Consider the following 57,671-nt stretch of genomic DNA (forward strand, 5'->3'; position numbering starts at 1 on the left):
ATGCACTTTTAAGTAAGGTACTATCCAAATGGAAACTAATGGAGAAAATCAGGCATACAGCGATCCATTGAGGTTGGTATCGGTCAATCCGTTGCCAAAAGAAGCAGGAGCCAATGGGGGAGAAGGGTCTCGTCTAGAGGCGAAGGGCGATCGCCTCACTTGTTCGGTTGAAACAACGCTGGACATTATTGGTGCCCGTTGGAAGGTGCTGATTTTGCATGAGTTATTTAACGGTGTAAAAAGGTTTAATGAACTGCACCGTTCACTGGTGGGCATTACCCAAAAGATGCTGACGCAACAGTTGCGTGAATTGGAACAGGATGGCATCGTACATCGGGAAGTGTATCAACAAGTGCCACCCAAGGTGGAATACTCACTCACCCCGTTGGGACGCACACTCGAACCAATTTTGGATGCGATGCATGAGTGGGGCACAACCTATCATGCCGAACGGCAAAAGCAACTGCAACAACAGCAACCGTAGCTTGTATGGCGTTGATGACGCTGCTCACCGATTTTGGCTTACAGGATGCCTATGTGGGAGTAATGAAGGGGGCGATCGCCTGCATTTCTCCAACTTCGCAAATCATTGATCTCACTCACGCCATTCCGCCGCAGGATGTAGCCGCTGCAAGGTTCGTACTCATGACGGCGGTGCCCTACTTTCCGATGGGAACGGTGCATGTGGCAGTGGTGGATCCGGGAGTAGGCAGCACTCGAAGGGCGATCGCGCTTCAGTTTGCGCAAGGCTACTTAGTAGGGCCAGATAACGGCATCTTTGGCGGTGTGTTGCAGCAGTATCCGGCGATCGCAGCAGTAGAACTTACGAATTCCAATTATTGGCATGTGCCCAACCCCAGCCACACCTTCCACGGACGAGACGTTTTTGCACCTGTCGCAGCGCATTTGGCAAATGGCGTTTTGTTGGAACGATTGGGACAACCCATTGACCCAGCTTCTTTGGTGACGCTGGAGTTCCCCAACTGGGAGCAAGAGGGCGATCGCATCATCGGCTGCATTCAATATGTGGATCATTTTGGCAACGCGGTGACGAATATTCCTGAAAGTGCGATCGCGCTACAGGATTGGTGGGTAGAGATTGCAGGGCATCTCCTAAGAGGGCGCACGACCTATGCAGAGGTCGCAGTCGGGGAGCCAGTTGCACTGATTGGTAGCCACAACTTTGTGGAGATTGCGGTGAATGGCGGTAGTGCGAAAGCAAGATTGCAATTGCAGGTGGGCGATCGCGTTGTGATTAGTTAATCTGCTGCGGCGATGGGTGAACTACAGCGCTGAGTGCGTTTTCGCAAGGAAGGGGGATTCTCATTCAGCCGTACCATTGCACAACGCCCCAATAAACTTGATTTCAGTATAGAGCAATGACCATTGCCCGCTTAGGCTGTTAACCACCAGATGAGCAGCACGATGGCTAAACCAATCAGAAAGTACACCCAGAGCGGAGTAGATTGACGCTGAGAAGAACGGGTAGGAGCAGTCGGCAGCGATTTCTCCCACCAATCATCGGATGTTTTGGACACTGGTGCAGGGCCAATTGAGGGAGCTACCCTACGTTCAGCAGCGATGATCTGATTAAACTTTCGAATTGCAGCTTTGCACTTTTCAATCATGTAATCGAGTTTGAGGTCTTCGTAAACTGCCAGTGCTTGCTCAAAATGTTGTTTCGCTTTCCAAGGATCATCAACTTCCCCAAATGCAACCCCTAAATTAAAGAGCGACATCCCTTCTCCGTCGCGATTGTCAATCTCTTGTGCAATAGCTACCGATTGCTGTAGGGAGCCAATTGCCTGTTGATAGTCCCCTAAATATTTGTAGGCAGTACCTAAATTGTTGAGACAAGCGGATTCTCCGTCGCGATCGCCAATTTCTTGTGCAATAGCCAAAGACTGCTGTAGGAAAGCGATCGCCTGCTGATAATCCTCTAAAGAGTTGTACGTAGCGCCTAAATTACCGAGAGCGTGGACTTCCCTGCTGCGATCGCCAATTTCTTGCGCAATAGCTAAGGATCGTTGAAGGAAGTCGATAGCCTGCTGATAGTCCTCTAAAGAACGGTGGACATTGCCTAAATTATTGAGAGAAGTGGCTTCTCCGTGGCGATCACCAATTTCCTGTTGCATGGCTAAGGACTGCTGAAAGCAATAGATCGACTGCTGATAGTTCCCTAAAAGGTTATAGGCAGTACCTAGATTACCGAAAGAAGCGGCTTCTCCACGGCGATTGCCAATTTCTCGTGCAATAGATAAGGATTGTTGTAGGAAGTTAATTGCCTGCTGATAGTTTCCTAAAGAACGGTGGGCATCGCCTAAATTATTAAGAGAAGCAGCCTCTCCATAGCGATATTTCATGTTCAAAAATAACTGGTGCGATTGGGTGTGTACACCGATCGCCTGTTGTACAAAGCCAAGAGATTTATAGTTATTCCCTAACCGTGTAAGTGCCCATGCAAGGTCTTGTTGTTCCTCGCCAGAAGGGGAACTGTTTGCTTGCCATTTCCGAGTCAGTCGCTCATAAACGAGCAGTCGTTCCTGCCAATAACCGCGTCGATCCAAAAAATCATCACAAGAATCAATAACCTGATACGCCGGGTGATACTGGCTTAGTTCACACCGATGATGGCATTCCTCTAGCTCAGCACGGCAGTCTTCCAGAGTTTGCTTTTTAGGAATGCGGTTGTTGGCAAAGTAGGCAATGGCAAGTTCGTGGGCGGTTTGGGTGCCCCCGGTTTGCTTAAGTGCATCCTGTACCAGGTGTTGCACCAGGCTGTGCAGCGTCCAGTTGCCTTCGGTGGTGGTGAGCAAAAAGCCCTGCTGGGTGAGGGTGTGCAGGTCTGCTTCGGTAATGGGATTTTCGGGCACCATGGCCTGGGCGGCTGCCAGCCCAAAGGCTTGGCGATACACACTCACCCGTTGCAGCATGGTTTGCAGGTGTGGCGGCAACTGCCCAAACACCACCGCAAAAATTTCGCCCACCTGAGCCTGGGGGTTCCCAGCATAGTTGCCAAACAAACCCCGAAAAAAGTCCAAGTCCGAAGCCGTGAGCCGAGCAAATTCACCCTTGGCATGGGTCACCCAGTTGGCCGCCAGGTTGAGCAATAGCGGGTGTCCCTGAGTCAGCGTCACCAAATCCGCAATCTGTTCGGTGGCATCCAACTGGGTTGCCAGTAGCTCTTGGGCCTCGGCAATGGTGAGGCCACCCAGCGGCAACCAGGTTCCAGGCAAACTGGCCTGTTGCTGGCTGGTGAGCAATAGGGTGCTGTTGCTGCCATGCTCCACCCAGTGCTGAAGAAAATCCTCGTACTCCTGCCAATGGTTGCTGGCTTGCACCGTCTCTAGCTGATCCAGCACCAGCAGGCATGGGGTTGCACACAGCCGTCGCCGCAGTTCTTCCCGGAGCTGACTGGATGTAAATTCGGGCGGCACCAGAAAGTTGATTTCCTGCAAAATCCACGCCGCAATCCCGCTAAATGGTGTTGGCTCTTTGAGCTGAATCCACAGCGCTTTTTGATAAGTCGAAGCAGTTTTCCAATGCTGAAATACCGTGGCGGTAATTACCGATTTGCCAAAGCCACTACTGGCCACAATGCCCATTAAGGGCTGCTTTTGCTCGTGCCACTGGTTCAGTTGGGCAACCGGCTTGGCACGATACACCGTATTGCTTCCCACTTTGGGCGGCGTATCGGTGGCGGTGGCGGGCAGCGCATAGCGAATTTCGATGCGGCCTGTGTAGGTATCACCGATTTGTCCAATCGTGTTGGCATTAATTTGATTGTTTTTGCCGCCGTGGTTGGTTTGCTCCATTTGCCAAACGCTGCATTAAGGTCGCGGTGATGCTAATTCAAAAACGGGCTGATTCAGTGTTGTTTGATACTCCATTTACTTCGCCCACGTAGGCTTTCCCTCATCCATCTAGTTCGCCTGCGCCCACCTAAGTTTTCCCTCGTCTATCTGGTTTGTCTACGCCCACATAGGTTTTCGCTCATCCATCTAGTTCGCCCGCGAATGAATTGCGGGCTAGTATGGTAAGTCCACTGAAGTGGACTGTGGGGGGTTGGGTCAACGGTTTAGTCCCTTTAGTGGGCTTCCTTTTGTTAGCCCGCAATTTATTCGCGGGTGGGTCATTGGGTTGCACATTGGCCTTTCTGCATTTATGGGTAGGCGATCGCGCTACACATTTGCCTGCAATTTGTTCGTGAATATGGATCGGCTGCACGGTATCGATCGCTGCACGCATCGAGTCAACGTTAGGTTTTGCAAATTGGCCCATTATTCTTCAAATTAGGAGAATTTGCCAAGTAAGCTACTTGCTGTAGTCATCGCCAATGCGATCGATGCGATCGGCTTTGATTTGGTATCCCTTGGCTTGGTCGTAGTTTTGCTGGTTCATGATCACCTGCTCTTGCCGTTGCGATTGGTCGAGGTTGAGAATCTGCTGCGCCATCTGCTGTACCTCAGCCGCAAACTTATCATCCATAACCATTTCTGCATCCAGCACTTTGGTTAGCTTGTCGGCTTCGGCCTTGGCAATGGCGGGATTGGGCGCTGCTTCAACCGTGGCGATCGCCTTTTCCGCAGGCTCTCGTCCCTTAAACTGCTTCTTGATAGCACTCCACAAATCTTCCGTAAGCTTTTCTGCTCCCTTGCCAACAGCCCCTTCCACAAACTTGGTCACGATTAGCCCCATGATGACCCCTGCTGTAATTGGCTCCATCGTGCGATCTCCTGGTGAATGTACTGCTGAGCGCTTCTATTTTTCTTGGTTGTAGCTCAGTTTTTCCCTGATGAAAAGGTTTTTGCTATCTCGAAATTGGTGGTTAGGTTTAGTTTCAACTACATGCAATCTTCTACATATCAACAAAACTAAAGCAAAAAAAGAGGCCGTACAAAGTTTAACTTCGTACAGCCTAACGCTCACTCTGAAGGCTAATTAAAACTAAAGACGTTGATAAAAGATTAGGCTTGTTCCCACAGTTCTAGAACCTTGCCCGGCAGGAACTCAGCAATTTCTTCAACCCGTTCAGGAGATAGCTGCTCTTTCGTTGCTGAAAACACTGCTTTTACAGCGCGCTCTGCTTCCATATCGGGCACTCCTGCCTCCTGTTTAACGCGAAACAGGAACGTGGAATCCTTAATCTTAAGGGCAGGGCGAACCTTACTCAAAAAGTGAACAACAGGGTTCGTATCTTCCCACAAATCTTCGACTTCGGTGGCCAAAGGTGTTGCTGCATAGAGCGTTCTATCATCGTTCTCTTCCATTAGGGGAGAGTGCAATTCGTCTGCGACATTTTCCACGGCTTCATTCGTCATCATGTCGCGCATCGTACGAAAAACGACTTCAGTAATATCGCGTGCATCATACAAGTCAGCTAGTCCAGCTTCATTCATCACTTTCTCCAAAAAGGAGTGATGCTGGTTCGCAGGGAGGATGCGAGAATCTTCCACTTCTGTGGGATCAATTTCAGGAAGATTTTTGTTGTAAGTTTGATCTGCCATAATTCACTCACCTGCACATTTTTAATAAAGAAACGGCTTCACATTTGAGTCGCCGATCGCATCAATGCAGGATTAAACCTTGCATGTATTCTCGTCAAATGGAAGTGGTTTCAAACTGTCATTACTTTTACATAGGGTTTATTGATTTACACTGCTCTCAAGGTTGAGATAGCCATCGCCAAAAGGTAGAAAAAGCAAATCTGATTGTTGCAATAACCGATCGAATAGAGAAATTCCTTTTATGCTGGAATCGTAGCGGTAGGATGAATGCCATGAGTCAATCGGTCGTACACCAGCCTGTTGTGTTTCAAGGGCAGTTTGGCGAATACACGATTACCGATCGCGATCGCCAAGGAGTGTTGGTATATCGGGTGGCGCTGCTGGTGGCGGCGATCGCTTTTGCGATGGGAAGTGGTTTGGCATTGTGGCAAGGTGCTGATCCAACAACGCTACGCTTCATTACACCGTTGTACACCGTATTTGTAGCGGCGCTGGGAGTGGCGTTGTGGACGATTCACATTTATATGGCGGCACTACACCGCACGCTGCAACTGTTTTGGGTGGTGGGTGTTGTAGGGGCGATCGCTGCCGCGCATCTCGACCCACAGCCCTTTGTGCAGACGGTATACGAGTCTTTGCCAGCCTTGTTTGGTGTTGGGTTTACTTTTGCAGCATTAACTGGCATCTATTTCAAAGAAGCCTTCTGCTTTAATCGGTTAGAGACAAAAGTGCTAACCCCGCTTGTCCCATTTTTGCTGTTGGGGCACCTGGTGGGCTGGCTTCCCATCCTAGCCGAGCAAGTGCTGTTGGGAATTTGGGCTGTGTTGATGCTCATTTTTGCGATTCGCAAGTTTAGCCAACCCGCCGCTTCCGATATTGGCGATAAAAGCGTGTTTGAGTATTTACAAACGAAGCACTAAGCAGGCAGTAGAATCCAGGTTTGGTGCACAGCTTCACTCGATCGGGGGTATCGAGCCTTGGGATTTTGGAGTGTAGGCTAGAGACACGGGCAACCCCCGTACTCGTCAATCCACCCTTTTACAAATCCTCATGCTAGCGACTACTCTTAAGCCGTTGCCCATCGAAGCTTCTCGCATTCGCCTAGCGGTGCGATCGCTCCAGCCGCAGCTCGTCGCATGGCGACGCAACCTGCATCAACGGCCAGAGCTTGCCTTCAACGAAACCCTAACCTCAGCTTTTATCGTGCAAAAGTTGACGGAATGGGGCATTGAGTATCAGGCAGAGGTTGCAGGCACGGGCGTTGTTGCAACCATTCAGGGTGGTCGGCCAGGGCAGGTGTTTGCCATTCGGGCAGATATGGATGCGCTGCCCATCCAAGAAGCCAACGAGGTGCCCTACAAGTCGCAGCACGAAGGCAAAATGCATGCCTGTGGTCACGATGGTCATGTGGCGATCGCTCTGGGTGCGGCTTACTACCTCTCCCAACGCGCCGAACAACTCCCCGGCATCATTAAATTTATTTTTCAGCCTGCGGAAGAAGGCCCCGGTGGAGCCAAACCTATGATCGAAGCAGGCGCACTCAAAAATCCCGATGTAGATGCCATCATTGGCCTACATTTGTGGAACAACATGCCGCTGGGTTCCATTGGGGTGCGATCGGGCGCACTGATGGCCGCTGTCGAATTATTCGATCTTACGATTCAAGGTAAAGGGGGCCATGGCGCTCTACCGCATCAAACGGTCGATTCCATTGTTGTCGCATCCCAAATTGTGACCGCATTGCAAACGATTGTGGCCCGCAACGTCGATCCTGTAAAGTCTGCCGTGGTGACGGTCGCTAGCTTTCATGCAGGAAAAGCCAACAATGTGATTGCCGATTCGGCCCACCTCACAGGCACCATTCGATACTTCGATCCCACTTTTACTGACTTTTTTGAAACTCGCTTTCACCAAATTGTGGGCGGAATTTGCCAAGCCCACGGAGCCACCTACCATCTCGACTATCACAAACTGTATCCACCCGTTATTAATGACGAGGCGATCGCCAACCTCGTGCGCTCCGTTGCCGAAGACGTACTGGAAACGCCCCTAGGTGTGGTGCCCGAATGCCAAACCATGGGTGGCGAAGACATGTCCTTCTTCCTTCAAGAAGTTCCTGGCTGCTACTTCTTCCTGGGTTCCGCCAATGTGGATAAAGGGTTGGCCTATCCCCACCATCACCCCCGCTTCGACTTTGATGAAACCGCATTAGGTATGGGCGTAGAAATGTTTATTCGCTGCGTCGAGCGCTTTTTCAACATCGAGCTATAGGAGCGAGGGTTTAGGGATTAGGATTTAGGGGCTAGGATTTAGGATTTAGGGGCTAGAGACTCGTAGTTCATCACAGTAATTTTTTCGAGGTTTTGTAATCTCGAAAAAAATTGATTGATTGGAGTTTTGATAGTGTGAAACCTATCAAGAACTGCGTGACGACAGCGTACGAGAGGTTGAGAATTTGGACTTGGTGAGCCATAATTCCAACTCACAGGCAATCCCAATCAATACTTTTCCCACAAAATTTCTACCCTCTAACCCCTAGCACCTAACCCCTAACCCCTAGCCCACCGCTATGAACCAAGACGCTGAAATTGCCCATCTCATCGACTTAATGCCAGCATCAGGGCGCATGTATTGCAAGCTGCAAAGCCGATCTGAGCAACCTCAAGTCATTGCAGCGGATTTGCCCTTGCCCTGGAGCAAGAGCCGCCCCATTCGTATTAATTTTGACCTGTGGGCTGATTTGACGCGGCCCCAGCGTGACTTGCTGCTGCTGCGGACAGTGTGTTGGCTTAATACTGCCCGCTGGCTCAAGTTTGACCTGTCGCGGGGGGTATTGGCGGCAGGCTTGGTCGGGTCGCTGGTGGAATTGGTGCAAGGCGATGTAGTTGGCGTTGTCACGGGAACTTCGCTGATGGGCTGGGCGGGCTGGCGCATCTGGCAAGATAGCCGCAGCTCACAGCAAGAGATGCAGGCAGATGAGGCGGCGGTTAGCTTTGCTCAGCAGCGTGGCTATGGTGAACAGGACGCAGCCCGTCACTTGCTGGGTGCCATTGAAGCAGTAGCAAAAATTGAGAATCGCTTTGGTCTGGATTTTGTGGAATTGCTGCGGTGCCAAAATTTGAGGGCGATCGCAGGTCTCTCTTCTGTCAATATTCCACCCGATTTTCGGAACCTAAGGTAGTGTACAGGGCTGGATAAGCCGCAACACCCACGTTTGCTTCAATGAAAACAACCCCTCAGAATGCTCACCATTCAAAGGGGTTATTGAATATCGAAAATTGTGATCTACAAAATCATTAGCAAATCGTTAGCCAGAAACCTCACGGGCGATCGCTCAACCGGGAGACAGTTGCAAAACAAGCGCTTGTCGGTCAAACGATTGCACCTTACCAGCACTGCCAAGATCGGTTACAACCCGCTCTAGCAACTCCGTTGCCCGCTCACGATGCTGGTGTTCTCGTCCACGTAGCCGTACCTGAAACTTAACCGAATCACCCTTCTCCAGCCACTTAATAGCATGGTCGATGCGCACTTCATAATCGGCATCGCTTACATTAGGGCGTAGCTTAACTTCCTTCACGCTAGGGCGTGCACTTTGCTTTTGGCGTTTCTTTTGCTGGTACTGATACTTGCCGAAGTCGAGGATCTTAGCAACGGGCGTATCTTTCCCCTCAGAGACGACGACCAGATCAAGGCCAACATCCATAGCCTGCTGCAACGCATCACGAGTGTTGATCAATCCTTGATTGTTGCCCTCGTGATCAATCAGCAGAACCTGTGGCGAACGAATTTGGCGATTTACCAGTTGTTTTGGTGTTGTAACGATAGGACACTCTCCTTAAACAGTTAAAGATGCTAATTACTAGGGTACCGTACCGCTACCCGGCTAACACCCTCCCAACGGTCGAAAAGCGTTGAGAAAATCTTGAGAATTTCTGTGTTTTTTGTTGCCTTACAGCCCTAAGCTCAATTGCCAGCTCAGTAGCCGTCCCGTGTGTGAGGGCGAATAATCAATCAACCGCAGTTGCCAGGTGCCTCGTGGAGACTGGTTGAGCAGCTGCCGCAGCATAGGCGTGGTCTTTAGCGTGTAGGTGGTTTGCAGGCGGGTGGCGCGTCCCAACGTGCGGCTTTGCAACAAAACCGGGTCCGCCGATAGGGGCAGCAAGGTAATTTCCAGATCGCCTAAATATTGATGTTCCACGTCGAGGGTAAGCCGCAAATCTCGAAGTGGTGCCGTCTCCAAAACCTGAATCAGGCTGGTTGCGCCACCCAGGTTAAAGTCAGGAATTGTGGTTGGTGTTATGTTTTGCAAGGTGACCCAGCGTGTTGGAGCCGCCGCAACGGGAAGGCGATCGCGCGCAGCCTGAACCGCTTTTGCGGCATTGACTTTGCCATAGCCAAACCAGCGAGAATGCCCGTTAGCATTATACGTTCCAAAGCGATTTCCCAATTGGGGATCGGCATCGGTATCTACAATTTTGTCGGCGGTGTTCTGCAAAATTTGCTTTACATCACGGGCGGTCAAAAATGGATTGACCGACAAAATTAATCCGGCAATCCCAGCCACCACCGGGCAAGAACTCGACGTTCCCCCAAAGGTATTGGTGTAGTCGCCAGGGCCATAGCCTGTAGAACCCAGGCGATCGCTTGTCACCACACCCTGCCCGGCCAAGCTGCCCTGAATTTGGGGAGCCGTGAAGACATAACCCGTCTGTGGCAGCCAAACTCCCGGTGGTGCGTTATTACTAGGGGCACATACCGAAATCGCATCGCCCCAGTTGCTGTAGGCCGCCTTTTTGCCCAGGCTGGTGCTGGCCGATACCGTAATCACATCGGGATGCACGGCATACCCATTCAGCCAGTTGGTATTGCCCTTCAGCACATCGCCCTGCCAGCCCCGCTCATTGACCGTGCCGCTCACCGGGCGGTTGGCATTCCCTGCAGAAAACACAATGACGCAGCCTTTGCCATTGCGCCCTTGAGTTGCCGCCCGAGTCATCACGGCTCGCTGCCGCAGCGAGAGAGAGAAGTACACCGCACTAGGCCCCCAACTGCAGGAAATCACAGCGGCTCCCTTGTCGATCGCCCAGTTAAACAAGTCCTCAATTGCCTGATCATCCAAATAGCCCGTCGTGCGGATCGGCATCAGGCTACAGCCCGGAGCCACCCCCACAATGCCAACCGTGTTTTCTTCGGCCACGGCCACACCCGCGCAGGCGGTGCCATGGTTCTCGTGGGCTTCTTCGGGCATGGGTAGAACGTCATTGCGCTTGAGGTCGCGGGGAGCCACAATCTTGCCCTTGCCCTGAAAGTCGGGATGGTTCAGGTCAACCCCATCATCCGTAATCGCCACCACAATCGATCGCACGCCCCGAGTCACATCCCATGCCGCTTCAGCCGAAATGTGGGCAGACTGCACAATTTGCACACCACCCGTATTGCTGAGATACCACTGGCGACCGTATTCCGAATCGGTAGGCCGATACAACGGCTGTGCCTGAATCACCACATTGGGTTCGGCCACCAAAACTTCGGGCATGCGCATAAGTTGGTTGGCCAATTTGATGGGGTTGGCCGTGGCAAACTGCGTCAGCTCAAAGACAAAGGTTTGAGCAATGCCTGCCACAGGTTTAATGCCGCGAATGCCCAGGGAGGTGGCGATCGCCCGAATCGTCTCCATTTCGACCGAACTGCCAAACTGCACCGTCAGCTCATTGGTCAGATATACCAAGGTTTCGGGACTGTTTTCCATGGCGTATACGTGACTGGCAAACACGACCGAGGTAGCACTCCGCGCCGCTTGCATGGCCGACTCAAGCTGGCTTGGCTCGACCCGCAGCTCCACCAAATTCACCGTGGCGATCGCCATGGCCGATAGAGCACCCACATGGTTGGCCAACGCTTCCACCGATGCCTCGGGAACTAGCCGCACCGTCAAGCGATCGCGCACCTTGGTTAACCGCAACTCCTCGCCGCCCCGCTGCAAAATCAGCCCCTCTTGCTCAGGCAGAACTCCCCCCTGCGATGGCGTTGGGTTTGACGGTTGATTTGGGTCAAAAGCAGTCATGGCACGTGTTCCGCAGCATCAAGACCCATCCATAGTAATCGCAAATTTTTCGGACGTTACGAAATTGTGTCAATCCCTTCAAAATGCGATTCAAAATGCGATCGCACCCTGCCATGTACCAGCGCTCATTGGGCAACTGCACCCGCCTACGCAACAGGAACCTTCTCGCAATTTGCCGCGTCTCAATAGCATTAGCAGGTTGGGTAAAACCCTTACCAAGCAAGGCCTTGAGCAGGTCTTGCCAAAACCTGCATGCATTAGGTGATAAGATTTAAGGCTGAATAAACCGGCCTCAATGTTTTGCCACCTGTCCACTGTCCTTCAACGACATAGCCAACCCCTTTCATGCTGAACCCAAAATTTGTTCGCTTTGTTTCCCTGATCGGTTTGTTGTCGCTGCCCGCTGCCGCACTATTTGCGGGTAGCGCCGTGGCTCAGGTGCCTGACTTGCCCACTTCGGGTGACACTCTAGAAGAGTTGCCCAGTAGCGATGACATTCGTCCGCTATCGGAAGCGAACACCCTCCTCAGCATCGCCGCCGGACGCCGACTCATCGACGAAGCCACTCAAGCATTTAACGGACAAAACTATGGCGAGGCCACCCGTAAGCTACAAGAGGCTCGTCAGCTGTTCAATCAGCTCACCAACTTTTATCAAGACCTGTTCAACAGCTTTACCGGAGTAGACAATCGCATTGCCGATAGCCTGCGTCGGCAAGCCTTTGATACAGCGCAACTGCGCGATGAGGCCACCTACCAGCTGGCGCTGGTGCACCGGGCTCAAAACCAGCCCGAATTGGCTGTCCCTCTACTGATTCAAATTGTGCGCAGCCAGCAGCCCACCCGCGACTTGGGCCAGCGGGCTTATCGTCAGCTCTTTGAGCTGGGTTTTGTAGATTCGGCCTATCCACGCACGCAGGATACGGGCGCAACGCCACCTGCCAACGTGCCCAACTAGCACTAAACTTGCGCGATCGCCGATCATGCATAGCATGCAGCGAAATGTGCAAATTACCCGGAATGCGCGATCGCCCAATCGCCATATCCGAATTCGATGCGAAGCAACTACACTGGGCAATAGGGGAATTGTTTCTGGAGGTGGCATGATTAGCCCGAGTCAAGTTGAGGCCATGATTAAAGCGGGATTGCCCGATGCCGAAGTGCAAATTCAAGACCTCACAGGTGGTGGCGACCATTATCAAGCCGTCATTGTTTCTTCTTTGTTTGAAGGAAAAAGCTTGATTCAGCAGCACCAAATGGTTTACAAAGCGGTAAACCAAGCAATGTCTTCTGAAGCAATTCACGCCCTATCGCTCAAAACCTATACGCCCCAAGCCTGGGTTGAAGCAGGGCAAAAAGCCTAATTGTTTTGGTTTATTTGGCTGTTTATCCAGTTGGCTGTTTATCCAGTCGGCTGTTTACACGCTAAATCGTGAAGGCCGTGAACAAACGTGATGATCATGGGTTCAGTTCGTTGACCCATTCGATAGATCGGTAAGGTTTAGTTACTTAGTTGTAGGACAGTGCAATGACTCCAGAGTTAAAGCAACGCATCGACGACATTATCAACAACGACAAGATTGTTGTGTTCATGAAAGGCACAAAGCTGATGCCTATGTGTGGGTTCTCCAACAATGTGGTGCAAATCCTCAACATGTTGGGCGTTCCCTTCCAAACGTTTGACGTGCTGTCGGATGAAGAAGTCCGCCAGGGTATCAAGGAATATTCGGGTTGGCCCACCATTCCCCAGGTGTATGTGAATGGCGAATTCATTGGCGGTTCCGACATCATGATTGAGCTGTACCAAAAGGGTGAACTCCAGCAAATGGTCGAGGTGGCACTTGCCTCCTAGTCTGGTTGCTTGCTAGCCAGTCCATCATTTTCCGAGCACCTCATCTGTTCCCATGCAGACGAGGTGCTTTGTTTTTAGCACCTGTATGGAGACTTGCGCCGCTGATCATTCCGTCTGTGCGTGGTTTCGCTAGCAAAGAATGCTAACGTCGGAATCGTAGTTTTTTGAATGCGATCGCCATGTTTGCGCTCACCAATGCCACGGTGTACACCAGCCAACGCGTACTGCAAAACCATGCCGTGCTGATGGAGGGCGATCGCATTGTAGAGGTGCTGCCGACTGCAAACGTGCCCAGCACGTACCCAGCCGTGGATGTGGGTGGTGCTCATGTGGCTCCTGGCTTTGTGGATTTGCAGCTAAATGGCTGTGGTGGCGTTATGTTCAACGATGCGATCGCCCCAGAAACCCTCGACATCATGCATCGCACCAACCTCCAGTCGGGAACCACCAGCTACTTGCCCACCCTCATTACCGCATCCGATGAAGAAATGCTGGCAGCGATGGACTTGGTGCAACAGTACCGCCAGCAGCATCCCTATCAAGTGTTGGGTCTGCATTTAGAAGGGCCTTATCTCAACCCCATTCGCAAAGGCATCCACAACGGAGACGATGTGCGTCCAGTAGATGCAGCCATGCTGCACAAAATCGCTCAATACGGGCGCGGCACGGTGAAGCTGGTAACCATGGCTGCAGAGCTGGCTCAGCCCGACGACATTCAGGAGTTGATAGAAGCAGGGATCGTCATATCCATGGGGCACAGCCACGCGACCTATGAGCAGGCGATCGCCATGTTTGATGCAGGCGTGAGTATGGCGACCCATCTGTTTAATGCGATGACTCCTTGGCAGGGTCGCAGCCCTGGTGTGGTGGGAGCCGTGTTTCACCATCCCAAGGTGACGGCGGGGATCATTGCGGATGGGCACCATGTCCACTTCGCTTCGATTGCCCTGGCAAAGCACATTCTGGGCGATCGCCTCTTCTTTGTGACCGATGCCACACCGCCGGTGGGTACCAATCTAGACTCGTTTGCGATTGGCGGGCAACAGGTGTTTTATCGCGACGGCAAGTGCATATCGGCAGATGGCACGCTGGGTGGCTCGGCCCTCACCATGATTGAAGCCGTCGCCAACGGAGTTCAGCAAGCCGGCATTCCGTTAGATGAGGCACTGCGCATGGCCTCGACCTATCCCGCCCGAGCGATCGCCATGGAGGATGAATTGGGGGCGATCGCCCCTGGCTATGTGGCAAATTTGGTGGTGTTCAGCGATGCATTCCAAATTTTGGGCGTATGTGAGGCGGGCACCTATCGCCCTGCCGAGGCGTTAAATCTATCTTCAAAGGGTTGATTCAGCACTCTATCGCGTTCATAATCCTGACAGCAGCACAATGCTGATGCTGTTTTGCGGAGTTGCATCATGTCCGTTAAAGAATTGCAAACTCAGGTACTCGACCTTTCCGTGAGCGATCGCATGGCGCTGGTTCAGGTGGTTGTGCAATCCCTGCGCGATCCCCATCAATGTAGCGATCGCCGCACCCTTGTCCACAAAATGAAAGGCTTGCTGCGGACGGCCCAGCCAGCCCCAACCGATGCCCAAGTGGCAGATATGCTGAACCAACGCCAAATGGAGCGCACCCTGACTTGAGATTGTTGATTGATAGCCCCATCATTCTTGATTTTTTGCTGCATCGCGATCCCTTTATGCGAGATGCCGAAGCCCTCGTGGATGCCATTAGTTCTGGACTCATTGTCGGTTATGTCACGGCTTCCACCCTATCGGACATTTTTACCATTGCCCTCAAGCACACCCACAGTACCGATCGTGCCAAAGAAGCCGTCGCCCTGGTGCTAGCCATGATGGAAATTTGCCCCGTCAACCGTGCCGCCCTGGAGTTGGCGCTGACCTCTACCAATGCCCATTTGGATGATGCAATCCAAAATGCAAGTGCCATCACCCAGGGATTGGATGCGATTGTGACGCGCGATCGCACCTTTACCAATCCCTTAATTCCCGTACTATCCGTCGCGGAAGCGCTCGACCGACTGGACGATGGAGCTTAGGCGTCTGCTAGCTCGTTTGCCAAAACCAGAATTGCCACAGCGTTGAAACAGACCTCAGAATGGCTATAGTGTGAAAGCTGGGTTTCGCCCATTGGAGAGGTTGTTCACGCATGTCGTCACTCTACTGCACCCAAGGTCATCAAAACGTTGCAGGTAGCCGCTTTTGCTACCTCTGCGGCGAAAAGCTTCAGCCTGCCCAAGAGGATGGGCCAGCCAGAGTGCAGGGTGTGTTGTTGGGTGGCGCATCCACCGATACGCTGAGTCAGCGCTATCGCATTTTGCGACAGCTGGGCCATGGTGGCTTTGGCCGTACCTACTTGGCCGAAGATCTAACCCGCTTTAACGAACTCTGTGTTCTCAAAGAATTTGCGCCTCAGGTGCAGGGTAGCCATGCGCTGCAAAAAGCCGAGGAGCTATTTGAGCGTGAAGCTGGGGCGCTGTACCAACTCCAGCATCCTCAAATTCCCCGGTTTCGAGAGTTGTTTCGCACCACGTTTGAGCAGCAGCCGCGCTTGTTCTTAGTCCAAGACTATGTGGAAGGGCCAACCTATCGGCAAATTTTGGAATCGCGTCGGTATGGCGATCGCACCTTTACCGAAGCCGAAGTGACTGAGCTGATGCGGCATCTGCTGCCCGTGCTGCACTACATCCACAGCATGGGGGTGATTCACCGCGATATCGCTCCCGATAATTTGATTCAGCGATCATCCGATCAGTTACCCGTTCTAATTGATTTTGGTGGAATCAAGCTAATTGCGGCTAGTGTGGCATCGGCCTATGCGCCAGAGCCAGCCTACCTTACCCGCGTTGGCAAAGTCGGCTATGCCCCCGAAGAGCAAATGCAGCAGGGCAAAGTGTTTCCCCATAGCGACCTGTACGCCCTGGCCATGACGGTGCTGGTATTGCTCACTGGGCGCGAACCGGGCGAACTTGGCCCCCCCGATCGAGGGCTTTGGCAGCAGTGGGTATCCGTGAGTCCGGCGTTTTTGCTGGTGCTAGAGCGCATGATGTTGGCAAATCCGATGGCGCGCTACCAATCGGCCACTGAGGTGATGCAGGCTCTAGAGCAACTGCCGCAATCGTTTACTCCGCCGCTGCCGCTCCAGCATCATCCGCCTTCGCCCACCTATCCACCCTCCACGCCCGATTATCCACCGCCAAACTATTCCACCGCCAATTACCAAACCCAGGCCCCAGTTCCGCCAGCTTCCAATATGGGAACGGTCGTGTATCCCAATGCGGCTGTCCCTTCAGCCCAACGCAAGTCGGGGGGGGCGGGTTGGGCATCGGCGCTGCTGGTGCTGTTTGTGTTAGGTGCCGTTGGCACCGGGGCATGGCTCACGCGCAGTTTGTGGCTGCCCCGAGGCGAAGAAGGCGTAGTGGATTCAGACCCCAGTCCTTACCCACCAGACGAGCAAGCCCGTAAAGAGGTTCTGCGGCAGCGACGACAAGAGTTGGGCGTGAACTCTAGTTTTTTGGTGCGGTTAACCGATGCCTCGTTTCATCGAGAGCATCCAGAGCTAGACGGACGCAGCCTCACAAATGGGCCGGAAGATGCCCGATGGCGAGAAGAATGGGATGCGATCGCCAGCCAATATCTCGACACCTTTGAACAACAGCTCAGCACCGAGGCTCGTCGCCGCATGGGCGAGTTTGGGGCAAGCGATCGCGAGTCTTGGAAGCAAGCCGTGAATCGGCTAAATGTGAGCAGCCGTGCACTCAATGACCTGGCCGATGCACGGTTCTTCCAACTGTATCCCGATTGGCGTGGGCAAGATTTTATTGATCAGCCAATTGGACAGGTTTGGCAGGCGATCGCGCTAGATCAGCTTCAGTCGTTGCAAGCGGGCGATCGGTTGGAGCGGATTGAGTTTGATCCGGGAGCCTTCAACACATCCGTTGGCGGAGATTTAGCAGCGGGCGAAGGCATGGTCTATATCGCTCAAATGCAACAAGGGCAACTCTTTCGTATGAATGTGCAGGCTCCACCCGACTCAACCCTGCTGTCCCTGTATGTACCCGTTCCCACGCAGGAGGTGCCAGTATTGCTAGAAGACTCGTCGGATACGCAATGGTCTGGAACCCTACCCCAGTCTGGTTTTTATGAAATTGTGGTAGTTACCAATAGCCCCGATCGCGATCGCGCCTTTGGCTATAGCGTCAACCTTGCAGCCGATGAGGTGACGATGACCATTGAGCCTGAGCCTTCTCCTTCCCCGACTGAAGATGTGCCGATTGGCCCCAAAGCCGATAACTAGTCACGACAAAACGATTAGCCTGAGGCGTCAGCCGAACTCACTTGGATTGAGACAATAAGTGATGAATTAGCTCAACAACTCCAGCACCCCGAGCTGATTCAGTAACATGATGGGCGATCGCCTTCACACTAGGCAATGCATTGGCCACGGCCACACCATAGCCACACGCCTGAATAAAGTCGATGTCATTTTCAGCATCGCCAACCCCCACCACGGTTGAGGGCTCTAGCTCTAGCTCCGCCAAGGTTGCCTGTAACCCCGAAACCTTGTTGACTCCCGGCGGCAGCAACATTACCGCTCCTTTGTTCAAAATAATGTCGAGATCGAGGTTCATATCATCGATGAGCTGCTGAGCCACCCGATCGTGGGGTTCCCACGTGGCAACAATTACTCGACCAACCGCCACATCCACACTGCGATCGCGCATGAGTTGGCGAAATTCGTCCTGCATGGTGATGGAGTCGGTGGTAGTTTGCAGGCGATCGCGCAACTGCTGAATAAATTCATCCGGTGGCCGCTCTCCAAACAATTGCACCGACTGATCATGAGGGCGATATAGCGCAGCGCCATTTTCGGCAACCACCCGATCAAACAGATCCGGCTGAGGGCACACCTCCAAAAAATCATCTAACCGTCGTCCGGTAATCAAGATGAGCTGCTTGCCCGCATCTCGCCAACGAGCCAACGCATGCAGCGTCTCCTCCTCTAGCAGCCCATCGGTGGCTACGGTTCCGTCATAATCTGTCGCGATCGCGCGATAACTCATGCAAACTCCATGAAGCAGATGCATTCACCATATCATGAGCATTTGTTGACGAGGTTAAGCCACAACAGATTCACAAGTACGTCTTTAGACGGATAAATCGTCGATATTCCTTGAGGTTGATCTATCGTCTACCCCAAACTTAATTAGCCCCTCAGCTCCTGTTAAGAGTATGTTGAATTACTTTCCATTTAGCTTCCATTTTCACTTTCAATTTCATTTCATTCAATGTTCTAAAAATTCACTCAAGTATTTCATCAAATTAATATATAATTTCATCCTATTTCCATCAATTTTGCATAATTTTCTATATTTTAAGTCGATCATCTAATAATTCCGCACATATTATTTAACATCAGTTTCAGTTAAGTTTTTTGGGGAACCGCGCGGCGCGCGATTCTCAAAGAAAGCATGTTTTTGCGTGCGCGTCATGCACGCAAAAATGGGCACTTTAGCTTATCCAAAACTCACGTTATTTATGAGAAAGCGAAAGAAGCAATGCGATCGCCCACAGACGACTCAGGGTATGATTTTTTCACTTGATTGGGCATCACAACATTGTTGGCAACCGCTGCACTCATCGCTAAATATTTAATCCTTGCCGTTAGTTATATCGGGCTGGGGCTGGGTTTCTTTCCGGGATTGCGTATGAACCGCGCCACCATTGCGATCGCGGGTTCTGCGGCGGTGCTAGCGTTGGGCTTGCTGTCATTGAGCGAGGCGTGGGCGGCAATCGACCCCACCACCATTGTGTTTTTGTTTAGCACGATGGTGGTCAATGCGTATCTCAGTTACTCCGGCTTCTTTCAGCTAGCGCTGTTCTATCTAACCCGGCTAACCACCAGCCCATTCGGCTTATTGGTTACCTTAACGTTTGGCAGTGGCCTACTGTCAGCGGTGTTTCTCAATGACACGATCGCCATTGTGTTTACACCACTCACCATTGCCCTGGCCCAATCGCTCAAGCTCAATCCCATTCCCTATTTGCTGGCGCTGGCAGCTGCTACAAACCTTGGCTCTGTGGCCACGCTCACTGGCAATCCGCAAAACATTTTGGTTGGGTCGTTTTCGGGAATCAGCTACCTGTTCTTTGCCCAAGTCATGAGTCCGATCGCCCTGGTGGGATTGGCAATTCAGCTGGGATTGCTCTGGTGGATGTATCCTGAGGTGCGATCGCTTCAACCCCAGACCTATTGCCCAACCTTTCGCTGGCGCATCCATCGACCTTTGCTGCGCAAAACATTAGTTGTTTCCGTCGCCATGTTGGCAGCATTTATTGTGGGGTTGCCGCTGGCACAGTCGGCCTATGTGGCGGCGGCACTGCTGCTCATTACCCGCCGCATCAAGCCTCAGCGCGTTCTCAAAGATGTGGATTGGGGTGTGCTGGTGTTGTTTGCAGGGCTATTCATCCTCACACGTAGTTTGCAAAACCTGAACGTGCTGAATGGAGTTGCCAACTGGGCCAACCATCCTGCCAGCCTAACCTTGCTGGTTACGGGATTGTCCAATCTCATTTCCAATGTTCCGGCGGTGTTGCTGCTGCAAACGTTTGTTGCACCCGACGACACCCAATCCTGGATGCTATTGGCTGCTGGCTCAACCCTGGCCGGAAATCTGACGTTGTTTGGAGCTGTTGCCAACCTGATTACCGCTGAAGCCGCAGCAGCGCAGGGCTACCCGCTCTCTTTTTGGACGCATCTCAAATTTGGCGTACCGCTCACCGTGATGGTATTGGCGATCGCCTACGGGTGGATTGTATGGCAAGTACCCTAAACGACCGACAGGAAGCTTTCTCCCAAAAAGGCGAAAGTCGCACGATGCCAGACAAGAAGCCTCGCCCAGCATCATGCCAACTCCATGCCTACCTCAACGTGAGTTTTGAATCAGCTCAAGTGTCCATGCCAAAACTGGCGTTCACTCATCAACTCGGCAGCCAAACGAGGCTTTGCCTTGATGGGGATGAGCAAATTCCATCCATTCACCCCCATCAAGGCAGTCATTACGGAACCGAGACAACGGACTGCGATGCTACCCAGGTGCGGTAGAGCAAGCGCTCCACGACGGCGGGCAGCGCTACCAAAAAGATGCCCTCCAAAGCCGCATCATGCGAGGCAATCCACTGACCTGTTAAGGTCACTTCCAGATAGGTGTCATCCACCACTGAAAGGGTAAACAGGCCCCGACCTGCGGCACCCAATGTTGTCAACACATCCCCCAATCCAGGAATGTGCTGGGGCAGCAAAAAGGAGGCGCTCCCCGGCTCAACATGCAGAGTTTGCCCTGCCTGTAGCGATAGCATGACTCGTTGTGCAACGACGGTTTCTAAGGATTGTGCGATCGCTTCTATGTGCAATCCTGCATCCATGTATGTAAGCTTCAACATTTCTGTTTTGATTCCTTTACCAATGGAATGGAGTGAGACTGTACCCACGAAATGAATTGGCCGAAGAAGAACAGGCAAAGGGCAGATTCAGGCCGACTTGCAGAGTCGTGCAGTTGGGAATTCTGCGAACACAGCGACAGGTTTTCTCCCAAAAAACGAACCCCTGCTTCCGAATCTTTCAGGAGCAGGGGCCAGAGAATACGCAGAATGCGTGTTTGGCAGATCTAGGCAGGTGCCAACCGACACCTACTGCTCCTTACATGAGTCAAAAAATCGTTGAATTCGTAGCCAAAACCATGCACCATCCCTGTGGCAGCGGCATTGAACTGACCCTTGAGTTCTTGGCGGATGAGGCTGGTGGCGCTCGTGCCCAGCAGTGTGGCTGACTCAATCAACGAATGAGTAGGCACATGTATGCCTGGGAATGGCCGATACCCCAATCGAGAAATGCCAAGGTTACCCAGTGCGCCAGCGAGGCTGATACCTAATGAAACCGCATCCCAAAGTTGGGGCATGAGGAACTGCTGACCCTTGGAGGGCTGGCAGAACCACAGACTCAACCAAATTGACGACAGGATGCGTGACATCAAAAATACTTTTGCGAAAGATGGTTTTTAGATACTACACAATGTAATATCGGCTGTCTAGCGGTACAAATACTCAATTGCACTCAATCAACCGCTAGCATAAGTGGCTCGGAGCTCTTCTCAAGCGCCTCCATACAATACAAATGCGTTCGTCCAGGCCAAATTTCGTAGGCTTGCATCAATCTTAGAAGCTGGCCTTGGAGATTGGGCGATCGCCGTTCCCCTCTCTCATAAAAACTAACTCTCATAAAAAAAGGGCTAGCTCATTCGCTAACCCTCCATATCGCACTTTAATCTCAAGCTGCGTTTATCACTAAACGATGGCCCCTACACCAAGGCAGGCTCTGCGGCGCTGAGATGGGGATAGAGCGGGAACCGATCGCACAGCGTGGCAATGCGGCGGCGGCAGTCTTGGGCGACCGATTCATCATCAGGGCTGAGCAGGCGATCGCTAATGATGTTTGCAATCTCAACAAACTCTGGCTCTGCCATGCCGCGAGTAGTCATTGCAGGCGAACCCAGACGAATGCCGCTAGTCACAAACGGTGACTCAGGATCAAACGGTACGGTGTTCTTGTTGGCCGTAATATTGGTATCACCCAACAGTTGGTCGGCACGCTTACCCGTCATGCCAATTGAGCGCAGGTCTACCAGCATCAGGTGGTTATCGGTGCCATTCGACACCAGCTTAAAGCCGCGAGCCTGCAGCTGAACTGCCATGGCTTGAGCGTTCTTAATCACTTGTCCGCAGTAGGTTTTGAACTCAGGCTGCAATGCTTCACCAAAGGCAACGGCCTTCGCGGCAATCACATGCTCCAAGGGGCCACCCTGCGTGCCGGGGAATACCGCTTTGTCAAACTTTTTGCCGAGTTCGGCATCGCGAGTCATGATCAGGCCACCGCGAGGGCCACGTAGAGTTTTGTGGGTGGTGGTGGTCACCACATCACAGTAGGGAATGGGGTTGGGATGATGTCCTGCTGCAACCAAACCTGCAATATGAGCAATGTCGGCCAACAAGTAGGCACCAACTTCATCGGCGATCGCCCGGAATTTTTCAAACTCAATCATGCGGGGATAGGCCGAATATCCGCAGATAATCATCTTTGGCCGATGCTGCACTGCCAGATCCCGAATTTGGTCAAAGTCTAACCGCTCGGTTTCCTGGTTAACGCCGTACTGCACCACGTTAAACCACTTGCCCGACACGTTCACCGGAGACCCGTGAGTCAGGTGTCCACCATGGGACAAGTCCATGCCCAAAATGGTGTCGCCGGGCTGAAGCAGCGCCAAGAACACAGCAAAGTTGGCCTGTGCACCCGAGTGGGGCTGCACGTTAGCATGGGCTGCACCAAACAATTCCTTGACCCGGTCGATCGCCAGCTGTTCAATGCTGTCAACAAATTCGCAACCGCCGTAGTAGCGCTTGCTGGGCAGCCCTTCGGCGTACTTGTTGGTGAGCACAGAGCCCTGTGCCGCCATCACCGCAGCCGAAGTAAAATTCTCACTAGCAATCAGTTCAAGATGAGTTTGCTGACGCTTTAGTTCGTCTTGAATCAAGCCAGCCACAGACGGATCCGACTTTAGCAAAAAGTCCCAATTCGATTGAGTCACAACCACGCTCCCAGGAGGTATTCAATTCATCACATGCATTTCAAGGGAAATGCACCATGCCCAAACCGCACCCAAGGTATCTCAATGTTGGGGTTAGGTTTATGCGTCGGTAATCATCCCAAAAACGAGATCAGCACACTTACCCAAGATTCTTCATCATAACTCTGTTTCGGACTCAGTCGAAGCGGGAATCTTGGGGTTGTGGATGGTTGTGGGCAGGTGGCCCAGCTGCCATAGAGTCACTCCATCACCCCGCAAACCCACGGTTGCCTAGCCTGCAAAGAAGAGGGGTAATGTTCTAAACATGTGGATGTGTGTGGTAGAAGATCGACTTCATCGCCCTTCTACCACACACATCCACAACTGTGAAACACAACCAGAAGAGGCTTGTATGGAGGAGTCTGGTATGGAGAAATACAGTGAGCAACTCGGCTCACCACTACTCTATGTCTCACGGCTAGAGATTCGGCAGTTCTTAATTTTCTCTCTGGTTTCGCGATCGCTCAAAATTCGCTGGCTAGAATTGAAGAGTGGTTCCTAACGCGACATGAACCCTTCTGGGGCAGCAGTTGAGGCAGCATCGCCGTGCGAGGTGTCCTATGCTCGTCATTGTTCTGAATAATCAAATTATTGCACCCCAACAAGTGTGCCAGGGGTGCCTCATGGCCGACCAAAGCGGTCAACCGCGTTGGGCTCAGGGTCGGTTGCGGTGTGGGCGATCGCTCGACCGTCCCACAACTGAGCTTCCCGAACAATTTGAATGCCAAATGGGCTTTCGAGTAGCAAATATTGAATAAGTGAATGCGCCACAACCCGCACCAAGACTAAATCCCCAAACGGGTTCATTCAAACCTAGTCCTCAGCCAAGCAGCGTCATTACCCGATTGGCGGTGAATGTAGCGTCTACTCCCCTGCGACGTTTTGGATAGTTTGCGATAATCTAACTACAACTGCATGCCGCATTGCGCAAACTTGCGCAGTTGAATCGTGAGCTTGGAATGCCGCGTTGTAGAGTTCATTAACCCTCTGCTGGCCGCCAATCTCCGACAAAGCACGTAAGCTGTTTGGTTCAACTCAATTGCTAGTTTTGGAGAGTTTTCATGTCTTGGCGTAGCTCCACCACCCCAACCGATCGCCTGTTTGGCTGTCTTGTTTACCTGCTGCCCCTGCTGGATAGCTTGAACTTTGCGCTTCCGTTCTTTAGCCAATTTCCCGAGCTTCGCTTCATCCTTGCCCCATTGATGCCACTATTTGCGATCTATCGCGGAATTCCGTTCGTAGGGCTGATTGTCTTTTTTGCGTTGTTTTTGTTGGTTGTCCGCAACGAAAGCATGCCGCACTTTATTCGTTTCAACACCATGCAGGCCATTTTGCTCAGTATTGTAGTCTTCCTATGCCAGATCATCATTGATATGGCATTGGCTCCCGTGTTGGGCGGTGGATTGTTGGTCGCGACTTTATACAACGTTGTGTTTCTAGGCGTTTGGGGCACGGTTATTTACTCGGTTGTACAATCCGCCCGGGGACTCTATGCCGAAATTCCAACGCTGTCGGATGCGGTTCACATGCAGGTTCGCTAAAGCAGCGCGTTTTGACGCCGAGGCTTGCAGCTCGTTCGGTTCAACCGAAACGCAAACCAAGCAACCGAAGACAGATAGAAGACAGATAGAAGACATACAAAGGTCGTTCTAGGGTTCGCTCAGGACGACCTTTATGGTAAGTGGGGAGATTGGAATGATGAGAGCTGGATGAACTGGAGCGATCGCCTATCGCGTCATGAGCAAAAACAGAGTTTGCAAGAGGCCAACAACCACACCCAAGATGCCGCCCAAATTCACAATGCCCTGCAGCTCACTCTTAACAATCCCTTGAATCGCATTTTCCAGGTCGCGGGGTGCCGTATCCATCACCCGATCGATAATTACCTGTTCTAAATTCAGAATGGGAATGATTTGGGCCACGATCGCTTCCAAATCGCGCTCGATATAGCGTTCCAGCACCAGTGCCAGTTCCAAGCTCACCGGGTTCAGCGCTTCGTTAAACGCTTCGGAGTTTTGCAAACGGTTGAGCACTATCACCGCTACCTTCTGCCAATCGATAGAATCACTCAGCTCCGACATTAAGCTTTCGCCTGCCGTTTGCACATAGGTGCGAATGGTATCGCGCATCGTTTTCCGCAATTGGCGGACAGTAGCCACAGGCAAGTTTTGCAACGAAAAGTTTTGCAACCATTCTCGCAGCCGAACACGAATGCTGAGGGTACGAATCAACTCCGCCAGAAGTGCGTTGCTAGCCTCCCGCTCGTCCAAAAAATAGGTCCGCAGCCGAATCAGCGCATTCCGTACCCCAAATAAGTTGGCAACCAGCCAATAGGTGCCGCTGGTTTTTTCGCGAAAGCCCTCATCAATGAGTTGAATGTTGCGATCGGTAAGGAAATCGACAATGCCCTGCCGCATCACATCTGGTGGCACCACAATGTCTAGCAGCCATCCGGCAAGCTGATCGGCTTGTGGGCTGGTGAGCTGTAGATCCAGCAGCACTCGGTCAAAAATTTGATTGAGCTGTGCTTCTAAAAAATCTTCGCGGCGAGCGAGCACCTTGATCAATCGGGGCAGTGATTGCCCTAGCAAGTCATGCAAAATGCTAGCCACAATTTTGACGGTGCGCTGCTGGTCATCCTTCTGAATTTGCTCTAGGGCGAGGCGCAACAGCCATTCGATTGCAGCTTGCACACGCTCCGTTTCTAGCAGCTTGGCGGTGAGCTTTTGCAGCTCGGTTGGGGTGAGCAGCGATCCCATAATCGCACCAGAAACCCGCTGAGCTAGGCGGTCTTGATTGCTGGGAATGAGACCGGGCGTAAACGGTAAGCGTCGCCCGCCTACATACACAGGCTTGTACGGACGAAACAACATTTTGATGGCGATGTCGTTGGTGAAATAGCCAATCACGCCACCAAGAATGGGAGGAGCCAGATACAGCCAAACAGAGAAGAGATTCAAGAGGAGAACTTACAGGTTTGCAATGAAGCGAAGTTAAACGATGGAAAATACGCAGCAGATGTGAGCTGCTTCTTATAGGGTATCGGTTGGCTTGGGTTTGGTGGCAACCAAAATTCCCATCATGCCGCCTGCGATCGCATAGTGAACCCCATGGCAAAATCCTGCCTGCTGGGCCAAGCGCACCTGGTCTGGGCCAGCAGGAAATCGCTCCAAGCTGGGGGCAATGTAGGCATATTCCTCGCGCATGCCCAACCGAGCCGCCGTTGGCACGACTAACGTATCGAGATACCACTGCTGAAACGTTTGCATGATGGGATCGCTGGGACGATGAAAGTCGAGAATGGCGACCTTGGCTCCTGGTTTGAGAACCCGATACAGCTCGCTCAGGCTACCCGGAATATCGACCACATTGCGCAATCCGTAGCCCATGGTAGCTGCGTCAAATGTATGGTCGGCAAAGGGAAGCTGCAAGGCATCCCCCTCTACCCAGGTGATGGGCAGTGGCTGAACACGCTGCTGAGTCATGGTATTGGCGATCGCCAACAGCTCCGTCGAAAAATCCAGACCATATACCCGTCCGTTGGGGCCAACAGCCTGGGCCAGCAGCCGAGTCAGGTCTCCACTCCCACAGCACACATCCAGGCAAGTGCCCCCCATGGGCGGCTCACTCCAGCAAACGGTCATTTGCTTCCAAACGCGGTGCAAGCCCAAACTCAACCAATCATTAAATTGATTGTAAACCGGGGCAATGCGGTTAAAGATCGCTTGAATCTCTTGCGGCTGCGGGGTAGAACTCACAAAAAAGCAGGGCGGAAATCGGTACATTTCCACCCTAGCCTGTTCTGACGCATACTGAACATGTGCAAGGCTATGAAGTCGGCAGCGAGATGGCCTCCCGCCAAGTTTAAGCCTTACCAGCCCTTAGGCTGTGACAAACATTTTGTGGGCGCAGGTCAGCGCTAATGCCACTTGCTGCACCGAGAGCCCCAGCAGGGTTAGCTCATCATCACGCAGGGCGCGGGGCTCTTTCCACTGAAGGGAAATGAGCGCCAGCACCGCATCTTGAAAAATAGCGGGAATGAGGAGGTTGGCCTGGATGGAAGCATCAATGGGGTTTGCAGGGGCCGTTTGCCCGTTTTCGCTCACGTTGTAGGCAATGAGCACGGGCTTTTGGGTGGCGATCGCATCTTGAGCCTTGGCTTCGTGAGTCAGCAAGGGCTTCATTTCCTCGCCGGCACCAAATACCCCAACCGTATTGGCCAAAGCGCCAGCTTCCACCATGTGTAGCAAGCACACATTGGCGTCAAACGTTTGGCTAAAGGCAGCGGCAATATCTTGCAGCATCGCCTCCATACTAGTGGGCTTGCGCGTGATTTTGACAATGGTGCCCAGCAGTTGGGTTTGGGCATGGGCGCGGCGCAAATCTTCGGTGCGCTGCTTCATCAGGTCGTAGGTTTCAGCAGCACGCTGCACCACCGCCTTCAATTCGTTGGGGTCCCAGGGCTTGGTGATGTACTTGTAGACTTGGCCAGAGTTAATGGCTTCGACCAAGTCTTCTACATCAGTAAAGCCTGTCAGAATAATCCGCATGGTGTCGGGGAATTGAGGCACGGTTTTACTCAAAAACTCGGTGCCCTTCATTTCGGGCATGCGCTGGTCGGAAATAATGACGGCGACCTCGCCCTCTTGTGCCAACATCTGTAACGCCACTACCCCGCTCTCGGCCCGCAACACATTAAAGTCTCGACGGAAGGTGCGGTACAGTAAATCCAAATTGTCTGGCTCGTCGTCTACCACCAGCATTTTGGGCTTTCTGGGACGCTCCAGGCTCATCAGCTGTTGGCTGATGTTTTCTAGCTCTGGAATTCCACTTTCCATATCTAATAGTCTCCTTACAGGTCTGGATTATGCGACTGGTTGTTGGGCGATCGCCGCGACCGCTTGACACCGTTGAGGAACCTTTTGTATCTGCCCCCGTTCCCTCTTCTATAGTCTTGACAGTTTTGCTTTGGTTCTAACGCGATCTCGCGTAAATTTTGAATCAATCTGCCATCCTGCCGCTCCCTCCAACCGTTTTATTTACAAAAATATGAGTCGGTTGATGGATGATGACCCATTAAAATTCTGCGTAACGAAGTTTATTCACGAACATTCGCATTGGGGTCAGGTTTGCTCCGCGATTCAAATTACAAATCAACTGCCAAACGGGCGATCGCCCTCCCCAACCCTACAACGCACCTTAAGATGATTGCGGCAAGAAGTCCTGCACTCGCTGCCACACAAGCTCTACCAAGTTTGGATCTTCAGAATCGAACCACTCAATGGTGGAGTCGGCCCGAAACCAAGTCCGCTGCCGTTTGGCAAACTGGCGCGTGTGCAACACCGTTTGAGCGATCGCGTCTTCCAACGAGAGCGTTCCTTGTAGATAGTGGCGCACCTCTTGATATCCCAGCGTATTGAGCAATGGCAGTGCTTCACCGTACTTGTGGCAGAGCGTTTGCACTTCGTCCACAAACCCCATGGCGATCATGTGCTGGGTGCGGGCCTGAATTCGCTGGGTGAGGCGATCGCCCTGGTCGTTGGTGCCTAGGCAATCCAGGCCAATTTGCAGAATGGGATAGGCCGGGGGACGCTCGCCCTGTTGCTGAGACATCGGTATGCCCGTGGTGTAGAACACTTCTAGCGATCGCAGCGTGCGGACTTGATCTCGTGGATGAATTCGAGCGGCAGCCGCGGGATCGACCTGTTGCAACACGGTATAGCACCAGGGCTGGCCCAGTTCAGCCAGTTGCGATCGCAGGGCAGCCTGGGGTGGCACTCGCGGAATTTGCATTCCCCGCACAATGGACTTGATGTAGAGCCCGGTTCCGCCAACCAGCAAGGGGGGCGGTTCTGCCAAGCGGTGCGCTTTAGCGATGAGGTGTTGCACCTGCTGCTGATACTCCGCAACGGTTAAGGTTTCCGTTGGCTCACAGGTATTTATTAAATAATGTGGAGCCTGCTGGAGATCAGCAGGTGAAGGTTTTGCCGTGCCAATATCGAATTCGCGATACACTTGGCGGGAGTCGGCACTAATAATGATGCTGCCCAGCCGCCGCGCTAGCGCGATCGCCAGCCCAGACTTGCCACTGGCAGTTGGCCCACAAATCACAATTAACGCTGGCTCGCTAGAATCTGGCTCGCTAGAATACAGTACAGAAGTATCATCCATCAAGACTGGAATACGGCTCCATTACAAAATACGGCTGGCGACCCAAGGCTTGTCTCCGTAGCGGGCGATCGCAGTCAGGCAGTCGCCTCAAAACCGACATAAAATTGCTCACATTCGCTACAATTTCATGCGGTACCACTCCCTCATCAAACTTCAGCGCAAATACGCCTAGAACGGCTTTCAAGCCTTTTGTGATATAATTTAGGGGTTATTTGATGTTTTGAAGTAAGGCGAGCCTCAAAACAGATATAGGAGTTTCCATAAATGACATCGAGTTACGGTGCTGACCAGATTCGCGTCCTAGAAGGGTTGGAAGCGGTTCGCAAACGGCCGGGCATGTACATCGGTAGTACGGGTCCCCGGGGTCTGCACCATCTAGTGTATGAGGTCGTCGATAACTCAGTTGATGAAGCCCTAGCAGGTTACTGCAAAACCATTAACGTTACCCTCAACGCCGATGGCTCAGTCACCGTGGTAGATGACGGCCGTGGCATTCCAACCGGGATTCATCCTCGCACAGGAAAGTCGGCTCTGGAAACCGTGCTGACGGTGCTACATGCAGGTGGCAAGTTTGGCGACGGTGGGTATAAGGTCTCTGGGGGTCTGCACGGAGTTGGTATTTCGGTGGTTAATGCCCTGTCGGAATGGGTAGAAGTCACGGTTCACCGCGAAAAGCAGAGCCATACGATGCGGTTTGAGCGCGGTGTAACCGTGGGAGAGATGAAGGTGGTTCCCAGCGCCGAAAATCGCACCGGAACAACCGTGACCTTTAGGCCCGATACCGACATCTTTACCACAGGTATTGAGTTCGACTACTCCACATTAGCAGGCCGATTGCGCGAACTGGCCTTTTTGAACGGTGGTGTGCGCATTACCTTTACCGATGCTCGATTGGAGCTGCTCAAAGCGGATGAGCCGCGCTGCGAAACCTATTTCTACGAAGGTGGCATTCGCGAGTATGTGGCTTATATCAACCACGACAAGCAGCCCATCCATGAAGAAATTATTTATGTGCAGGGCGAGCGCAACAACATTCAGGTTGAAGTATCGCTACAGTGGTGCCTGGATGCCTATACCGACAATCTGCTGGGCTTTGCCAACAACATTCGTACAGTGGATGGTGGAACTCACCTGGAAGGCTTGAAGGCAGTGCTGACACGAACGATGAATGCGATCGCTCGTAAGCGCAACAAGCTCAAGGAAAATGAGTCGAACCTCGCCGGTGAGAATATTCGCGAGGGCCTCACGGCAGTTATCTCCGTCAAGGTACCCGACCCCGAATTTGAGGGACAGACGAAAACGAAGCTGGGTAACACTGAAGTTCGCGGTATTGTGGATACCGTTGTGGGAGAAGCTCTAACTGAGTACTTGAATTTCCGGCCTGCGGTTGCTGACTCCATTTTGGAGAAGGCGATTGAAGCGTTTAAGGCGGCGGAAGCGGCCCGTAAGGCACGGGAACTGGTGCGCCGCAAGTCGGTGCTAGAGTCCTCCACGCTGCCGGGTAAGTTGGCAGACTGTGCTTCCCGCGATCCCAGTGAGTCGGAAATCTTTATTGTGGAAGGGGATTCTGCGGGTGGTTCGGCCAAGCAAGGTCGCGATCGCCGTTTCCAGGCAATTCTGCCGCTGCGAGGCAAAATCCTCAACATTGAGAAAACCGACGATGCCAAGATCTACAAGAACACGGAGATTCAAGCCCTGATCACCGCGTTGGGTTTGGGCATTAAGGGCGAGGAGTTTGATTCAAGCCAACTCCGCTACCACCGCATCATCATCATGACGGATGCAGACGTAGACGGGGCTCACATTCGTACGCTGCTGCTCACATTCTTTTATCGCTACCAGCGGGCTATGGTGGATCAGGGCTTTGTGTACATTGCTTGCCCACCTCTGTACAAAGTGGAGCGCGGTCGAAATCACTTCTACTGCTACAGCGATCGCGAACGCGACCAAATTATTGCTGGGTTTCCTGACAATGCCAAGTTCGATATTCAGCGCTTTAAGGGTTTAGGAGAAATGATGCCCCAGCAGCTCTGGGACACCACAATGAATCCCGACAGCCGCACGCTGAAGCGCGTTGAGATTGAAGACGCGGCCGAAGCCGATCGCATCTTTACGGTGCTGATGGGCGATCGCGTTGCACCTCGTCGTGAGTTCATCGAAACCCATGGTTCCAAGCTAAATCTCCAGGATCTAGACATTTAGATTGTTTCGAGTTCAATAATTCTTCAAGTGGCTGTCCGGTTGTACAGCCACTTTTTGTTTTTTGGCTAGGCTCCAGATTGCCAAGGAGATTGGGCGTTCAACTACCGTTCAGCTCTCAGTCTCGAAGCAAGCGCGCTGGGTGCAGTCAAGGGACGACAGAGTGTTTAATAACGCGATCGCCAAGCCCACAATCCCATCATCAACCATCGCACCTAGCGCCATAACATCAGTTCTGAATCAACCAAAGCCCGTTTTTACATGCGTATTGACAGACAAAAATGGGCTTTTCTGAGGGATGCGAGACGCAAACTCCCAGAAAAGCCCTGAACGATAGTTGATGTTACGAAGCGGTTATCTATTTCCGCGAACGCAACCGCTAAACCTCAAGCTCCAAAGTGGCTTAGACCATTTCAGAGGTTTGCACCACAGGCTGTGGTTGCGGCTGGAATTGGAATAGTGAATACACCACGTTGCGGCGAATGTCCGTCATCATGTTGAGGAACAATTCGTATCCCTCGCTCTTGTACTCGATCAGTGGGTCTTTTTGACCATAACCCCGCAAACCCACCGACTCCCGCAAAGCGTCCATTTGCTGCAGGTGTTCGCGCCATAGTGTATCAATCTGCTGGAGAATGAAGAACCGCTCGGCTTGCCGCATCAGTCCTTGTTTAATCGCATCCACTTCGGCTTCTTTGCGATCGTAGGCAATGCGCACTTGCTCATGCAGAAACGTCTTGATCTCGCCAGGAGAGAGGTCTTCTAAATGGCTAGGCTGCATATCAGCTAGCAAATAGACAAATTCCTTCACCTTGGTCACGACCTTGTCAAGCTCCCACTCTTCAGAGGGTAGATCGGGGTTAATGTAGGCGTTGACGATGTCATCCATCGTCATTTCAGCGTACTTGATTACCTGTTCTTTCAGGTCTTGCCCTTCTAGTACCCGACGACGCTCAGCATAAATCGCTTTCCGCTGATTGTTCATGACCTCGTCATACTCAAACACCTGCTTTCGGATGTCGTAGTAGTAGGTCTCAACTTTCTTCTGGGCACCTTCGAGCGATCGCGTCAAGATCCCCGATTCAATCGGCATATCTTCTTCTACCCGGAAGGCATTCATCAAACCAGCAACGCGATCGCCCCCAAAGATTCGCAGCAGGTTATCTTGCAAGCTGAGGAAGAAGCGTGTAGAGCCAGGGTCGCCCTGCCGTCCGGCCCGACCCCGTAGCTGGTTGTCAATTCGGCGCGACTCATGGCGCTCAGTACCAATCACATGCAAACCACCTAGACTGGTCACTTCATTGTGCTCAGCGCTGGTATAGGCTTCGTACTCTTTCTTGACCCGATTGTAAGCTTCACGGAGTTTGAGCAACACCTGGTCATCTGTCGGGGCCTTTTCGGCTGCCGTTGCCACGATGTCTTCAGCCCGCAGTTCAGGCAATGACTGGTCACCAAACTGCTTCGCGGCAAAATCCACCGCATCTTTCAAAACTTGTTCAGTTTCTTTGGATAGCTCAGTGGGGAAAATCTGAGGAGACGCTTTCCAGGTTTTGACCTTTTTGCCAGGGGCAAACCCCTGTCCACCACTGCGAGGATTACCATCCATCGGGCGAACCACCGAGAAGGAGCCTTCATCCTCAGGCTGTACCAGGCGCGGCATAAAGTACTCCCGCACCTTCAAACGAGCCATATAGTCTGAGTTACCCCCCAGAATAATATCGGTACCCCGTCCCGCCATGTTAGTGGCGATCGTTACGGCACCCTTACGCCCAGCCTGAGCAACGATCTCGGCTTCCCGCTCAACATTCTCGGGTTTAGCATTCAGCAGCTTGTGAGGAATTTGGATTTGGCTCAGCAGGGCAGACAGGACTTCCGATTTTTCAACGCTGGTTGTACCAACCAACACCGGACGCCCCATTTCGTGCATTTCAGCACATTCCTGCGCCACAGCTTTCCACTTTGCCTCCTCGGTCTTGTACACCACATCCGACAAATCTTGTCGAATGTTTTTGCGGTTAGTGGTGATGATCGTAACTTCGAGGTTATAGATCTTCTCGAATTCCGCCTCTTCCGTCTTTGCGGTACCCGTCATACCGGCCAGCTTGGGATAGAGCAAGAAGAAGTTTTGATAGGTAATGGTGGCCATCGTCTGCGTTTCGGGCTGGATGTCCACATGCTCTTTGGCTTCGATCGCTTGGTGCAGACCATCACTCCAGCGGCGACCCGGCATGACCCGTCCAGTAAATTCGTCAACGATGACGATTTCACCATTCCCAACGATGTAGTTCACATCTTTGGTAAACAGTTCCTTGGCTTTGATGGCGTTGAAGACATAGTGCGCCCAAGGATCTTTGGGATCGAACAGATCGGTCACGCCCAAAAGCTGCTCAGCCGCAATAAAGCCTTCATCCGTCAGCAGCACGTTACGCTGCTTCTCGTCCACTTCATAGTGCTCATCAATGGTGAGCTGGGTAGCTACTTGAGCAGCTTTCAAATACTTTTCGCTTGGGCGATCGACTTGTCCTGAAATGATGAGCGGAGTTCGCGCTTCGTCGATCAACACGGAGTCCACTTCGTCAATCACACAATAGTTAAACGGACGCTGCACCACTTCGTCGATTGAGGTGGCCATGTTGTCGCGCAGGTAGTCGAACCCCAGTTCGCTGTTGGTGCCGTAGGTAATGTCGCAGGCATAGTTGCGGCGACGCTCTTCGGGGTTCATGCCTTGCTGAATCAAACCCACGGTCAGGCCCAAGAAGCGGTGAACCTGCCCCATCCACTCTGCGTCGCGGCGTGCCAAGTAGTCGTTGACGGTGACCACGTGAACGCCTTTACCGCTGAGGGCATTGAGGTAGGCAGGTAGGGTGGAGACGAGGGTTTTTCCTTCGCCAGTTTTCATTTCGGCAATTTGCCCGTCGTGTAGCACCATGCCGCCCAAGAGCTGCACATCAAAGTGGCGCATGCCCAGCACTCGCTTACCCGACTCGCGCACAACCGCAAACGCCTCGGGCAAGATGTCGTCCAGGCTTTCACCTTTTTCGATGCGTTGCCGAAATTCGGCGGTTTTGCCGCGTAACTCGTCATCCGATAGGCGTTCCATTTCGGGTTCCAACGAGTTCACTAAAGCGATATCAGGCTGATATTTCTTGAGCTTGCGTGCGTTGGGGTCACCCAGCAGATTTTTTAACATGGCAACAAGGCGCGAAAAACTAGTGCTTTATTAGGCTTGAATGATAGTTCAGCTTGGACGGATCTGGTTGGTGCGCGATCGCCCTTCCAAAGTGGGCGTTGGCTAAGCTGCAGCCGTCGAAGTCGCCCAGAGGTCATAGTTCTAGCTCAATACAGGCAAATTACCCATATCTTTTACATCCTATCACTTGGGTTCGTAAAGGAGGGGGAGGTTCAGCATCGGGGTTAGGATTTGGACGCTCGCTGCAACCGCGAGTAGGCACAACGGCTCGGCTGGGCGGCTCGGCTGGGTGGCTCAGCTGGGTGATGGAGGGGTGATGGAGGTTCGTTGGTCTTCTGGTTCATTCCTTAAGGAGATCTCAGCGGCCGATAGTTGAACTCGGGTGCACCGGGGTGACAGCTTACACAGCCCGTAATGTTCACAGGGCGTGGCACATCGACACCGGGATGTAGCGCATTGAAGAAGCGGGATTGGTTCAGGCGTACGATGTCGTCTTCGTTGTCTAAGCGAGAGCGGGAAGAATACCGCACGTAGTTCCACATCGTCTGCAGCACGGGGCCTTGTAGGGGCGTGATTTGCACACCGTAGTGGTTGGGGTTGGGCAACAGGTTGGCCCAGGTTTGGAGAGGCAAGACGGCTGGGGGTGGCGCAACGTGGCAGGTGGCGCACTCTCGCACGTAGAGCTGTTGGCCAAGCTGAAGCTGTTCAGGAACAGGATCAATGCCCCCCGTCGCGATGAGGGTGGGTGGCGGTGTTGTGGCAGTGGCAAGGCCCAATCCCAACCCCACGCAGCACAGGGCCGTGATAACAGCAAGCACACTTTGCCGCAGGAGGCGCGATCGCACGGGAATGCCTGGAATGTGTTGTTTGCTCGGCCAATGCCATCCACGAATGTTGGGTTGTTTGCTCACCGATAAACCTCTGCTGTTGAATCCTTCAAATGACAGATCACGAAAGTCATCCCCATGATGAACGCTGGAAGCTAGGTCAATTTTGGTTGTGGGCTTTTAGGAGTCGCTCAAAGCCTTCCAGGGACAAATCACTCAGGGATAAAAGCTGGCATCAAATTGTCATGATTTCAAAACTAACAGGTCTCAGCCGTCTTGTTCCGGAAGGACTGGGTTGCAAACTCAACCCATTTCACCTGGCTTTGGTTTTCAAGGGTTTCACAAACCTAGTTCAATAGAGAAAATTGTTGGAGCAAGCTGCGTTTTTAGATTTATGGCACGGTTGAGTGGGCGATCGCCTAAAAAAATTTTCAACCGATGCGGCAGGAGTAATTCTGTTGGGTGAAGTGTATACAAAATTGCGTGCTCTAGCTTGAAATTAGTTTTGCGATCGCGTATCTAAAAGGCTAAACGCTGGAAAAAATTGTCTGCTTCACACTGCTTGGCAAACGGATCATTAATTGCTGTGGGAGATAGATCTGGCATGGATTGTAGTCACGTTCAGTTTTGTGTACATGAGGGATTCACGACGGGTACCTGTTCGCGTGACATCGATCTAGAACAATTGCAAGAGCTATTTCGCGTGACGGCTCATTGGGGGCGCGATCGCCAGATCCCGGATCTAGAAATTGCCATTCGCAACAGTAAACCCGTGGTCACCATTTGGGATGGCGCACACCTGATTGGCTTTGCCCGTGCCACATCCGATGGGGTTTATCGCGCCACCATTTGGGATGTACTGGTTCATCCGGATTATCAAGGTGCGGGTTTGGGCCGCAAGCTGGTAGAAACCGTTCTCATGCACCCCCACGTAAACCGAGCTGAGCGGGTATACCTGATGACAACCCATCAGCAAAAATTCTACGAGCGCATCGGTTTTGAGGAAAATCAAACAACAACGATGGTGCTATTCAACCAATCGGTGTTGCAACAAGAGCTATCGCAAGTCACCGAAGCGTTGCAGTAAGGCTCCCAAGCTGCATCACTCAACCTCCCACTCAACAGAAGCCCCTGGTTGCGTGCGCATTGTGCACGCAACCAGGGGCGCTGCGGCCAAACCCAGGACAGATGCTAGGTGAGTCGGCGTTCGTAGGTGACTTCGTAGGGCTGGTAGTCGAGCTGTTCGTAGGCTAATCGGGCGATCGCATTGTTATACAACGTGGTGATCCGCACAGTTGAAAGCCCCAGCGATTTGAAATGTTGCTCAGCCGCAAGCAGCAGCGCTTTTGCGATCCCTCGACTCCGGGCCGCTTCATCAATGTACAGGTCGGAAACCACGCCAAACCGCTTGTCGGAATTGATGATGTGCAGGTCATCTGGGTCGAGGTGTTCTACCAAGCAGACCAGAAATCCCCAAATCGTGCCATCGGCATCGGCGACAAAAATGCGCCCCTGATGTTGAACCACTAACTCTTCTAAATAGCCAAAGTGGGCACTGGCAATGACTCGACCATCGCTGCGGTTGGGATGGAGCGATCGCTCATAGTTTTGTAACTGCGCCATGAGCTTGACCAATTGTGGGCGATCGAGGGCGACGGCATCGCGGATGGAATGGTTCATGAGTCGGCGCGACCTCCGGTTGCAGTGCCGCCAGCCAGTGCAGTGGTAATGGCATCCACCACACGCGATGCCGGAATAATATCGAGTCCCAAATTGGTGTGGTTGGCCTGTCCAGCAGGCACAATCGCCCGCTCAAAGCCCAACTTGGCCGCTTCTTTCAGCCGCAGCTCTAGCTGAGAAACGGGGCGCACCTGCCCACCCAGTCCCACCTCTCCAATGATCACCAGTTTGGGATCGACGAAGCGATCGCGAAAACTGGCCGCCACCGCCACCGCCACCCCCAAATCGCCAGCGGGTTCTCCCACATTAATTCCACCGGAAGACGATACATAGGCATCCAGCTTGGATAAGGGAATACCCACCCGCTTTTCAAGCACCGCCAAAATTTGCAAGAAGCGGTTGTATTCAATGCCCGTGGTCGAACGACGCGGAGACGGATAGCTGGTAGGACTGGCCAGGGCCTGCAATTCTACCACCAGTGGCCGGGTACCTTCGCACGCCACAATCGTGGCAGTTCCAGGAGTTTCCTCATCTCGATTGCCCAAAAACAAAGCCGATGGATTGAGCACCTCATCCAACCCGCGATCCACCATTTCAAATACGCCCAATTCTTGCGTGGCCCCAAATCGGTTTTTTACTGACCGCAGGAGCCGATGGCTAGCAAAGCGATCGCCCTCAAAGTACAGCACCGTATCGACTAAATGCTCCAGAACCTTGGGCCCGGCGATCGCTCCTTCCTTGGTCACATGCCCCACAATAAACAGCGAAATATGCTCCCGCTTCGCCACCTGCATCAGTGCCGAAGTACATTCCCGCACCTGCGATACCGAGCCCGGAGCCGAAGTCAGCGATGCAAAAAATAACGCCTGAATACTGTCAATAATCGCGACCTGAGGCCGCAGAGACTCCAGCTCATTCAAAATTGTCTCTAAATCAATCTCCGGCAAAAGATAAAGCCCCTCATCCCCAGCTTTCCCCGACTCCCGACTCCCAACTCCCGACTCCCCATTCCCCTTCGGCTTATCCGATTCCCCCGCCTCAACGCCAACCCCTAACCGCTGCGCCCGCAGCTTCACCTGCTGGCCCGACTCCTCTGCACACACGTACAGCACACGATACTGCCGAGCCAGTTGATTCGCGGTTTGCAGCAAAAGAGTCGATTTACCAATCCCGGGATCGCCGCCTATCAGCACCAGGGAACCGGGCACAATACCACCGCCCAACACTCGGTCAAGCTCGGTATAGCCCGATGAAAGTCGGGTCTGGGGATGGTCGGAAATTTGCGGCAGGGTGAGCGAGGCAATTGGCTGAGGCTCGGCCGTGGTGCGGGCACGCCGCGCCGTAGGGGTGCGGGTTGCCACTCCAAGTTTGGTAGTCGCCGCCGTCGGAGCTACAACCTGCTCTACAAGCGAGTTCCAGGTGCCGCAAGCAGGGCATTTCCCAAAATATTGAGGAGAACTGGCTCCACATTCATTGCAAACAAAAACAGATCGTTGCTTTGGCATAGCCGTGAAGAGATTACACAATGCAGAGCGATCGCTCTGCCAAATTCAAGGAGTTTCTCAAAAGTGGCGATCGCACCACTCAAGCCCGTCCCAAAACCTGAGTCAACGTCGCTTCTTAAGAATGCTTAACAGATTTCAGGAGGGTTTGTAAGCGAAATTTAACGAAATAATCCTAGATGCGCTATGAATATTAAAAAACTCTGAAATGTAGCAGCGACAGGAATTTCAGCGCTCTGATTATAGAGACATAAGCTACTATCTTTAATGATAGGGTGGAAAGAATTAACTATCAAAAATAAATCGACCCAAGGAGTGTTGAGTAAGTTGGAGAATCACAAAGAAAAAATCCTCGTCGTTGATGATGAAGCTAGCATCCGACGTATTCTCGAAACCCGTCTCTCCATGATTGGGTATGACGTGGTGACCGCCGCCGATGGCGAAGAGGCCCTAGAAACATTTCGTCATGCCGACCCCGACCTAGTCGTGCTAGATGTCATGATGCCCAAGCTAGACGGCTATGGCGTCTGTCAAGAGCTCCGCAAAGAGTCAGACGTACCCATCATCATGCTGACGGCTCTGGGAGATGTCGCCGATCGCATCACGGGCTTAGAGCTGGGAGCCGACGATTATGTGGTCAAACCGTTTTCGCCCAAAGAGCTAGAAGCTCGCATCCGCTCGGTACTGCGTCGGGTCGAAAAAACAGGCACCACGGGCATTCCCAGTTCGGGTGTTATTCAAATCAACACCATTCGCATCGATACCAACAAACGCCAAGTTTATAAAGGCGATGAGCGAATTCGGCTCACAGGAATGGAATTTAGCCTGCTAGAACTGCTGGTGGGGCGATCGGGCGAACCCTTCTCTCGCTCCGAAATTTTGCAAGAGGTCTGGGGCTATACCCCCGAGCGCCACGTAGACACTCGCGTTGTAGATGTTCACATTTCACGCCTCCGCGCCAAGCTAGAAGACGACCCCAGCAATCCCGAACTCATCCTCACAGCCCGGGGAACTGGCTATTTATTCCAACGAATTGTGCCACCCGGTGAGGAAAAAGAAGGGAAATCCTAGATCTCTATGCTCCGACTCCATCAGTGTGTAGAGTCCATCTGGTAGAATTTTTGAGGTTTCTACAACTTCGATCTAATGGGTTCAACTCGAGCACGGATCGCGGTCGATGCGATGGGTGGGGATAATGCCCCTGCCGAAATTGTGGCTGGTGCGCTCCGAGCGCAGGAAGAGCTAGATGCAGATATCCTGCTGGTGGGCGATCCCCAGCAAATTGAGGCTTCTTTGAAGAAGCACAACCCCTCCGCCAAAATGACAATCGTGCCAGCGGAAGGGGTGATTGACATGCATGAAGAGCCGCTCACCGGCATTCGCCGCAAGCCCAAGGCGTCAATTAACGTCGCCATGGACTTGGTGAAGCAGGGGCAGGCCGATGCAGTGGTATCTGCAGGGCATTCGGGTGCTGCCATGGCCGCAGCGTTGTTGCGTTTGGGGCGATTGCCGGGTATTGACCGGCCGGCAATTGGGGCTGTACTGCCTACTATGATGTCCAAGCCAGTGCTGGTATTGGACGTTGGGGCGAATGTGGACTGTCGTCCTAAGTTTTTGGAGCAATTTGCTCTGATGGGGACGATGTACTCGCGCTATGTGTTGGGAATGCCAGAACCAAAAGTTGGCTTGCTCAACATTGGTGAAGAAGCCTCGAAAGGAAATGATTTGGCGGTACGCACCCATCAAATGTTGCAAGACAACCCCAAAATTCCGTTTATTGGCAATGCGGAAGGCCGGGATGTGTTGTCTGGCGAGTTTGATGTCGTGGTGTGCGACGGTTTTGTTGGGAATGTGCTGCTGAAGTTTGCCGAGGCGGTTGGCGAAGTGATGCTGCAAATTATGCGGGAAGAACTGCCTCAAGGACTGAACGGTAAGCTTGGAACGACTATTCTTAAACCGAACCTGCGGCGAATTAAGCAGCGAATGGATCATGCTGAGCATGGGGGTGCGCTGTTGCTAGGAGTTGCGGGTATCTGCATCATTAGTCACGGTAGCTCGCAAGCTCCGTCCATTTTTAATGCGGTTCGCATGGCCAAGGAAGCGGTCGATCACCAAGTGCTAGACAGAATTGGCTCGCAATTTGCACACCCTGAGCCAATTGCGGCAGAAGGGCAAGCGCCTTTGTCTCGCACCAGTGATAAATCAGAGAGTGGTGAATAATGCTGCATGACGTTAACGCAGGGGTTGCCGTGGTGGGCTGTGGCTCGGCGGCTCCTGCTGTTTGCTTGGATAACGAAGCGCTGAGCCAAATGGTTGAGACTTCGGATGAATGGATTTCGAGCCGAACGGGCATTCGTAAGCGGCGCTTGGCTTCTTCAGAAGATTCGCTGCGATCGCTATCGGTGCAGGCCTGCCAAAACGCATTAGCGATGGCTGGTGTAGAGGCGGCAGATGTGGACTTGATTCTGTTGGCCACCTCTACCCCCGATGACCTGTTTGGAACGGCAAGCCGCATTCAGTTTGAGCTAGGAGCGACCAAGGCCGTTGCATTTGACCTAACAGCAGCCTGTTCGGGTTTTGTGTTTGGGTTGGTGACGGCATCCCAATTCATTCGCACGGGTGCGTACAAAACGGTGCTGCTGATTGGGGCCGATGTGTTGTCGCGCTGGACAGACTGGAGCGATCGCCGAACCTGTGTCCTGTTTGGCGATGGGGCTGGAGCCGTTGTGTTGCAAGCAACGGAGGGGAGCGATCGCCTGTTGGGGTTTGAGCTTCGGAGTGATGGTAGCCTCAACAGCTCGTTGAATTTGGCATTTCAGGGTGAGACGCGGAGCCTGGTCGACGGTAAAACCGTCACTCAGGGGAACTTTCAGCCCATCACCATGAACGGCCAAGAAATCTATCGCTTTGCCGTGCGTCGAGTACCCGAAGTGATTGAAAAGGCATTGTTCCGGGCTGATCGAACCGTAGAGCAGGTGGATTGGCTGTTGCTGCATCAGGCCAACCAGCGGATTTTGGATGCTGTGGGCGATCGCTTAAGCATTCCCAGCCACAAAATCATTAGCAATATGGCCGAGTACGGTAACACGTCTGCCGCTTCTATTCCGCTGGCCCTAGATGAGTGGGTTCGCACCGGCAAAATTCAATCCGGTGACACCATTGCGGCGGCTGGTTTTGGGGCTGGCCTCACCTGGGGTGCTGTCATTTTTCAATGGGGGCGTTAACAGGCGATCGCGTGTTCACGACGAAATGAGGCTGAGCTGGCACTCTTCCGTTTTTGCAGTAGTGCTTACAGCTTGTGCTGGTCTTGCTTGAAGGATGCATTGTTGAGGGTTTCACCTCGCTTCTGCACATGCTTCCTGCGTATTGTTGATTCAGGAGTCGCACAACTATTATGACGAAGACAGCGTGGGTCTTTCCTGGCCAGGGTTCACAGGCCATTGGCATGGGAGCAGATTTGGTAGATATGCCAGAGGCGATCGCCAAGTTTCAGCAAGCTGAGCAAATTTTGGGCTGGTCCATTCCCGAGATTTGCCAGAGCGAGGATGATAAAGTATCGCGCACGCTCTACACCCAGCCCTGTCTGTACGTCATCGAAAGCATTTTGGCCGATGCGCTCATCACCAAAGGCCAAAGTCCTGCGGTTGTGGCAGGCCACAGTCTGGGGGAGTACGTTGCCTTATATGCAGCCCGCACCTTTGACTTTGAATCGGGACTGCGCTTAGTACAGCGACGCGCAGAACTGATGGATAGTGCTTCTGAAGGCACAATGGCCGCTCTGATCGGATTCAACCGAGAGGAGCTAGATACCAAGCTCGCCGAAACTCCCAATGTTGTGCTGGCCAACGATAATAATGCAGGTCAAGTGGTGATTTCAGGAACGCCCGAAGCGGTCGATGCGGTGCTTGGCAGCGTCAAGGCGAAGCGTGGGGTCAAGCTGAATGTGAGTGGTGCGTTCCATTCGCCCCTGATGGCCAATGCCGCTGCAGAGTTTCAATCCGTCTTGGAAACAATAGACTTTCAAACAGCGCAGGTTCCGGTCTTGTCCAATGTTGATCCGACCCCGGCAACCGACTCAGCCACCCTCAAAGATCGCCTAGTTCGGCAGATGACAGGCTCTGTTCGGTGGCGCGAAATTTCGCTGAACTTGCCACAGGCTGGCGTTGAGCGTGTGATTGAAGTCGGGCCAGGTAAAGTATTAACAGGTCTAATTAAGCGCACCTGCCCAGACATAGCCCTGGAAAATGTGAGCACGCTGGCCGATGTAGAGCGACTTGTGGGCTGAGTAACCTTGTGAACGATGCGATCGCAATCCGAGAACGAGAGCCAGCAGTTAGCTTGGCGTTGTACCACCTGTTTAAATGGTCGGTGGTTGCCCCGGCTCTACACGTTTACTTTCGTGGGCGCGTCTATGGTACGGAGAATGTCCCCCAGCGTGGCAAAGTGCTCATCGTGGCTAACCATGCCAGCGATTTCGATCCGCCGTTGCTGTCATCCAGTGTGCGGCGTCCCGTCTCCTACATGGCAAAAGAAGAGCTGTTTCGGGTTCCAGGTTTGGGGCCTGCCATTCGCCTGTATGGGGCATATCCGGTCAAGCGAGGCTCTGCCGATCGCAGCGCTATCCGAGCGGCATTGCAGCAGTTAGAAGCGGGATGGGCGGTCGGCATCTTTCTATCGGGAACTCGCACCTCCGATGCGCGGATTGCTGAGGCAAAGCTAGGGGCTGCCATGATTGCCGCCAAGGCCCAGGCTCCGCTGCTGCCTGTTAGCCTTTGGGGCACGCAGGCGATTATCCCCCGAGGGGCAAAGCTGCCACGCCCAGTGCCTGTGACGGTACGAATTGGCTCGTTAATTGCCCCACCTCCACTGGGCGATCGCGCAGCATTGACCTCGGTTACTCAGCAATGTGTGGATGCGATCCATCAGCTCCACGACCTGGGTCGGTAAGGTACGGTCTTAGCGTTGAGGGAGTTGACGGTGCTTATGGTATTCGGCTGAGTGCACTGAAGGACTGGATTCCTGACCATAGGTTGACGTTGTAGCCAATGGCCACAGGTTAAAATAACGATGTTAGGACGTGCAAAAAATTGGGGATGAGTGAATGCACGACTTGAGCGCAGAATTGGCTGGAACAATGGGAGAGGCAGAATGGGATTGGTTAATGCCCCATGCCGATCGCGACGCGTTGCTACTGGTTTCGTCGAAGCTGGATTTGTTAGATGTAGGCGTGGCGATCGCCAGCGATAATGTCGCATCGGTACAGAGTTGGATTGAACAAAAGCTCATTGGCAAACCCAGCCCAGAACAAATCAAGGTTTGGAACTCTGTACCCAACAAGCGGTTCAATGCCCTGATCCTGCAACCTTACGTCCTAGTGCAGGATATTTAATAAATGCAGGAATTGCAGAGTACAAGGTGTTTCAGAAATTGAGCCATCGATATTAGGCCAATTTCGTTCGTACTCACATTTGTAGCCCAGGAGTGAACGCTTTCATCCCCTAGGCTCTTGCGTGTTTCAAGCGTCGCTACCCCATGGGAGCAAGCATGAACCAATCGCGTCGCGAATGAACATCAGTTTTGATTAAGGGCTTTTCTGAGGTTTGCGCGGCGCCCAAACCCCAGAAAAGCCCGTTTTTGCAGGCGCGTTGCGCGCGCAAAAAGCATTCAACTGCGTAAGTCCTGAAGTTAGTGAGTTTGGTCCGTTAAGTAATCGGCAAGCTCGGCTCCGGTGTTGCCTGTGGTCACCCACAGAATCGCACGAGCTGCATCGCGCGCTGCCTTGCTCCACGATTCGGACGTCTGCTCTGAGGGAATGGCGACTGGCTGAAATTCAATGCCCCGGCTGCCAAATACGATCGCTCCAATAATTCGAGCGCGCCGCATGTGGTAGTCAGACGTAATTACGTAAGGCTTTTGGATACCCTTCTGGCGAAAATCGTCAACCAGGGTGGTGAAGTTGGTCACAGTATCCACAGCACGATAGTCCAAATGCAGGCGATCGCTATCAATCCCCGCTTCCGAAAATACCCACTCTACATACTCCGGATTGCTGCCCGAAGAAATCCACACCGGTAAATCGGGGTAGCGTTGGGCAAGCTCTGCTGCAAATTGCTCTCGGCTAGTTGCCCCTCCCAACACCAAAATGGCATCGTGGGGCAGCAACCAGGCCCGCACTTGCTTAACCGCGATCGCCCCCAACAATAGCAATGCCACTACCTGCACAAGAGGAAGCTTCCGTCGTTTATGGGCTGAAGTCGTGCCACACCGCTGGCCGTGCTTAACGAAATTGTGCGATCGCATAGGATTAAAAACGAACTTTACCCCACATCCACCTGGAGGGGTACCCACTCACTGAATGCCACAAGCTAATGCTACAGAGCTTTTGACTCTAACACTCTACACCAATTCCCAAAACTGGCGTCAGGACTGCTATCCCTCTTGTTCTTCTGGTTCCGCAGGTTGGGTCACGCCTTCGCACACATCGGCTGCAACAAACGTGACCGTAACACGATAGGCCTGCTTTCTGCCGTTGCCTTCGTAGGTGAGGGCTTGAGCCTGCTCCAACGCACGCTCATTCAAAAAGGGGTAGCCCGTACTCTGCAACACACTCGGGGCTGGCTCATCCACAACATTGCCGTCGGCATCAACCGCAACACCAATCACCGCTGGCTGAGCATTGCTCAAATCTGCGACACAGGCCTGCCGCGGAATTGGAGCATTGACCTCGGCACTAGGTGCCGATTCAGGACCGTAATTCGCTGGATCGTAATCTTCTCCCATCCAGGTGACTGCACTTGCAAACCAGTTGGTATAGCGTGTTAGGGCATCATCATTGCTGGTGCCGCTAGCATCGTAGGCATAACGTTCGGGACGCTGCTTAACTTCTGCCAATAATTCTTCGGTGACCCCGCTCGCAGGCGTAGGGGTGGCACCCGGGCTAGATTGGCCAATCGTGGCAGGCGTCGTTTGTAAGTCGGCAGCACCCGGTGTGGGGCTGGGCGTGGGTGTTGCAGAACTGCCCGCAATGTTGGGCAAATTCTCACCCGGAGTCAAGGTTGGGGTTGGGGTCGGAGATGGATTGGCAGCTTCTTCGCGGGCAAGTTGCTCTTCTAGCGCCCGCTGCCGTTGCCGCAAGTCAGATTGAGCATTCGAGCGCCCCAAACTAGTCGCAGAGGGCAAACGAGTTCGTGGAACACGAAATGCCGAGGACGACGGAGCCGGCGGCGGCGGCACAAAGAATGGCGGCAGGGTGGGAGAAAGCCGAACGGGCGGCTGGTTGGGAATGGGGCTCAGGGAAAACTCTGGAGACTGGAGCGATGGAGGGCTGTTAAATTCAGGCAAGCTGGGCATCGCTAGCTCGTCGCTGAGGAACTCGGGCAAGCGGCTGCGCTCGGCGGGGGTAAGCTCGATCAGGTCAACAGGACGCTGAATTTCAGCTTCGGTGGTGATGGGCCTGGAGGGTAGCAGCGGCAGCAGCAGCCACAACAATGCATGAACGCCCAAGGAGGCGATCGCCCCCCAAAGCAGCGGTTCGCGCAGGGGGCCGGGCATCGTTCGTTCAGCAAAAGAGTAAGTCATCGCAGCAGTCGAAGCTAAACACTCTAGAGTTTGCAACTGGGCTAGGGGCTGTCACCCATTCAATCTGGAATCTGGATGCACCAACCGGGACAGTTCTTAGGCTGGTTCATCCAAGCAAGGCGAAATCTTCAGCGTGCCAAAGGTTTCACGTTAGTTGGATGCTGGACTCCAGCAAGACAGAGTTGCATCCAACTCCTATCCAGTTTATAAGTTATTGTCCTGGATTGACTTGCACAATCAGCAAGGAAAAGTAGGGAAGTTCTAGCGTTGGGCGATCGCGTAAATCGGCGTAGATGACCTGATTGGGCAGGGTGGCTCGCTCAACCACGTAGCTGTGCTGCAAGAGTTGGTGCCGTTGCAAGACGGCCCATATTTGCTCATACACAGAACTTACCTTCATTAAAACAATGACGTCGGCATGGGCGATCGCAGTTTCCAAATCTGCAACGGTGTAGAGAGCCGGAAGCACCATGAGTCGTTGCGATCGCACGGTGAGCGGCAAACCCATCATTGCTGCTGCCGCCATGGGAGACGAAATGCCGGGAATGGTTTCGACCCGAGCAGTGGGCTGCTGCTGCTGCAACGTTTGCGCCAGGTAGGTAAACGTGCTGTAAAAGCTCACATCCCCTTCCGATACAAACACCACATCTTGCCCCTGGGCCAAATATTGCCACACGTAGCGTGCGGCTTTTTCCCATGCGGCGGTGAGTACCGCATCATCCTGCACATAAGAAAACTCCAGCGCGAGCTGCGTTTGGTGCGATTGCACCCACGGGGCCACAATTTGCTGCGCGACTCCGGGTTTGCCGCCAATGCCAGCCGGAAAGGCCACCACCGCCGCCTGCTGAAGCAGTCGCAACCCCTTGACTGTCAATAGTTCTGGATCTCCGGGGCCTGCCCCAACGCCGTAGAGGGTGCCAATTTTGGGTTGAGCCTGCCTATCGTTCATGACCAACAACAATCCTGAGTTCGCAATTCTCGCTTCAGGATTGTCGCATGGGGTGTGGCGCTCAACTCAGAGCCTATCGCGATTGGCCAAAATTCTGGACAGCAGGGAGTATCTCACCAGGGCCAGAGCTTGATTCAACATGGGCATGGCCACCTGCGCGGATAGGCATTTGCTCGGCTGGGGCTGGGTGGGGTGGGTCAAAGGCAATGATGAACTTGGCAAAGGGCATGTGTCGCTGAAGTGTGGCGAGATATATGCTGGCATCGTTGCGGCGGCGAAACCGAGTCAACGCCTGGTTTTGACAATTGGGCAGCAGGCGGTAGACCACCCACGGATGAAGCTGGTCGTAATAACTCATAGTGGTAGATTGCAAGAAATGAGACACTAAAGCAGGCACGACCACAACTGAATAGGATGTGGAACGACCCGTTAAATTCATGTCTCATTTTGAGGCTTTATTTTGAATATGTCAATCTGAGGCTTCAATATGGGATGTCTATGATCGCCCGATGACTGAACACGACCATTTACAAGAGAATTCCAAAGCTTCTCCTATCGAGTCCTTGCGAATAGAGCGCACAAAGCTCACTCAAGATGAGCTTGCAGTTCGCTGTGGAATTCCTCGTTCAACTTATCAGCGTTGGATTGCTGGCAGAACTGAGGCCAAGCTAAGCCTCACGCAATTGAAGGCACTTTGCCAAGAGTTAGGGATTGAACGAGTAGACGAGTTGCCGGATGGATTTTGCCCCAGGTTGAGCGATCGCCCTCCTTAATCTTGATGCTCCACGGTATCGGGCATTTGTTGAATCATTTCCATCGTGCGGACGCTCACGGTGCAGATCCGTTGCAGCAACTCGATGACGTGTTCTTTGTATCCGTTGAAGAGCATCAATTCGTGTGGCGGAAGGGGGCCGACCCGTATCGAGTACAGTTGGCGGAGGGATCCCAATGACAGCATCGGTTTGACTTAACGATGCACGATACTATTGAGAGGATAGCCCGGTAGGAAATCTGAAAGGTGAGTGCGATGGTTCAAGCACAACCGACTCCTTCCTTAGAGTCCTTTCCCCAACGTCGGTGGACGGTGGATGAGTATCATCGCATGATTGCCGCTGGGATTCTCACGCCGCGCGATCGCGTTGAGCTATTGGACGGGCACATCATCGAAATGGTACCGCAGGAACCGCCCCACGCTTCGACGACCTCCAGTGTTGGCAACGATTTTGTACTGTTATTTGCGGGGAAAGCTTGGGTGCGGCAGCAGTTGCCCATCACCATCACACCCAATTCAGAACCAGAGCCAGACATTGCCGTTGTGAAACTCAATGACCGACGGTATCGCGATCGCCATCCAGTTTCAGAAGAGGTTTACCTGCTGATTGAAGTGGCAGATTCGAGCTTGACTTACGATCGCGATCGCAAAGCTCAAGTCTATGCAAAAGCGAATATTCCCGAATATTGGGTGATTGATGTTAACCAACGGCAAGTCCTTGTTTTTCGTGAACCTCAAGAAGATACCTATCAAGTGAAACAAGTTTTGGAAATGACGGATTCGATCGCCCCTGTCGCCTTTCCAGAGATCACAATCACGCTAGCCGATCTGTTTGTTTAGAAGCGATCGCCGAGGTTGGCAGAAGTGCCTGGAGGAGCATTGTGTTGAATTGAAGGGACATCGACTGGTGTGGCGGAAAGATGCTGACCCGTATCGAGTGAGATTAGGTTATACGTTGCTTTGGCTCCCACTCCTCCAATGATGAGCAAGGATGATTTTGAGAAACATTTAGAAAGCCTACTGCTGCTGAATCCGGAAGTTATTTTTTGGGAGCCGATCAATGCTCGTGGTACTAACGGAAAAAGAATGATAGCAGCCGGATTAGACCTTGCTAAATCCATTATGAAAAGAGATGCCTGGGCGAGCTGTTTTCTTAAACAATGGGAAGCAATTGAAGCGGCAGCAGAAAATTTAGGCTGTATAGACCGTTTGCATATTTGGCCAGATCAAGAGTTGAAAGGTTATGTTGATTTATCAATCTTAGATTACTGGTGGTACAAGCCAACTGTTGAAAAATGGAATGGTATTGAAACTGTAGATTGCCAAGATAGAAAGTCGCCTTCACGTCAGACTCAACTGCCTCTTCTAAAACTGCCTCTTCTAAATTTGTAAGCTAGCATCTCACTATGGCAAAAACCTATTGCAGCGCATCACTCACAACCCAGATATCTGTCATGGGAAACCTTGTATTCGTGAGTTGCGTTACCCGGTTGAGTTTATTCTTAAACTTCTGAGTTCTGGCATGACAACTGAAGAAATCCTTGCCGACTACGAAGATCTCGAATCAGACGACATTCTTGCCGTTCTGCTGTTCGCGGCTCGTCTTAGTCAGGTCAAGAGCATTCACAAGCTGGCATCATGAAATTTCTCGTTGATGCCCAACGTCCCCGTAGTTTCGCCAACGCTCTCCAACCCTAGAATCCGAAAATCACAAGCAGCACCGAGACGATCATCGCAGCTTAAGTTTGAGGAATTGTAGGTTCGCTCATCTATCGGGCCACTCCCCCGTAGCGCCAGAAGGTCGGCTTCCTTCTTCAACCGCCCTATCATAGAACCAGGATTTGAGTGGTTTCTGTCATGGCCAACCTGAATGCTGATACGATCGCCCCCCCAACGCCCATCGGCGAAAAGCGCGTCACCCTTAACAACATCAGCTGGGAGTCCTACGAAAAGATATTGGAAGCGCTTGGGGAAGGGCGATCGGCACGGTTGGTATATTACAAGGGTGTGTTGGAGATCATGACTCCGTTAGAAGCGCATGACAATCCCAGTGGGTTGATCGGTCAATTTATCGAAATTCTGACGGAAGAGTTAGACTTCACGCTCAAGACCATGGAATCAACCACGCTCAATCGTCCTGATCTGGCAACAGGAGCAGAGCCGGATAAAGGATATTACATTCAGAATGAACCTTTAGTGCGCGGAAAAATTGTGGATCTTGCGATAAATCCGCCGCCCGATTTAGTGTTAGAAGTTGATATTACCAACACGGATCTCAACAAAAATAAGATTTACGCTGCCCTTGGGGTACCTGAGCTTTGGCGTTTTAATGGCAGAGTTCTTAAAATCTATCAACTTCAAGCCGAGGAATATCAAGAAGTTGAAACGAGTCCAACCTTTCCCAACGTTCCAAAAGAGAGGCTTTACCAGTTTCTAAATGAATGCGCTCAGCTGGGAGAAACCCAGGCCAAGCGCAACTTACGACAATTGTTAAGTAATAAAACGGTTGGATAATTCTGAGCCCTAGAAAGCTCATTCTCTCGTTTGATCATTTGGCAGGATTTAAAAAATGGTTGAACAATTTGGCCTATTTTCGGTGGTTCCTCAGTCCAATTTCTTGATAAAACGGTTGAACAATTTATCAAGGCTTTACCCAAAGCAGCTTTCAAGCCCTGCGCTTTAGACGATAGCTGTTTTACATTTGGGGAGTCATCGTTTTTCACTCATCACTACCAAAGAACTATTTGCAATGCTTTCAAATCACGGTTTGGAGTCTTAAGAAGAAAGAAATTGCAGTATAACCTCCGAATTCCCTTTTCAATCTAAGAGTCGCCAATTACCGGAGTTGATGAAGGGAGCCCAATAGTAGGGATGAGCGGTTGCTTCCCGGTTCAGCATCGCTAACTGTGTTTGCCGCAACGCCTCACTACGTCCCATGCCTAACAGCAGGTTTTGGTAATATTCCACCATCAAATCACGGGTGGTATTATCCTGCACCTGCCACAAACTAATCAGTTGGCTTTGTGAGCCTGCTAGCACTAAGGCCCGTCGCAAGCCATAGACTCCCTCTCCTAACGAGAGGTCTCCTAGGCCCGTATCACAAGCAGATAGAGCGACCAGTTGAGTTCCTAATAGATTCAGATTGCTGACTTCCAGAGCACTGACGATGCCATCTTCTCCGGTACCACTTTGCCCGACGTTCACGCCTGACAGGACTAGCCCAGAGCGCAGCAGTGGATTGTCCGTCAACACAACCTCTTGCGAGCCAAGGGATTCAAAGAAGCCGTGGGTGGCAATATGCAAGATGCGAGGACGATTTACTTGCCGTAATGCGGCTTCTGTAGCAGCTTGTTGTTGCAAATTCAGGATTTGGGAAGGAGGCAGACGTAAGGTTTGGGCAAGTTGGGTCGCAATTGCATCTGCTTCTTCAGCCGTTGCCATTAATGGGGGCCAAGCGCGCTCCCGCAGGTCAATAAAACGAGTGGGAGTTTGAGCGATATCGAAACTGCCAGGCTGCTCAAAAATGGGATGCGCTAGGATCACTGGACTGGTTTGTGGGGTAGCAGTCGCTTGTGCCTGGAGTCGGAGCAAGTCTCGACCCGAGGTGAGGTAGGTGAGGGTGTAGTTTTCCACCAGGTAGCGCCCCGTTTCATCCACCAACGCTTCAAAGGGAATCAGGTTGAAGGCACCATCAGGAGAAATCAGCAAGTGGTTGGTGTCTCCCAATCGCGCTCGAATGGGTGCCATGACGCGAGCATCGAGTGCTTGTGCTGCTTCTTTGACATCCGCCACAGGGTAACCAGGATTACGAAGTCCTTGCTGTAAATTTGCAATTAACGGGTCAATCTCAGCGGCAGACCCTAAATCAATCCCATCAACGGTGCCATCTGAACGCAGGAGATAGGCAGCATAGCGAGCCTCTCCAAAGCGATTACTGCTTGGTGCTTGAGGGTCAAAAACGCGATATCGGACTAGTTCAACCAGGGTAGTGTGCGGTGGCAGTAGAGCCTGGATAGTTGGAATATCGATGGGTTGATTGAGGGCTTGAAACTGGCTGCTGCGACGGGAGAGTTGAGCTTCGAGAGATTGAATTTCCGCCTCCAGATTGGCAACTTGAGTGCGGTATTGCTCCAGGGGTAACGCCTCTGGACGGTTGAAGACTAGAGTGGAGAGTTGCGTTCGCTTAATATTGAGGTCATTAAGTAGCGTTTGGCTGTTGGGGTCGAGTTGCTCTCGCAGAATCTGCTGGCTGTTGGTGAAGAGGTCGAGCAACCGTCCTTTGCGCTGGAGGATAGTTGTGAGTGCTAGTTGAGCAGCAGATGGATCATTGGGTAGAGATTGGAGGTGTAGCGAGATGGCGACATACGTCGTGGCTGTAAAGGTGGTTAGGAAGTTTTGTTTATATGACTCCGAACCAACCAGCAGATTGAGGTTTAAGTTGGCTTCTTCTATGACCAGGCTTCGCTGCAAAAAACTGAGGGTGGAGGTGAGATTACGTTGTGCCCACAAGAAGGTTGCTAGGTTGGTGAGGCTAGTAGCTACATTCGGGTGTTCTTCTCCTAACGCTTGTTCCCAAATTGCGAGAGACCTCAGGAAGAGGGGTTCTGCCTGAGCATAGTTACCCTGATCTCGGTAGAGCCCTGCTAAGTTGTTGAGGCTTTGTGCGATATATGGGTGACTGGTTCCGAGTACTTGTTCAAAGATCGCGAGGGAGCGTTGGAAGAGAGGTTCTGCTAGGGCATAATTGCCCTGCTCCTGGTAAAGATTTGCCAAATTGTTGAGGCTAACGGCTATATCTGGGTGATTAGTCCCCAGGGCTTTTTCAAAGATTGTGAGGGACTTTAGGAAGAGGGGTTCCGCTTGAGCATAGTTGCCCTGATCCTGGTAGAGCAGTGCCAAGTTGTTGAGGCTAGTGGCTACGTCTAGGTGATTGAAGCCTAGCAATCGCTCCCGAATTGCAAGAGAGCGTTGAAAGAGGGGTTCTGCCAAGTTATAGTTGCCCTGATTTTGGTAAAGACTTGCCAGATTGCTGAGGGTGATGGCTACATCCGGGTGATTTTCTCCCAGCACTTGTTCCCGAATCGTGAGGGATCGTTGGAAGAGGGGTTCTGCCAGAGCATAATTGCCTTGATCCAGGTAGAGCCCTGCCAGGTTGTTGAGGCTAATGGCCACATATGAGTGACTGTCGCCTAGTGTTTGTTCAGAGATCGTGAGGGATCGTTGGAAGAGGGATTCTGCCAGCGCATAGTTGCCCTGCTCGTGGTAAAGATTTGCCAGATTGTTGAGGGTGATGGCTACATCCGGGTGATTTTCTCCCAGCACTTGTTCCCGAATCGTGAGCGATCGCTGATAGAAGGGTTCTGCTTGAGCATAGTTACTCTGTTCTTGGTAGAGACTTGCCAGGTTGCTGAGGCTAGTGGCCACATCTGGGTGACTCGAGCCTAGCAATTGTTCCCGAATTGCAAGGGATCGTTGGAGGAGCTGTTCTGCTTGGATATAGCTCCCCTGAACATAGTAGAGCACTGCCAGATTGTTGAGGCTGGCGGCTACATCCGGATGATTTTCTCCTAGCACTTGTTCCTGGATCGCGAGCGCCCGCTGATAGAGGGGTTCTGCTTGCGCGTAGTTGCCCTGTGCCCGGTAGATCTCTGCCAGGTTGTTGAGACTAGTCGCCACATTGGGGTGGTTACCGCCCAGCGCTTGTTCCCAAATAGCGAGCGATCGCTGGTAGAGGGATTCTGCCTGGTCATAACTACTCTGAGATCGGTAGAGCTCTGCCAGGTTGTTGAGACTCTGAGCTACATCCGGATGATTGGCACCTAGTGTTTGTTCCCGAATTGCAAGGGATCGTTGGAAGAGCAGTTCTGCTTGAGTGTAGTTGCCCTGCACATAATAGAGCGCTGCCAGGTTGTTGAGGCTTTGTGCTAGATAAGGGTGATTTTCTCCCAACGCTTGTTCATAAATAGTGAGCGCTAGTTTGAAGAGGGGTTCTGCCTGAGCATAGTTACCCTGATCTCGGTATAGCTCTGCTAGGTTGTTGAGGCTAGTAGCCACATCCGGGTGATTTTCTCCCAGTGCTCGTTCCCGAATTGCAAGCGCTTGCCGATAGAGGGGTTCTGCCTGGGCATAGTTACCCTGAACATGGTAAAGCAATGCTAATCTGTTGAGGTTAGTAGCCACGTCCGGGTGATTTTCTCCCAGCGCTTGTTTCTGGATTTCGAGCGACCGCCGATAGAGCGGTTCTGCCTGAGTATAGCTACCCTGAGCCCGATAAAGTTCTGCCAAGTTGTTGAGGCTGGTCTCTATAAGCGGATGATTTTCTCCCAGCGCTTGTTCAAAGATGTAGAGCGATCGCTCTGCCAATGGAATCGCCTCTTCATAGCGTCCAGCTTGATAAAGGACAACCACTTGCTGATTGAGTTGGCTCGCTTCAGCTAAGGCTTGGTTTGTTTCTGTTGCCGCTTGCTGTTTTAATTGGTAGCTACCCGTTGCACCTGCACCATACGTCTTAGCAATAATGGTGTATGCACCTGCGGTCGGTAGCGTCATCACGAGCGTCGAGTTTGTTCCTGACATCCCATCGTCTTGTTCTCCAGTTCTCCCCTCAAAAGTGGGTGTCTGGTAGTAGCTGCCATCTCGCAATGTAGGGCTATTCTGATCCATCTGCCCTGTGATGAAAATCGGTGAGTTGGGGGTGAGGGCCTGAGCAATTAAAGACGACTCGGGGAGCTGTATTGGGATAGAAGCTTGAGAAGAAGCGACTGATGATGTCCCTACCCAAGTGGAACTAACGACACCAATGAATCCTTGTCCAATCCAGCGGAGTAGTGGTTTAACGCGACTCATTCTGATCCCTCATATTCACCCTGTCCTACCCTGGATACACAAGCGTTTATTGCCTCTTTCCAAAAATTATAAAGAGGATTTCAGGGTAATTCAGCCAGCGAATTCAGAGATGCACTGGACCACGGGCACAGAGGATGGCGATCGCATGCTCTTGTAAAAGAGCAAACACCTTCAGGGCGATACGGTAAGCAGTGAGAGCACTTTGAGCGGGGAGAGCCACAATCGGATACACGGCCAATAACTATTAAGGTGCAATGGGTTGCCAGTCACCGGAGTTGATGAAGGGAGCCCAATAGTAGGGATGAGCGGTTGCTTCCTGGTTCAGCATGGCTAACTGCGTTTGCCGTAGAGCCTCACTGCGTCCCATGCCTGACAGCAGGTTTTGATAATATTCCACCATCAAATCACGGGTGGTATTATCCTGCACCCGCCACAAACTGATCAGTTGGCTCTGTGACCCTGCCAATACTAATGCCCGTCGCAATCCATAGACTCCCTCTCCTAACGAGAGATCTCCGAGTCCTGTCTCGCAAGCAGATAGAACCACCAGTTGAGTGCCCAACAGATTCAGGTTGCTGACTTCGAGTGCACTGACGATGCCATCTTCTCCGGTACCACTTTGCCCAACCTTCACCCCTGACAGTACCAGCCCAGAGCGCAGCAGTGGATTGTCCGTCAATACAACCTCTTGCGAGCCACGGGATTCAAAGAAGCCGTGGGTGGCAATATGCAATATGCGAGGACGATTCACTTGCTTTAATGCGGCTTCTGTAGCAGCTTGTTGTTGCAAATTCAGGATTTGGGCAGGAGGCAGACGTAAGGTTTGGGCAAGTTGAGTCGCAATGGCATTGGCCTCACCCTCCGTTGCCATTAAGTCAGACCAGGTGCGTTCCCTCAGGTCAATGAAGCGAGTGGGAGTTTGAGCGATATCCGAACTGCCAGGGCGTCCAAAGATGGGGTTCGCCAGCAGAACAGGATTGGTTTGGGGTGCGGCAGTGGCTTGTGCCTGGAGTCGGAGCAAGTCTCGACCCGAGGTGAGGTAGGTGAGGGTATAGTTTTCCACGAGGTAGCGCCCTGTTTCATCCACCATTGCCTCAAAGGGCATCAGGTTGAAGGCACCATCAGGAGAAATCAGCAGGTGGTTGGTGTCTCCCAATCGCTCTCGAATCGGTGCCATGACGCGAGCATCGAGTGCTTGAGATGCTTCTTTGACTTGCTCTACGGTGAAACCAGGCTTGCCTTGATCATCATAATTGCCGAGTGAGCGCTGTAAGTCTTCAATCAACGGGTCAATCTCAGCGGCAGACCCCAAATCAAGCCCATCAACGATGCCATCAGCTTGCAGCAGATAAGCAGCATAGCGGGCTTCTCCAAAACGGTTATTGATAGATGCTTGAGGGTCAAAGACGCGATAGCGGACTAGTTCAACCAGAGCAGTTTGCGCTGGAAGTAGAGCCTGGATAGTGGGAATATCGATAGGTTGATTGAGGGCTCGAAACTGGCTGCTGCGACGTGAGAGTTGAGCTTCGAGTTGTTGAATTTCCGATTCAAGAGTGGCAACCTGAATGCGGTATTGTTCCAGGGGTAACGCCTCTGGACGGTTGAAGACTAGCGTGGAGAGTTGCGTGCGTTTAGCAGTGAGGTCATTAAGCAGCGTTTGACTGTCGGGGTCGAGTTGCTCGCGCAGAATCTGCTGGCTGTTGGTGAAGAGGTCGAGCAGCCGTCCTTTGCGCTGGAGGATAGTTGTGAGTGCTAGTTGAGCAGCAGGCAGATCATCGGGCAGAGATTGGAGGTGTAGCGAGATGGCAGCAGACGTAGTGCCTACAAAGGCGGCCAGGAAGTTTTGTTTATAGGACTCCGAACCATTGATGAGGTTGAGATTGAAGTTAACTTCTTCAACGGCTAGACTTCGCTGCAAGAAGCTGAGGGTAGAGGTGAGGTTATTTTGCGCCCATGAGAGAGCTGCCAGGTTGTTGAGGCTAGTCGCCATATTCGGGTGATGGGTTCCTAGCGCTTGTTCCAAAATAGAGAGCGATCGCTGGTAGAGGGGTTCTGCCTGAGCATCGTTGCCCTGATCCTGGTAGAGCCGTGCCAGGTTGTTGAGACTAGCGGCCACATTAGGGTGGTTGCCGCCTAGCGCTTGTTCCAAAATAGAGAGCGATCGCTGGTAGAGGGGTTCTGCCTGAGCATCGTTGCCCTGATCCTGGTAGAGCCGTGCCAGGTTGTTAAGGCTTGTGGCCACATCGGGGTGGTTGGCGCCCAGCGCTTGTTCACTAATAAAGAGCGATCGTTGGTAGAGGGGTTCTGCCTGAGCATCGTTGCCCTGAATCCGGTAGAGCTCTGCCAGGTTGTTGAGGCTAGTCGCCACACTGGGGTGGTTGGATCCCAGCGCTTGCTCCCAAATAAAGAGTGATCGCTGGTAGAGGGGTTCTGCCTGAGCATAGCTGCCCTGATCCCGGTAGAGACTTGCCAGGTTGTTGAGGCTATTAGCCACGTCCGGGTGATTAGCTCCTAACGCTTGTTCCCGAATAGAGAGCGATCGCTGGTAGAGGGGTTCTGCCTGAGCATAGTTGCCCTGATCCCCGTAGAGACTTGCCAGGTTGTTGAGGCTAGTTGCCACACTGGGGTGATTAGCTCCCAGAGCTTGTTCCCAAATAGAGAGCGATCGTTGAAAGAGGAGTTCTGCCTGAGCATAGCTGCCCTGATCCCGGTAGAGACTTGCCAGGTTGTTGAGGCTATTAGCCACGTCCGGGTGATTGGCGCCCAGCGCTTGTTCACTAATAGAGAGCGATCGTTGGTAGAGGGGTTCAGCCTGAGCATAGTTGCCCTGAT

At 52.4% G+C, this 57,671-nt stretch carries 54 protein-coding genes (1 of these 54 only partly in view); 28 read left to right on the forward strand and 26 right to left on the reverse strand.

Going from position 1 to position 57,671, the window contains the following annotated elements; all coding sequences use genetic code 11:
* Positions 1-28 precede the first annotated feature (28 nt).
* Positions 29-484, forward strand: coding sequence for a winged helix-turn-helix transcriptional regulator (locus tag ACQ4M4_RS13505; protein WP_430685014.1), 456 nt, complete (start codon positions 29-31; stop codon positions 482-484).
* 5 nt (positions 485-489) lie between these two features.
* Positions 490-1,263: an SAM hydrolase/SAM-dependent halogenase family protein gene (locus tag ACQ4M4_RS13510; RefSeq protein ID WP_430685015.1), complete on the forward strand. Its 774-nt coding sequence runs from the start codon at positions 490-492 to the stop codon at positions 1,261-1,263.
* Between the two features lie 131 nt (positions 1,264-1,394).
* Here the strand turns inward: ACQ4M4_RS13510 and ACQ4M4_RS13515 are convergent, their stop codons facing one another.
* The 3 genes from ACQ4M4_RS13515 to ACQ4M4_RS13525 all read right to left on the reverse strand — a co-directional run bounded on the left by ACQ4M4_RS13515 (position 1,395) and on the right by ACQ4M4_RS13525 (position 5,507).
* Entirely contained in the window at positions 1,395-3,815 is a 2,421-nt protein-coding gene (locus tag ACQ4M4_RS13515; RefSeq protein ID WP_430685016.1) for a tetratricopeptide repeat protein, read from the reverse strand.
* Positions 3,816-4,314: 499 nt separating this feature from the next.
* Positions 4,315-4,725, reverse strand: coding sequence for a hypothetical protein (locus tag ACQ4M4_RS13520; protein ID WP_430685017.1), 411 nt, complete (start codon positions 4,723-4,725; stop codon positions 4,315-4,317).
* A gap of 242 nt (positions 4,726-4,967) precedes the next feature.
* Positions 4,968-5,507, reverse strand: coding sequence for a DUF2267 domain-containing protein (locus ACQ4M4_RS13525; RefSeq protein ID WP_430685018.1), 540 nt, complete (start codon positions 5,505-5,507; stop codon positions 4,968-4,970).
* 272 nt (positions 5,508-5,779) lie between these two features.
* On the opposite strand from ACQ4M4_RS13525, the gene ACQ4M4_RS13530 reads away from it, so the two are divergent.
* From ACQ4M4_RS13530 to ACQ4M4_RS13540, 3 genes are all read left to right on the forward strand, one after another.
* A complete protein-coding gene (locus tag ACQ4M4_RS13530) occupies positions 5,780-6,427 on the forward strand; it encodes a DUF2301 domain-containing membrane protein (RefSeq protein ID WP_430685019.1) in 648 nt (215 codons plus the stop codon).
* 130 nt (positions 6,428-6,557) lie between these two features.
* Positions 6,558-7,778, forward strand: coding sequence for a M20 metallopeptidase family protein (locus tag ACQ4M4_RS13535; RefSeq protein WP_430685020.1), 1,221 nt, complete (start codon positions 6,558-6,560; stop codon positions 7,776-7,778).
* A gap of 298 nt (positions 7,779-8,076) precedes the next feature.
* On the forward strand, positions 8,077-8,688 hold the full coding sequence (locus ACQ4M4_RS13540) for a DUF3318 domain-containing protein (RefSeq protein ID WP_430685021.1): 612 nt from the start codon (positions 8,077-8,079) through the stop codon (positions 8,686-8,688).
* A gap of 153 nt (positions 8,689-8,841) precedes the next feature.
* Here the strand turns inward: ACQ4M4_RS13540 and infC are convergent, their stop codons facing one another.
* Together infC and ACQ4M4_RS13550 are read right to left on the reverse strand one after the other, a co-directional pair.
* On the reverse strand, positions 8,842-9,333 hold the full coding sequence (infC, locus tag ACQ4M4_RS13545) for a translation initiation factor IF-3 (RefSeq protein WP_430685076.1): 492 nt from the start codon (positions 9,331-9,333) through the stop codon (positions 8,842-8,844).
* 126 nt (positions 9,334-9,459) lie between these two features.
* Positions 9,460-11,574: a S8 family serine peptidase gene (locus ACQ4M4_RS13550; protein ID WP_430685022.1), complete on the reverse strand. Its 2,115-nt coding sequence runs from the start codon at positions 11,572-11,574 to the stop codon at positions 9,460-9,462.
* A 345-nt stretch (positions 11,575-11,919) separates the two neighbouring features.
* Here ACQ4M4_RS13550 and ACQ4M4_RS13555 point away from each other — a divergent pair, with 345 nt between their 5' ends.
* The 7 genes from ACQ4M4_RS13555 (at position 11,920) to ACQ4M4_RS13585 (ending at position 17,742) form a co-directional block, all read left to right on the forward strand.
* Positions 11,920-12,531, forward strand: coding sequence for a hypothetical protein (locus tag ACQ4M4_RS13555; protein ID WP_430685023.1), 612 nt, complete (start codon positions 11,920-11,922; stop codon positions 12,529-12,531).
* A 25-nt stretch (positions 12,532-12,556) separates the two neighbouring features.
* Entirely contained in the window at positions 12,557-12,937 is a 381-nt protein-coding gene (locus ACQ4M4_RS13560) for a BolA family protein (protein WP_430685024.1), read from the forward strand.
* A gap of 164 nt (positions 12,938-13,101) precedes the next feature.
* Positions 13,102-13,425: a Grx4 family monothiol glutaredoxin gene (gene grxD, locus ACQ4M4_RS13565; RefSeq protein ID WP_430685025.1), complete on the forward strand. Its 324-nt coding sequence runs from the start codon at positions 13,102-13,104 to the stop codon at positions 13,423-13,425.
* Between the two features lie 179 nt (positions 13,426-13,604).
* Positions 13,605-14,771 (forward strand): N-acetylglucosamine-6-phosphate deacetylase, encoded by a 1,167-nt coding sequence (gene nagA / locus ACQ4M4_RS13570; RefSeq protein WP_430685026.1) that lies wholly within the window; start codon positions 13,605-13,607, stop codon positions 14,769-14,771.
* Positions 14,772-14,840: 69 nt separating this feature from the next.
* Entirely contained in the window at positions 14,841-15,068 is a 228-nt protein-coding gene (locus tag ACQ4M4_RS13575) for a hypothetical protein (RefSeq protein WP_430685027.1), read from the forward strand.
* Complete coding sequence (locus ACQ4M4_RS13580; protein WP_430685028.1) at positions 15,065-15,484, forward strand: type II toxin-antitoxin system VapC family toxin; 420 nt, start codon at positions 15,065-15,067, stop codon at positions 15,482-15,484. The genes ACQ4M4_RS13575 and ACQ4M4_RS13580 overlap by 4 nt, the downstream gene beginning before the upstream one ends.
* Positions 15,485-15,594: 110 nt before the next feature.
* Positions 15,595-17,742: a protein kinase domain-containing protein gene (locus ACQ4M4_RS13585; RefSeq protein WP_430685029.1), complete on the forward strand. Its 2,148-nt coding sequence runs from the start codon at positions 15,595-15,597 to the stop codon at positions 17,740-17,742.
* 37 nt (positions 17,743-17,779) lie between these two features.
* On the opposite strand, the gene ACQ4M4_RS13590 is transcribed toward ACQ4M4_RS13585, so the two are convergent.
* Positions 17,780-18,508, reverse strand: coding sequence for an HAD family hydrolase (locus ACQ4M4_RS13590; protein WP_430685030.1), 729 nt, complete (start codon positions 18,506-18,508; stop codon positions 17,780-17,782).
* A 645-nt stretch (positions 18,509-19,153) separates the two neighbouring features.
* Between ACQ4M4_RS13590 and ACQ4M4_RS13595 the strand changes: the two genes are divergently transcribed.
* Complete coding sequence (locus ACQ4M4_RS13595; protein WP_430685031.1) at positions 19,154-20,278, forward strand: anion transporter; 1,125 nt, start codon at positions 19,154-19,156, stop codon at positions 20,276-20,278.
* 226 nt (positions 20,279-20,504) lie between these two features.
* On the opposite strand, the gene ACQ4M4_RS13600 is transcribed toward ACQ4M4_RS13595, so the two are convergent.
* The 3 genes from ACQ4M4_RS13600 to glyA form a co-directional block, all read right to left on the reverse strand.
* On the reverse strand, positions 20,505-20,888 hold the full coding sequence (locus tag ACQ4M4_RS13600) for an alr0857 family protein (protein WP_430685032.1): 384 nt from the start codon (positions 20,886-20,888) through the stop codon (positions 20,505-20,507).
* 224 nt (positions 20,889-21,112) lie between these two features.
* On the reverse strand, positions 21,113-21,403 hold the full coding sequence (locus tag ACQ4M4_RS13605) for a hypothetical protein (protein ID WP_430685034.1): 291 nt from the start codon (positions 21,401-21,403) through the stop codon (positions 21,113-21,115).
* A gap of 399 nt (positions 21,404-21,802) precedes the next feature.
* Positions 21,803-23,086, reverse strand: coding sequence for a serine hydroxymethyltransferase (gene glyA / locus ACQ4M4_RS13610; protein WP_430685035.1), 1,284 nt, complete (start codon positions 23,084-23,086; stop codon positions 21,803-21,805).
* Between the two features lie 406 nt (positions 23,087-23,492).
* On the opposite strand from glyA, the gene ACQ4M4_RS13615 reads away from it, so the two are divergent.
* Positions 23,493-23,627, forward strand: a complete 135-nt coding sequence (locus ACQ4M4_RS13615; protein WP_430685036.1) for a hypothetical protein — start codon at positions 23,493-23,495, stop codon at positions 23,625-23,627.
* A 119-nt stretch (positions 23,628-23,746) separates the two neighbouring features.
* Here the strand turns inward: ACQ4M4_RS13615 and ACQ4M4_RS13620 are convergent, their stop codons facing one another.
* Positions 23,747-23,932 (reverse strand): hypothetical protein, encoded by a 186-nt coding sequence (locus ACQ4M4_RS13620; protein ID WP_430685037.1) that lies wholly within the window; start codon positions 23,930-23,932, stop codon positions 23,747-23,749.
* A 254-nt stretch (positions 23,933-24,186) separates the two neighbouring features.
* Between ACQ4M4_RS13620 and ACQ4M4_RS13625 the strand changes: the two genes are divergently transcribed.
* Complete coding sequence (locus tag ACQ4M4_RS13625) at positions 24,187-24,666, forward strand: Tic20 family protein (RefSeq protein ID WP_430685038.1); 480 nt, start codon at positions 24,187-24,189, stop codon at positions 24,664-24,666.
* A gap of 186 nt (positions 24,667-24,852) precedes the next feature.
* Here the strand turns inward: ACQ4M4_RS13625 and ACQ4M4_RS13630 are convergent, their stop codons facing one another.
* The 5 genes from ACQ4M4_RS13630 to ACQ4M4_RS13650 all read right to left on the reverse strand — a co-directional run bounded on the left by ACQ4M4_RS13630 (position 24,853) and on the right by ACQ4M4_RS13650 (position 29,480).
* Positions 24,853-26,085: a DUF445 domain-containing protein gene (locus ACQ4M4_RS13630; protein WP_430685039.1), complete on the reverse strand. Its 1,233-nt coding sequence runs from the start codon at positions 26,083-26,085 to the stop codon at positions 24,853-24,855.
* A 72-nt stretch (positions 26,086-26,157) separates the two neighbouring features.
* Positions 26,158-26,883 carry a bifunctional demethylmenaquinone methyltransferase/2-methoxy-6-polyprenyl-1,4-benzoquinol methylase UbiE gene (gene ubiE, locus ACQ4M4_RS13635; protein ID WP_430685040.1) on the reverse strand — a complete coding sequence of 242 codons (726 nt, stop codon included), beginning with the start codon at positions 26,881-26,883 and terminating at the stop codon, positions 26,158-26,160.
* A gap of 123 nt (positions 26,884-27,006) precedes the next feature.
* Complete coding sequence (locus tag ACQ4M4_RS13640; protein WP_430685041.1) at positions 27,007-27,963, reverse strand: response regulator; 957 nt, start codon at positions 27,961-27,963, stop codon at positions 27,007-27,009.
* Positions 27,964-28,324: 361 nt separating this feature from the next.
* Positions 28,325-29,296, reverse strand: coding sequence for a tRNA (adenosine(37)-N6)-dimethylallyltransferase MiaA (miaA, locus tag ACQ4M4_RS13645; protein ID WP_430685042.1), 972 nt, complete (start codon positions 29,294-29,296; stop codon positions 28,325-28,327).
* Complete coding sequence (locus tag ACQ4M4_RS13650) at positions 29,289-29,480, reverse strand: hypothetical protein (protein ID WP_430685043.1); 192 nt, start codon at positions 29,478-29,480, stop codon at positions 29,289-29,291. Before ACQ4M4_RS13650 ends, miaA begins: the two co-directional genes overlap by 8 nt.
* 80 nt (positions 29,481-29,560) lie before the next feature.
* On the opposite strand from ACQ4M4_RS13650, the gene gyrB reads away from it, so the two are divergent.
* On the forward strand, positions 29,561-31,498 hold the full coding sequence (gyrB, locus tag ACQ4M4_RS13655; protein ID WP_430685044.1) for a DNA topoisomerase (ATP-hydrolyzing) subunit B: 1,938 nt from the start codon (positions 29,561-29,563) through the stop codon (positions 31,496-31,498).
* A gap of 400 nt (positions 31,499-31,898) precedes the next feature.
* On the opposite strand, the gene secA is transcribed toward gyrB, so the two are convergent.
* Positions 31,899-34,685, reverse strand: coding sequence for a preprotein translocase subunit SecA (gene secA, locus ACQ4M4_RS13660; RefSeq protein WP_430685045.1), 2,787 nt, complete (start codon positions 34,683-34,685; stop codon positions 31,899-31,901).
* Positions 34,686-35,032: 347 nt separating this feature from the next.
* The gene (locus ACQ4M4_RS13665; protein ID WP_430685046.1) at positions 35,033-35,596 is read right to left on the reverse strand and encodes a hypothetical protein; all 564 of its coding nucleotides are present in this window, start codon (positions 35,594-35,596) and stop codon (positions 35,033-35,035) included.
* A 520-nt stretch (positions 35,597-36,116) separates the two neighbouring features.
* On the opposite strand from ACQ4M4_RS13665, the gene ACQ4M4_RS13670 reads away from it, so the two are divergent.
* The gene (locus ACQ4M4_RS13670) at positions 36,117-36,599 is read left to right on the forward strand and encodes a GNAT family N-acetyltransferase (RefSeq protein ID WP_430685047.1); all 483 of its coding nucleotides are present in this window, start codon (positions 36,117-36,119) and stop codon (positions 36,597-36,599) included.
* A gap of 104 nt (positions 36,600-36,703) precedes the next feature.
* Here the strand turns inward: ACQ4M4_RS13670 and ACQ4M4_RS13675 are convergent, their stop codons facing one another.
* The gene (locus ACQ4M4_RS13675) at positions 36,704-37,192 is read right to left on the reverse strand and encodes a GNAT family N-acetyltransferase (protein WP_430685048.1); all 489 of its coding nucleotides are present in this window, start codon (positions 37,190-37,192) and stop codon (positions 36,704-36,706) included.
* Positions 37,189-38,697, reverse strand: a complete 1,509-nt coding sequence (gene radA, locus ACQ4M4_RS13680; protein ID WP_430685049.1) for a DNA repair protein RadA — start codon at positions 38,695-38,697, stop codon at positions 37,189-37,191. Before radA ends, ACQ4M4_RS13675 begins: the two co-directional genes overlap by 4 nt.
* Positions 38,698-39,021: 324 nt before the next feature.
* Between radA and rpaB the strand changes: the two genes are divergently transcribed.
* The 6 genes from rpaB to ACQ4M4_RS13710 all read left to right on the forward strand — a co-directional run bounded on the left by rpaB (position 39,022) and on the right by ACQ4M4_RS13710 (position 44,083).
* On the forward strand, positions 39,022-39,765 hold the full coding sequence (rpaB, locus tag ACQ4M4_RS13685; protein WP_430685050.1) for a response regulator transcription factor RpaB: 744 nt from the start codon (positions 39,022-39,024) through the stop codon (positions 39,763-39,765).
* A 75-nt stretch (positions 39,766-39,840) separates the two neighbouring features.
* A complete protein-coding gene (plsX, locus tag ACQ4M4_RS13690; protein WP_430685051.1) occupies positions 39,841-40,914 on the forward strand; it encodes a phosphate acyltransferase PlsX in 1,074 nt (357 codons plus the stop codon).
* Entirely contained in the window at positions 40,914-41,918 is a 1,005-nt protein-coding gene (locus tag ACQ4M4_RS13695) for a beta-ketoacyl-ACP synthase 3 (protein WP_430685052.1), read from the forward strand. The genes plsX and ACQ4M4_RS13695 overlap by 1 nt, the downstream gene beginning before the upstream one ends.
* A 170-nt stretch (positions 41,919-42,088) precedes the next feature.
* Positions 42,089-42,979: an ACP S-malonyltransferase gene (gene fabD, locus ACQ4M4_RS13700; RefSeq protein ID WP_430685053.1), complete on the forward strand. Its 891-nt coding sequence runs from the start codon at positions 42,089-42,091 to the stop codon at positions 42,977-42,979.
* Between the two features lie 8 nt (positions 42,980-42,987).
* Positions 42,988-43,641, forward strand: coding sequence for a lysophospholipid acyltransferase family protein (locus ACQ4M4_RS13705; RefSeq protein ID WP_430685054.1), 654 nt, complete (start codon positions 42,988-42,990; stop codon positions 43,639-43,641).
* 154 nt (positions 43,642-43,795) lie between these two features.
* On the forward strand, positions 43,796-44,083 hold the full coding sequence (locus ACQ4M4_RS13710; RefSeq protein WP_430685055.1) for a DUF2288 domain-containing protein: 288 nt from the start codon (positions 43,796-43,798) through the stop codon (positions 44,081-44,083).
* A gap of 296 nt (positions 44,084-44,379) precedes the next feature.
* Here the strand turns inward: ACQ4M4_RS13710 and ACQ4M4_RS13715 are convergent, their stop codons facing one another.
* From ACQ4M4_RS13715 to ACQ4M4_RS13730, 4 genes are all read right to left on the reverse strand, one after another.
* On the reverse strand, positions 44,380-44,916 hold the full coding sequence (locus ACQ4M4_RS13715; protein ID WP_430685056.1) for a YdcF family protein: 537 nt from the start codon (positions 44,914-44,916) through the stop codon (positions 44,380-44,382).
* A 207-nt stretch (positions 44,917-45,123) separates the two neighbouring features.
* A complete protein-coding gene (locus ACQ4M4_RS13720) occupies positions 45,124-46,272 on the reverse strand; it encodes a hypothetical protein (RefSeq protein WP_430685057.1) in 1,149 nt (382 codons plus the stop codon).
* Between the two features lie 211 nt (positions 46,273-46,483).
* Positions 46,484-47,221 carry a precorrin-2 C(20)-methyltransferase gene (locus tag ACQ4M4_RS13725; RefSeq protein WP_430685058.1) on the reverse strand — a complete coding sequence of 246 codons (738 nt, stop codon included), beginning with the start codon at positions 47,219-47,221 and terminating at the stop codon, positions 46,484-46,486.
* A 73-nt stretch (positions 47,222-47,294) separates the two neighbouring features.
* The gene (locus ACQ4M4_RS13730; protein ID WP_430685059.1) at positions 47,295-47,579 is read right to left on the reverse strand and encodes a hypothetical protein; all 285 of its coding nucleotides are present in this window, start codon (positions 47,577-47,579) and stop codon (positions 47,295-47,297) included.
* Between the two features lie 151 nt (positions 47,580-47,730).
* On the opposite strand from ACQ4M4_RS13730, the gene ACQ4M4_RS13735 reads away from it, so the two are divergent.
* A complete protein-coding gene (locus tag ACQ4M4_RS13735) occupies positions 47,731-47,994 on the forward strand; it encodes a helix-turn-helix domain-containing protein (protein WP_430685060.1) in 264 nt (87 codons plus the stop codon).
* Here ACQ4M4_RS13735 and ACQ4M4_RS13740 read toward each other — a convergent pair.
* Positions 47,991-48,179, reverse strand: coding sequence for a hypothetical protein (locus tag ACQ4M4_RS13740; RefSeq protein ID WP_430685061.1), 189 nt, complete (start codon positions 48,177-48,179; stop codon positions 47,991-47,993). The genes ACQ4M4_RS13735 and ACQ4M4_RS13740 overlap by 4 nt on opposite strands.
* A gap of 69 nt (positions 48,180-48,248) precedes the next feature.
* Here ACQ4M4_RS13740 and ACQ4M4_RS13745 point away from each other — a divergent pair, with 69 nt between their 5' ends.
* From ACQ4M4_RS13745 to ACQ4M4_RS13760, 4 genes are all read left to right on the forward strand, one after another.
* Positions 48,249-48,833 (forward strand): Uma2 family endonuclease, encoded by a 585-nt coding sequence (locus ACQ4M4_RS13745; RefSeq protein WP_430685062.1) that lies wholly within the window; start codon positions 48,249-48,251, stop codon positions 48,831-48,833.
* 138 nt (positions 48,834-48,971) lie between these two features.
* Entirely contained in the window at positions 48,972-49,385 is a 414-nt protein-coding gene (locus ACQ4M4_RS13750) for a hypothetical protein (protein WP_430685063.1), read from the forward strand.
* 28 nt (positions 49,386-49,413) lie between these two features.
* Positions 49,414-49,635 carry a DUF433 domain-containing protein gene (locus tag ACQ4M4_RS13755; RefSeq protein ID WP_430685064.1) on the forward strand — a complete coding sequence of 74 codons (222 nt, stop codon included), beginning with the start codon at positions 49,414-49,416 and terminating at the stop codon, positions 49,633-49,635.
* A gap of 215 nt (positions 49,636-49,850) precedes the next feature.
* The gene (locus tag ACQ4M4_RS13760) at positions 49,851-50,507 is read left to right on the forward strand and encodes a Uma2 family endonuclease (RefSeq protein ID WP_430685065.1); all 657 of its coding nucleotides are present in this window, start codon (positions 49,851-49,853) and stop codon (positions 50,505-50,507) included.
* Positions 50,508-50,810: 303 nt separating this feature from the next.
* Here the strand turns inward: ACQ4M4_RS13760 and ACQ4M4_RS13765 are convergent, their stop codons facing one another.
* Together ACQ4M4_RS13765 and ACQ4M4_RS13770 are read right to left on the reverse strand one after the other, a co-directional pair.
* Positions 50,811-54,839 carry a tetratricopeptide repeat protein gene (locus ACQ4M4_RS13765; RefSeq protein WP_430685066.1) on the reverse strand — a complete coding sequence of 1,343 codons (4,029 nt, stop codon included), beginning with the start codon at positions 54,837-54,839 and terminating at the stop codon, positions 50,811-50,813.
* A 244-nt stretch (positions 54,840-55,083) separates the two neighbouring features.
* Positions 55,084-57,671, reverse strand: partial view of a tetratricopeptide repeat protein gene (locus ACQ4M4_RS13770; protein WP_430685067.1) — the 3' portion only. It continues 1,171 nt past the right edge of the window; only the last 2,588 of its 3,759 coding nucleotides appear in the window; the start codon falls outside the window, past its right edge; its stop codon occupies positions 55,084-55,086.

The sequence above is a fragment of the Leptolyngbya sp. AN02str genome, assembly GCF_050565595.1.
Lineage (GTDB): Bacteria > Cyanobacteriota > Cyanobacteriia > Elainellales > Elainellaceae > Kaiparowitsia.

Coding starts and splice junctions, on each gene's coding strand:
- ACQ4M4_RS13505 (WP_430685014.1), top strand. CDS start 29: ATGGAAACTAATGGAGAAAATCAGGCATACAGCGATCCATTGAGGTTG.
- radA (WP_430685049.1), bottom strand. CDS start 38,697: ATGCCAAAGCAACGATCTGTTTTTGTTTGCAATGAATGTGGAGCCAGT.
- ACQ4M4_RS13620 (WP_430685037.1), bottom strand. CDS start 23,932: ATGAACCCGTTTGGGGATTTAGTCTTGGTGCGGGTTGTGGCGCATTCA.
- ACQ4M4_RS13730 (WP_430685059.1), bottom strand. CDS start 47,579: ATGAGTTATTACGACCAGCTTCATCCGTGGGTGGTCTACCGCCTGCTG.
- gyrB (WP_430685044.1), top strand. CDS start 29,561: ATGACATCGAGTTACGGTGCTGACCAGATTCGCGTCCTAGAAGGGTTG.
- ACQ4M4_RS13555 (WP_430685023.1), top strand. CDS start 11,920: ATGCTGAACCCAAAATTTGTTCGCTTTGTTTCCCTGATCGGTTTGTTG.
- ACQ4M4_RS13560 (WP_430685024.1), top strand. CDS start 12,557: ATGCATAGCATGCAGCGAAATGTGCAAATTACCCGGAATGCGCGATCG.
- ACQ4M4_RS13710 (WP_430685055.1), top strand. CDS start 43,796: ATGCACGACTTGAGCGCAGAATTGGCTGGAACAATGGGAGAGGCAGAA.
- ACQ4M4_RS13525 (WP_430685018.1), bottom strand. CDS start 5,507: ATGGCAGATCAAACTTACAACAAAAATCTTCCTGAAATTGATCCCACA.
- ACQ4M4_RS13720 (WP_430685057.1), bottom strand. CDS start 46,272: ATGACTTACTCTTTTGCTGAACGAACGATGCCCGGCCCCCTGCGCGAA.
- ACQ4M4_RS13540 (WP_430685021.1), top strand. CDS start 8,077: ATGAACCAAGACGCTGAAATTGCCCATCTCATCGACTTAATGCCAGCA.
- ACQ4M4_RS13760 (WP_430685065.1), top strand. CDS start 49,851: ATGGCCAACCTGAATGCTGATACGATCGCCCCCCCAACGCCCATCGGC.
- ACQ4M4_RS13640 (WP_430685041.1), bottom strand. CDS start 27,963: ATGGAAAGTGGAATTCCAGAGCTAGAAAACATCAGCCAACAGCTGATG.
- ACQ4M4_RS13750 (WP_430685063.1), top strand. CDS start 48,972: ATGATGAGCAAGGATGATTTTGAGAAACATTTAGAAAGCCTACTGCTG.
- ACQ4M4_RS13510 (WP_430685015.1), top strand. CDS start 490: ATGGCGTTGATGACGCTGCTCACCGATTTTGGCTTACAGGATGCCTAT.
- ACQ4M4_RS13575 (WP_430685027.1), top strand. CDS start 14,841: ATGTCCGTTAAAGAATTGCAAACTCAGGTACTCGACCTTTCCGTGAGC.
- plsX (WP_430685051.1), top strand. CDS start 39,841: ATGGGTTCAACTCGAGCACGGATCGCGGTCGATGCGATGGGTGGGGAT.
- ACQ4M4_RS13745 (WP_430685062.1), top strand. CDS start 48,249: ATGGTTCAAGCACAACCGACTCCTTCCTTAGAGTCCTTTCCCCAACGT.
- ACQ4M4_RS13550 (WP_430685022.1), bottom strand. CDS start 11,574: ATGACTGCTTTTGACCCAAATCAACCGTCAAACCCAACGCCATCGCAG.
- ACQ4M4_RS13520 (WP_430685017.1), bottom strand. CDS start 4,725: ATGGAGCCAATTACAGCAGGGGTCATCATGGGGCTAATCGTGACCAAG.
- ACQ4M4_RS13765 (WP_430685066.1), bottom strand. CDS start 54,839: ATGAGTCGCGTTAAACCACTACTCCGCTGGATTGGACAAGGATTCATT.
- ACQ4M4_RS13585 (WP_430685029.1), top strand. CDS start 15,595: ATGTCGTCACTCTACTGCACCCAAGGTCATCAAAACGTTGCAGGTAGC.
- ACQ4M4_RS13695 (WP_430685052.1), top strand. CDS start 40,914: ATGCTGCATGACGTTAACGCAGGGGTTGCCGTGGTGGGCTGTGGCTCG.
- grxD (WP_430685025.1), top strand. CDS start 13,102: ATGACTCCAGAGTTAAAGCAACGCATCGACGACATTATCAACAACGAC.
- miaA (WP_430685042.1), bottom strand. CDS start 29,296: ATGGATGATACTTCTGTACTGTATTCTAGCGAGCCAGATTCTAGCGAG.
- ACQ4M4_RS13615 (WP_430685036.1), top strand. CDS start 23,493: ATGGAGAAATACAGTGAGCAACTCGGCTCACCACTACTCTATGTCTCA.
- ACQ4M4_RS13535 (WP_430685020.1), top strand. CDS start 6,558: ATGCTAGCGACTACTCTTAAGCCGTTGCCCATCGAAGCTTCTCGCATT.
- ACQ4M4_RS13725 (WP_430685058.1), bottom strand. CDS start 47,221: ATGAACGATAGGCAGGCTCAACCCAAAATTGGCACCCTCTACGGCGTT.
- ACQ4M4_RS13675 (WP_430685048.1), bottom strand. CDS start 37,192: ATGAACCATTCCATCCGCGATGCCGTCGCCCTCGATCGCCCACAATTG.
- secA (WP_430685045.1), bottom strand. CDS start 34,685: ATGTTAAAAAATCTGCTGGGTGACCCCAACGCACGCAAGCTCAAGAAA.
- ACQ4M4_RS13670 (WP_430685047.1), top strand. CDS start 36,117: ATGGATTGTAGTCACGTTCAGTTTTGTGTACATGAGGGATTCACGACG.
- ACQ4M4_RS13515 (WP_430685016.1), bottom strand. CDS start 3,815: ATGGAGCAAACCAACCACGGCGGCAAAAACAATCAAATTAATGCCAAC.
- fabD (WP_430685053.1), top strand. CDS start 42,089: ATGACGAAGACAGCGTGGGTCTTTCCTGGCCAGGGTTCACAGGCCATT.
- ACQ4M4_RS13595 (WP_430685031.1), top strand. CDS start 19,154: ATGAACCGCGCCACCATTGCGATCGCGGGTTCTGCGGCGGTGCTAGCG.
- ACQ4M4_RS13740 (WP_430685061.1), bottom strand. CDS start 48,179: ATGCTGTCATTGGGATCCCTCCGCCAACTGTACTCGATACGGGTCGGC.
- ACQ4M4_RS13735 (WP_430685060.1), top strand. CDS start 47,731: ATGACTGAACACGACCATTTACAAGAGAATTCCAAAGCTTCTCCTATC.
- ACQ4M4_RS13605 (WP_430685034.1), bottom strand. CDS start 21,403: ATGCCCCAACTTTGGGATGCGGTTTCATTAGGTATCAGCCTCGCTGGC.
- ACQ4M4_RS13600 (WP_430685032.1), bottom strand. CDS start 20,888: ATGTTGAAGCTTACATACATGGATGCAGGATTGCACATAGAAGCGATC.
- ACQ4M4_RS13530 (WP_430685019.1), top strand. CDS start 5,780: ATGAGTCAATCGGTCGTACACCAGCCTGTTGTGTTTCAAGGGCAGTTT.
- ACQ4M4_RS13590 (WP_430685030.1), bottom strand. CDS start 18,508: ATGAGTTATCGCGCGATCGCGACAGATTATGACGGAACCGTAGCCACC.
- nagA (WP_430685026.1), top strand. CDS start 13,605: ATGTTTGCGCTCACCAATGCCACGGTGTACACCAGCCAACGCGTACTG.
- ACQ4M4_RS13625 (WP_430685038.1), top strand. CDS start 24,187: ATGTCTTGGCGTAGCTCCACCACCCCAACCGATCGCCTGTTTGGCTGT.